A 55,838-nucleotide genomic window follows, 5' to 3' on the forward strand; every position below is an offset into this window, starting at 1 on the left:
GTGGGCGATGCGCGGCGGCGGGCGACCGGGCCGGGGGGAGGCGGGCGCCGGGCGGGACTCGGCAGCCGGCCCGCGTACTCCGTGCGGCTCGCGGCCTCCCCGCGTCCCGAGCCCCCGGAGCCGGTGGCCGAACGCACCGTGCCCTGGCTGCGCGTCGCCGCGGCCTACGCCTGGCGGCTCGTCCTCGTCGGCATCGTCGTCTACGGCGTCTTCGTCGTCCTCGGCAGCTTCCAGCTGATCGCCGTCGCCCTGTTCCTGGCGCTGGTCGTCACCTCGGTGCTGCGCCCGCTCGCCGACCAGCTGAACCGGTTCCTGCCCAGGCCGCCGGCCGTCGCCGCCACACTGGTCGGCAGCCTGCTGGCGTTCTTCACGCTGCTCGCGCTGGTGGGCAACGCGGTGGCGGGTGAGTCACCGCGGCTCGCGGGCGAGTTCCGCGGCGGGGTGCACCGGATCGAGGAGTGGCTCCAGCGGCCCCCGTTCCGGCTCAGCCCCGGCCGGCTCTCCGCACTCGAACACCAGTTCACCGACTATCTCGCCGCACACCGCTCGAACCTGCTCAGCAGTGCCGTCAGCGGCCTGGGCCGGGTGGTGGAGCTGGCGACCGGCGGGGCGCTGGCGCTGTTCGCCTCGGTGTTCTTCATCCACTCCGGGGAGCGGCTGTGGGCCTGGGCCCGCGATGAACTGCTGCCGGCCGGGGCCCGTACCGCCTGGGACCGGGCGGGGCGGGCGGCCTGGCGGACCTTCGCCGGGTACACACGCGGCATCATCATCGTGGCCGCGACCAACGCCGTCCTGGTGGGTGTGGCACTGCTGTTGCTGCGGGTGCCGCTGGCGCTGCCGCTGACCCTGCTGGAGTTCTTCGCCACGTTCGTGCCGCTGGTGGGCTCGCCGGTGGCGCTCGCGGTCGCCACGGTGGTCGCGCTGGCCGGGCGGGGGCCGCTCACCGCGCTGGCCGTGCTGGCGCTGATCGTGGTGATCGGCCAGCTGGAGGGGCATGTGCTGCACCCGGTCGTGATGAGCTGGGCGGTCCGGCTGCATCCGCTGGTCGTGGCCGTCTCCGTGATCGCGGGCAGCATCGTGGCGGGGGTGATCGGCGCGATCGTCGCGGTTCCGCTGGTCTCGGTGGTGTGGGCGGTGCTGCGGGCGCTGCGGGCCGTACCGCCCTGAGCGGGCCGGGACCCGTGGTTCCGGGCGATCCGAACACCGGATCACCCGTTCGCTCGAACAGGTGGACATCGCTCATCAGACCGCTTCGGCTACGCCGACCGGGTGATACTTACGTTGTGCGAGTGACGGGCTGCAGACCGTGATCGAGCACAGGTCCCACAGGAGATACACCGCAAGGAGCAGCACGACCATGAACATCCTCACGAACGTCCTCGCCGGCCTCGCCCACCTCGTCGGGTGGCTGATCTGACGCCGCCGGGCGTGTGAAGAAGAGCGGCGCCGCCTCCTCGTCCCAAGGAGGCGGCGCCGCCGTCATGCGTGCGCGGCCCGCAGTACCCCGAACTCGGCCGCCCCCACCGCGAGCACCCCGTCGCTCACCGGGCGGCAGCGCACTCCCCCGCCGCCGCGCAGCGCCCGCTGGGCGCCGGGTCCGAGGGTGACGTCCATCCAGGCGCAGGGCCGCGCCGCGCGGCGCACCTCCAGTTCCACCCGTCCGGTGCCGCAGTCGAGGAAGACGGTGTCGCCGATGTGGTCGTCGATGTCGACGCCGCGCAGCAGGACATTGCGCCGGGTGAGCAGCAGGCCCGGCTCCGGCGGGCCCGTGCGCGGGAGCCGTTCGGCTGCCATGAGGGTGACGGAGGCGTCGCGGTGGGCGGGACGGTTGAAGTACCGGTCGCCCACGATGCCGAGCCCCGCGCGCACCCGGAGGCTCTCCACCAGTTCGTCGGCCGGCAGCTCGGGCACTGCGTCGCCCGGCCGTCCTGCGAGCCGGTGCGCCGGGGAGACCAGCAGCTGGAGGATCTCGACACGTGCCACGCCCGCGAGCCTACTCGGCGTCCCGATCCCGGCGGTCGAGGAGTTCCGACAGGTCCACGGCGCTGCCGGCGGCCTCGGTGCCCCGCGCGGTCCGCGGGCCCCGGCCCACCCGGGCTCGGTCGGCGAGCGCGGCGAAGGCCGGCCACCGGGTGCGCTCCGGGGTGAGCGCGACACGGAGCCGTCCGACGGTGGCGACCGGCTCGGGGACGCCCCGGACGACGAAGACGACATCGGGACCACGGCGTTCGTGTTCCTGACGAGCCGCACCGCCTCGCCGGGCGGCAGCCCGTGGGCACCGAGCGCCGAGCGCCACCGCTCCTCCCCCCCCTGGCCGACGGCCGCCGTGGCGCGGCGCGCCGGGGCCGGGGCGGCGGGGCCCGGCGGCGGGGCCCGGCGGCGGTGGGTCAGCCGGTGGCGAAGGCGTTCAGCTGTGCCGTGCCGCCGTTGAAGCGGTCGTGGTCGCCCACGGTCTCGCCGGTGGAGGTGTACTGCCACATCGTGTAGGAGGCCCAGCCGGCCGGCAGCGTGCCCGCCGTCGAGGCGTAGCGGGCGATCCACAGCGGGTTGGTCGCGCCGAAGCCACCGTAGTCACCGGTGCACTCGGTCCACCAGTTGGTCGCGGTGTAGATCACCGCGGCGCGGCCGGTACGGGCCCGGTAGCGGTCGAGGAAGTCACGGATCCAGGAGATCATCTGGCTCCTGGACTTGCCGTAGCAGTCGCCGCCGTACGGGTTCCACTCGATGTCGAGCACCCCGGGAAGAGTCCTGCCGTCCGCCGACCAGCCGCCGCCGTGGTCCACGAAGTAGTCCGCCTGGGCGGCGCCGCCGGTGCTGTCCGGGGTGGCGAAGTGGTAGGCGCCGCGCACGACGCCGACGTCGTAGGAGCCGTTGTACTGCTGGGTGAAGTAGGTGTTCTGGTACGACGTCCCTTCCGTGGCCTTGGTGTACGCCCAGCGCACCCCACTGCCGTACAGGGTCGTCCAGGCGACGTTCCCCTGGTAGCTGGAGACGTCCACGCCCTCGGTCAGGCCGGCGCGGGAGTCGGAGAGCGAGTCGGCGGTGGGGCCGGGGGCGGCACCGTCGTGGACGAGGACGCCCACGCCCATGTAGGCGGTGCCCCGCTCGAGGGTCGCGGCGCCGCTCTCGGGCACGGCCGCCGGGACGGACAGGGTGAGGAGGAGGCCGGTCAGCACGCCGGTGACGGTCAGGCGTGAGCGGCCGCGGGAGAGGGATATCGATCTTCGCACGGCTTCCATCCGACCCGGCATCGGGCCGCACCGCACGCCGGGTTCCGCCCAACGAAGGCGGACGGTGCCGGTTTTGCGCCCATCCGGGTGGCCCGCCGGCCGGTCGTGGGCGCCCCGTGCGGGGTTCCGACGACCGGCCGCGGGTCCGTCAGCCGTCGATGCGGTGCTGGGTCCAGAAGGAGGTCAGGTCCGTGCTGGTGGCGGCCTGCGCCGCGGCCTTGAACTCGGCCGTGGTGGAGACGCCGTACCAGTGCGCGGTCGCGTAGTCCTTCAGCAGCTTGGTCATGGCGGTGTCGCCGATGAGGCGCCGGAGGTCGTGCAGCGCGCACTTGCCGTAGCCGTAGACCACGGTGGAGTAGCGGGAGGAGTGGGCGTCCCAGTACGCCATCGAGTTGGTGATCTTCTCCGCGCCGGAGGCCCAGGAGACGCTGTTCCAGCAGTTGGTGCCGGTGATGCCCCGGGCGAGGTCGGTCGAGTAGTCGGCGAACGCCTCGTCCAGCCAGGGGCTGTTGTACTCGTCGTCGCCGACGATGCCGTACCACCACTGGTGGGCGATCTCATGGGTGAGCGCGGTGCTGCTGACCAGGTCGAGGACGAAGCCGGGGTACTCCATTCCGCCGAACCAGTAGTTGTTGTCGAGGACCGCGTCGAGTTCTCCGTACGGGTAGGCGCCGAAGCGGCCGGCGTGGGTGTCGACGGCGGACTCGGCGGTGCTGAGCATCGACCGGGCGCTGGAGGAGCTGATGCCGGACACCGAGTAGACGTTCACGGCGACGCCGGCCGGCGAGGTGCCGGAGATCTTGCTGAAGGGCCCGGCGGCCCAGGCGAAGTCACGGACCTGGGAGGCGGTGGCCGTGGTGATCGTGCGACCGCTGGTGCCGGGCGTGTCGGTGGACGTGCCGGTGGCCGGGACCAGCAGGCCGCTCGGGTGGTCGAGGGTGACCTTGAAGTCGGCGGCCAGGGAGTAGAAGGCCTCCCCGTTGTCCGTGTACGGGTCGAGGTGCCAGCCCGCGCCGTCGCGGATCGCGAGGACCGGCAGGGCGTTGCCGATGAAGCTGTACGCGCCGTCGTGACCGAAGCGGTCGGCGCCGCTCGGCACGGTGATGCCGAGGTCGAAGCCGATGGTGGCGCTCTGCCCCTGGGCGAGCGGGGCGGGCAGGGCGATCTCCAGCGCGGTGCAGGCCACGGAAAGGTCGCCCGCGGTACCGCCGGTGACGTTGGTGACCTTGATCGGCATCGCGGAGCACGTGCCGTGGTAGTTGTCCCACAGCCGCAGGTAGACCTCGTCGAGCGCGGTGGCGGAGGCGTTGGTGAAGGTCACGCTCTCGTGCCCGGTCCAGGAGGTGCCGGTGCTGTCGCTCGCGAGGTTCACGGTGTAGCCGGGTGCGGCGGGGGTGCGGGTGGTGTCGCCGGGCGGAGGCGTGGTGCCGCCGGAGGTGTCGAGGGCGATGTCGTCCAGGACGAAGCTGGTCTGGAGGCTGTAGTCCTCGGTGCCGGTGAAGGACAGGGTCACCGTCTGCCCGGCGAAGGAGGAGACGTCGAAGGACTTCCGCGCGTAGCCGGTGTTCTCGTCCAGGTTGGACCAGCCGGCCAGGGTGGTGCCGCCGATCTTGGCGGTCAGCTTGTCGTAGGCGGTGCTGGAGGTCGTCTCGGCGGTGTCGATGTGCAGGTAGAAGCTGAGGGTGGCGGTGCCGCACCCGCTGGGGATGGTGACGCTCTGGCTGAGGGTGTCGGTACGGCTGTTCCCGGTACCGTCCAGCCAGGCGTACGAGCTGCCGCCGTGCGGGCTCTGCCCGGTGCGGCTGGTGATCACGGTCGGCGAGGACGCCGTCCACGCCGGACTCCCGTTCTCGAAGCCGCCGTCGGTGACCACCTGGGCGGGCGTGCAGTCGGCGGCCGTGCCCGCGGGGGCGGGTGCGGTGTGCGCGGCGGCGGGTACCGCGGGGAGGAAGAAGGCGGCCAGTGCGGCGGCGGTGAGCGCGGCAACGCCTGCGGCCTTGTGGGGGGTCGGTCTCACACGCTACTCCTTTTGCGGCGGCCGGGGTCCCGGCCTGCTCGACGGCCGCCCGGCCGGCTGGGATGCGCCGGGGCGGCCGTGTACGGGGCTTGCGCGAGCGCTGTGCTGAGGAACCGGTCGCCTCCCCCGCTGGGGTCGGGGCGACGACTGCCGAAAGAGTGCCAGATTTGACCCGTCCATGCCAGACGGCTCCGCCGGTTCGGCGTGGGAACGGCGGGGCGGGTGGATGCGGCGGTCCGGCTCGCGGGACCGTCGGCCGCCGTCGGAACCGGCCGCGGGGCACGGCCCTTCGGCCGGGAGCGCGGGGCGGGCAGCGGCCGGGAGCGCGGGGCGGGCGGACGCGCCGCGGCCCGAGGGCGGCGCCCCGCCACCGGACGGGCCGCGGCCGGTCAGCCCGGCCGGCCCGGCCGGGTCACTTCTGGCGCACGGTCAGGAGCACCGCGCTCAGGCGGTCGCCCGACGGGGCGGGCCAGCCCGTGGAGACGTGGCCGAGACAGGGCACGGCCGGGACCGGGGCGTCGGCGTCCGCCGGGGTGAGGACGCGGTGGAGGCGCAGCACGGTGCCGTGCGGGGTGGGCAGGTGGGTGCCGTCCGCGTCGTCGGCCGGGGTCGGGGTGAAGGCCACCGGGGTGAACGGGGCGCCCGTGTAGTCGTGGGTCACCTCGTCGTCCGGGACGTCGGTGACGCTCTGCGCCATCGCCCGCGTGCCGCCCGCGACGAGCCGCAGCAGCTCGGTGACCAGCACCGGGTCGCGCATGCCGTCGTACGCCCAGCGCGTGCCCAGGACACCGTGCTCCATGGTGCCGATGAGGGCGTGCTCGGCGCCCTCCAGCGGCGCGCCCCGGTAGCTGAGCGGCACCAGGTACACGGTCCGCTCGGGGCACGTGGTGTCGGTGGCGATCATGATCTCGATGCCGACCTCACCCTCCGGGTCGTCCAGCCGGAAACCGCCGGTCTTCTCCAGGACGGGGGTGCCCGCGCCGCCGCGGTACCACGGGCGGGAGGGCAGCCACCCGGCGAGCAGTTCGGCTTTGGAGGGGGTGAGGGTCGTGTGGTGGATGACGGCCATGAGGTGGTGGTCTCCCCGGTGTGAGCGTGCTGATCGGGCTCAGCCTCGCACACCGTCCGGGGACTCCAGCGCGGGACTCAACCCCGCCCAGGGATTGGGCCCTTCGCCGGTCACCGGCCCGCAGACCCCGGCCCCCCGCTCCCGGGCGGTGCGCACCGCGAGCGGGACCAGGGCGGCGGGTACTCCGTACACCAGGTGGCAGATCCGGTCGGGTGGCCGGCGCGCGGCCCAGGACGGCCGGGTGAACGACGAGACGTACGTCGACCAGTGTCCCTCGAACGTGACGGTGAGATCGGCGAGCCGGACGTAACCCGGCGCCGGATGGACCCCGGGGTTGAGCACCACGGTGCCGGTGCCGAGTCGCCGCAGCTCCCGGACCAGGCGGCGGCATTCGGGCAGGCCCTCGGCGGTCGCGGTGACCCGGTCGAGGAAGCAGCCGTCGGTCCGGTACCAGAGCCGGTGCCGGCGCGCGTCCTCGGTGATCGCGGCCCGGTCCCGCGTCCCGTAGTCGGTGTCGACGTAGCCGAGCAGCCGGGCGCCCGCCGTGCGCAGCGCCCGTGCCGCCGAGGTGTAGGCGGGGTCGGGCGCCGCCCCGGGCCCGCTCGCGGGGTTGAGGACGACGGCGTAGGTGCGGGCGGCCGCCGTGATCAGCCGGTGCCAGGCGCCCGGGTCCTGGGCCGGGTGCACGTACAGCGGTATCAGCAGGCTCACGGCGCCGCCGCCCACAGCGCGGCGAGGGCGTCGTCCAGGCCGTGTGCCGGGCGCCAGCCGAGGGCGCGCGCGGCGGCACCGATGTCCGAGCACTGCCAGGACACCTGGGCGGAGCGCGCGGAGCCGCCCCCGTCCTCCGCCAGCCGCCCGCGGAATCCGGCGAGCCGGGCGAGCCCGTGCACCAGTTCGCGCACCGGTACGGCCCCGCCGCCGCCGATGTTGAGCACCGGCGGCAGCGGTCCGGGCGCGGTGACGGCGAGGGCCACGGCGTGCGCCACGTCGCGGACGTCCACGAAGTCACGGTAGGCCGACAGGTCCCCGAGCCGCAGCACGGCCGAGGGATCGGAGCCGGCCGTGCGCAGCAGCCCGGCCATCCGGCCGGGCAGGCTCGCCGCGGGCGCCCCGGGCCCCACCGGGTTGCCGATCCGCAGCACCACCGCGTCCAGCCCCGCCCCGGTCACCGCGAGGGTGCCGGCGAGTTTGGTGGCGCCGTACGGGGTGACGGGGCAGGCGGGCGCCGACTCGGTGACCGCGGCGCACGGAGTGCCGGGGCCGTACTCGGCGGCGGAGCCGAGGTGGACCAGGCGGGCCGCGGGCGCCGCCTCGCGCAGCGCGGCGCAGAGCACGGCCGGTCCCCGGGCGTTGACCTCCGCGAGCGTGACCGGGTCGCCGCCGGTGGCGCCCGCGCAGTTGACCACGGCGTCGGGCGCGGCCGCCGCCAGGGTCTTGGCCAGCCGCTCGGGCCGGTCGGCGGCGAGGTCGACGGCGAGATCGGCGCCGGTGCGGCCCCCGGTGAGCAGGTGCGCGCCCGGGAGGGCGCGCACCCGCTCGGTCACCCGGCGGCCCAGATATCCGGTGCCGCCCAGGACGAGAATGCGCATGCGGGACTCAGGCTCCCTTGAGCAGCAGGGACTTGCGGGTGGTGAACTCGGCGTTGGCCCGGTCGTAGTCGTCCGGGCGCCCTATGTCCAGCCAGTAGCCACCGAACTCGTAGGCGTGCGGCGGGTTCTGGGATCTGAGCAGGTCGAGGACGAGTTCGTCGAAGCCGAGCGGCAGCCCGGGGGTGTAGCCGTCGAGAGTGGCGCGGGAGAGGCCGTAGACGCCCATGGAGACCCGGTAGTCCATGCTGGGCTTCTCCGTGAACGCGACGACCTTGCTGGCGTCGGTGGTGAGCACGCCGAAGTCGATGTGCACCTTGCGGGCGTAGGTGGCGATGGTGAGCGGCGCGCCGGACGCGCGGTGGCGGCGCAGTACGTCCGCGTAGTCGAGGTCGGTGAGGATGTCGCCGTTCATGACGAGGAAGTCCTCGGGCAGCCGGTCCTTCAGGTTGAGCAGGGGGCCCATGGTGCCGAGCGGGCTCTCCTCGGTGGCGTAGTCGACGTTCATGCCCCACTGGGAGCCGTCGCCGACGTAGGCGCGGATGATCTCGCCGAGGTGGCCGATGGCGAGGGTGCAGTGGGTGAAGCCGGCCGAGGACAGCTGGCGCAGCACGATCTCCAGGATGGCGTGCTGGTCGCCGATGGGCACGAGCGGTTTGGGCAGCGCGGTGGTGTAGGGCCGCAGCCGGACGCCCTTGCCTCCAGCCAGGATCACTGCGTGCATGGGATGCCTCCTTGGAAGACGTCGTGACGTGCCGGACGGGTCAGATGTTGTAGATGCCGGTCTTGTAGCGGGCCAGGTTGGCCGGGTCGCGGAAGAACTCCACGGTGTGCGCGAGCCCTTGTTCCAGGGTGTGCGCGGGGCCCCAGCCGGTGGCGGCGGTGAGCCGGCCGGCGTCGGCGACGAGCCGCATCACCTCGGAACCCGCGGGCCGGATGCGCGCGGAATCGGCGCGGACGTCGAGGTCGGTGTCCATGACCTTGCCGATCAGGGCGACCAGGTCGCCCACCGAGATCTCGCCGCCGGTACCGGCGTTGAAGGTGCGCCCGACGACCTGCCCGGCGGGGGCGCCGCCCACGGCGAGGAAGGCCCGTGCGGTGTCCTTGACGAACAGGAAGTCGCGGGTGGGCCGCAGATCGCCCAGGGTGATGGTCCGCTCCCCCGCCGCGACCTGCCCGATGACGGTCGGGATGACGGCACGCATCGACTGGCGCGGCCCGAAGGTGTTGAACGGCCGCAGGGTGACCACCGGGGTGCCGAAACTGGCGTGGTAGCTGTCGGCCAGCCGGTCCCCGCCGGCCTTCGAAGCGGCGTACGGGGACTGGGTGTTGATGGGGTGGTCCTCGGTGATCGGCACGGTCCGCGCGGTGCCGTAGGTCTCGCTGGTGGAGGTGTGCACCAGGCGGGGGGTGCCGAGGGCACGGACCGCTTCGAGCACGTTGAGGGTGCCGGTGACGTTGGTCTCCACATAACTGTGGGGCGCCTGGTAGGAGTACGGGATCGCGATCAGGGCGGCCAAGTGGTAGGCCACGTCGGCCCCTTCGAGGAGACCGCGCACCGAGCCGGGGTCGCGGACGTCGCCGAGGACGATCTCCACCTGGTCCAGGACGTCCGGGGCGAGGGTCTCCAGCCAGCCGTAGGAGGAGAAGGAGTTGTACTGGGCCATGGCCCGCACCCGGTGCCCGGAGGCGACCAGGGCCTCGGTGAGATGGGAGCCGATGAAGCCCTCGGCACCGGTGACGGCGGCGAGCGGTTGGGAGGTCAACTGGTTGGTCCTTCCAGTGAGTCGAGCGGGAGCGGTTCAGGCGTGCCGGGCCGGGCGGCCGAGCAGCCGCAGCACGCACGCCAGCAGGCACGGCACGGCGGCCGCGCAGGCGAGCGGCAGGGCGGCCGGACCGGGTGGCAGACGCAGCGCGGTGACCACGCCGGCCGTGCCCGCGGCGGCCAGACAGATCGCGGCGGGCGGCCAGGCGGTCCCGAATGCCTGGAGCAGCAACGCGGTCCACAGGGTGGCCGCGAGCAGCAGCAGGGGCGCCGGCGGGGCGCCCGTGAGGTACGCGGCGGGGAGCAGCGGCAGCAGATAGCCGAGCAGGCACAACCCGAGCACGCCGGTGGAGCGGAGCAGGAACCCCGCCGGGGTGGCGGTGGCGCGCAGGGCGGCGACGGACAGGCCGCGGTAGCGGTAGAGCAGCCATTCGGCGGGTCCCATGCTGAGGGTCAGCACGATCACCGCGTACGGCTCCCGGCGCCCTTCGAGCAGCACCAGCAGCCCGGCGGCCAGCCCGAACAGGCCGTACGGCAGCGACCAGCGCAGTGGGGGCCGCCTGCCGCCCTCGGCGCCGGGTTCCTTGAGCAGGCCGCGCAGGGTGTGCGCGGTGACGGCGAGCGTGGCGAGCAGTGCCAGCAGGGGGAGGCCGAGGCGCGGTTCGGGCCCCGGGTCCCACCGGAACAGGCAGGCGGCGCCCGCGAGCAGCGGACTCAGCGCGGCGAGCAGGGTCTTCTCCCGGGCCAGGACCAGCAGGACGCCGGCGGCCGCGAGGTAGAGCGACTGGGCGGCGACGGCGAGCAGGACCGGGCCGCCGCCGGTGAGCGGTGCGGCGAGGACGGTGGCGAGCACGGCTCCGAGGGGTGCGCCCGCGGCCAGGGTGCGGGCGGCCTCCCGGGGGCCGGTCGCCTTGCGTAAGTGGGCGCGGTGGCCGAGCCCCTGGCCCCAGGCCCAGGAGATCAGGCCGGCGAGGATCAGGGCGGCGGCGTGCCGGCCGGGGTGCCACAGGGGCGCGGTGAGCGGGTAGGCGAGGCCCGGCAGCGCGAAGAGCAGCCCGCGCAGCAGACAGCGGACGTGGTCGGGGCGCCAGGGGTCGGCGGCCGGCGCCGGCTCGGGGAAGGTCCGGGGCACCTGCTCGTAGAGGGCGGTGGCCAGCGAGAACAGGTTCGGATGGCCGTACCGGTCCTTGATCGTCTCGGCGGTGAGGCCCTCGGCCTCCAGCAGGGCGGCGACCTCGTAGGGGTGGACGGCGGGGCCGACGCGGTCGGCGAGTTCGGCGGCCAGCAGGCTGACGGCCGCCTCGTCGGTGCCGAGGCCGGGCAGCCGCAGGGACAGGGTGCGGTCGTCGGGGCGGGCGAGCCGGAGGGCGAGGGTGTCCTGTTCGGCGCCGCCCGGCTCCAGGGCCATGGGTCCGCTCATCCGGCCAGGCTCCCCGCTGTGGTCCGGGGCCCGTGCGCACGCTCCGGTGCGGACGGGATGATGAACCCCTCTGTGTGGTAAGGGAGTTCGAGATATATGGAGCGGAAGGTGTCGATGGTCCGGCGGAGGGTGAACTGCTCGATCACCCGCAGCCGGGCGGCCTCTCCCATGGCCCTGCGCCGGTCGCCGTCGCGGAGCAGTTCCAGGGCGGCCGCGGCCATCCGCTCGGGGTCGCGCGGCGGGACGACCAGGCCGGTGCCGCCCACCGCCTCGCGCACCCCGCCGACGTCGGTGGAGACGGTGGCCCGGCCGCAGGACATGGCCTCGATCAGGGTGAACGGGAAGCCCTCGCTGATGCTGGACAGCATCACCACGTTCCCGGCCGCGTAGGCGTCCTTGATGTCCTCGACGCGGCCCTCGAAGGCGACGGCGTCGGCGTGGCCCAGCTCGGCCGCCAGCGCGGCACAGCGCTCCCGGTACGCCTCGCCGCCGCGGGGCGTACCGCCGAAGAGCCGGAGCCTGGCCTCGGGTATCTCGGCCCTGACCGAGGAGAACGCGCGGATGAGCGTCTCCAGGTCCTTGATGGGGTCGACCCGGCCGGCCCAGCTCAGGGTCGGTGTTCCCGGTTCGGGCCCGGCGGGCGGGAAGGCGGCCGGGTCCACGCCGTTGTAGACGGTGCGGATGGCCTTCGGGTCGGCGCCGCCCTGTTCCTCCCAGAGCCGGTTGTAGCGGTTGCCGGGGGTGATCAGGGCGGCCCTGCGGTAGCTCTCCTCGGCGAGCAGCCGGAAGAAGCCGAGGACGACGGCCTTGACCGGCCAGCGGTACGGAGCGGTGCGGTAGCCGAGGTAGCGCTCGCGCAGATAGACGCCGTGCTCGGTGAGCAGCAGCGGGACCCCGTGCCGGTCGAGGGCGGCGAGTCCGGGCAGTACGGCGACTCCGCCGCTGACCGCGTGGGCCACGCCGTGCCGGGGCGCGGGCGCGGCGAGCGGGCGCAGGGCGTGTTCCAGCAGGGCGGTGGCGGTGACCGCGTCGTGCAGGGTGGGGCGGGCCTCGCGGACGGCGAGCCCCGGGCGGTTCCACACGCCGGCGAGCAGGGCGATGGCCCGGTCGCCGCGCAGGAACGGGCTCAGCGCGCCCTCGGCCGCGGCCCGCGCCAGCAGGTACAGGGCGGGCGCGAACTGGTCCTCCGCCGAGGGATCGAGAAGGGCGGTGAGGAAGCGTTCGTAGGCGGCGGTGAGCCGGGCGAGGGCGCGGCCCCGGGGCGCCCGGCCCTCGGGCGGCTCGCCCCACATGGGGACGGAGAGCACCTGCTGGACCTGGGCGGGCAGGTCCCAGACGACGGGTTCGCGTCCGGTGCCGGTGACGGCGATTACGTCGAAGTCCAGGTCGGGCATGCCCTGGACGAGCTGGTCGCACCAGACGCTGACGCCGCCGTGGCTGTGCGGGTAGGTGCCTTCGGTGAGCAGGGTGACGCGCGCCGCGCCGGGGCGGCGCGCACCATGGTGAACGTGCATCGATCGGGCTCCACGGCCAGAGTTGTGGGGTGGTCGTGCGGGTCCCGGCCGCGTCTGGGCGGCCGGGAGCCGGGGCCCGCCCGATGGTGTCGGACGGGCCCTTGGTCGGTGCGCGTTCAGTGGTGCGAGGAGTGACCGGCCTGGTGGCGCGGGGCGTACGGGACCTGCTTGGTGACGCCCTTGGGGAGCCTGGTGCGCGGGGCCGGTGCGGTGGCCGCCGGGTGGGTGGTGCGGCCGTGGGTTCCCGGGACGGCGGCGGGCGCGGTGGCCGGCAGGGTGAAGGTCTGCGGGAGCCCGAGGGAGGCGGTCCAGCCGGACTGCTCGCCCGCGTAGGAGCTGCCGAAGGCCCCGAGACCGTAGGTGCTGCCGGTGGGCAGGGTGGCGTTGGTGTAGGTGCCGCCGGGCGCCTGGACGGTGACCGTGTTGCCGATGCGGTAGGCGGTGACCTGGCCGGCGTTCAGGGCGTCGGTCCAGGCGGTGCGGCGCTGGAGTTCGGTGCCGATGTCCTTCATCCGCAGGTTCACCAGCGGGGTGTTGGCGGCGAACAGGTTGGCGTAGCCGTCGAGCACGCCGTTGAGGACCGGGTAGGCGATGCGGTCCTCGGTGAGGTTGGACTGGTGGATGAAGTGCGGCTTCGGGTCGTTGGAGAGCACATGACCGAGGTCGATGCGGGTCTCCAGCGGCACGATGTAGTCCTGGTAGCCGGTGCTGGTGTCCAGCGGGGCGGGCAGGCAGGTGGTGGTCGCGGGATTGTCCTCGCACACACCGCTGCCGCCCTGGGCGCGGCTGGTGTAGAGCCAGTTGTACTCGTCGACCTCCTCGGAGGCCTTGCCCGCGTTGTAGAAGACGTTCATCGGGTAGCGGGCGACCGTTTCGGCGGGGCCGACCGGGCGCTGGGCGGGGTCACGGGAGGCGTCCGCGCCGAGCCACTTGACGCCGGTGTCGGTGAGCGCCGGGCCCAGGTTGGGGTTGTCGTCGGGCTGCTGCGGCAGGATGCGCATGCCGGAGTGCTCACCGGTCACCAACTCGCTGTTGTCCAGGGGCAGTCCGTTGGCCAGGGCCCAGGCGCGGTTGTTGGCGATCTCGTCGTCGATGGTCAGCCGGCTGACCCACTTGGTGCTGCCGTCGGCGTTGGTCTCGCACTTCCACGGCACCACGGTGGTGTCCTGCTCGCAGCCGAGGAAGGCGTGCGTGTAGGTGTGGTTGATCCAGCGGAACTGGTCGCGGTCGGCGATGAACTTGTCGGCGAGCTGGTCGACGCCGTTGTTGTCCTCGCGCTGGTCGACGCTGCCGGAGCCGTTGAAGGCGAGGTCGAAGGTGAAGCCGTGGCTCTGTTCCCAGGCGGCGGCGTAGTCGACGTCCGCCGGGGTCATCCGGATCGGGCTCGGCGTGCCGGAGCTGTTGGTGCAGTCGACGTCGCCGGGCGTGCAGTTGAGCTGGGTGTCCCAGCGGTCGTCGGCCGCGAAGACGTCGTCCACGTGCACGGCGAAGTAGTTGCGGGAGGAGCCGAGGTGCACGCCCGCGGTCATCCAGTCCACGATGCCGCGCGCCAGCAGCCGGAACTGCTGCTGGTACTGGTTGTAGACGAAGGTGATGACCAGCTCGCGCCGCCCGTCGTGCCGGTACTCGCCGACGAGCGAGCCCTGGGTGGTGGTGCCGGGAATGGTCGCCTGGACGTACGGGGTGAAGTCGGCGCCGGGTGCGGGCGTCGAGAGGTAGGCGTAACTCTCGCCCACGGTGGGTGAGTTGTCCTCGAAGGGCACGGCACCCTTGAGGTAGTCGAAGGGTCCCGCCTCGCCCGCCGCGGTGACCTGGGCCTGGATGCCGTCGACGCTGCCGGAGTAGCCGCCGCTGGTCGGGACCTGCAGCCCGGCCTGGGGGCGGGCGTAGGTGTAGGCGTCGACCTGCGGGATGCCGTACGTCTGCTCGTAGGCGGCGAGCGCGCTCATCTCGGCACTGCCGGTGGCGAACGGGTTGTCTTTGGGCAGGACGACGGCCTGGTACTTGGCGCGGGGCCGGCCGTCCACCGTGTCGGCGAGGAAGCCGGCGTCGATGGTGGGACGGCTACTGCTGGTCAGGTCGACCTTGGTGAACGGCGTTCCCTCCGAGGTGAGTTCGGCGGCGATGGCGTCGGTGGCCGGGCCGCCGTCGCTCACGAGCAGGACTCTGAGATCGATACGTGGTGTGCCGCCGTCGGCCCGGGCAGGTCCTGCCTGGAGGCCGAGGGCGGCCACGAGCGCGCCCACCGTGAGCGCGGTGGTGCGAATGGTCCGCTTCATGCGGTGAAGTTCCCCTCCCCGGACAGGGGTGAGCACGGCTCGCATGGAGCGGACGCACCCCCTCGCACGCCGCCGGCATCCCCCTCAGAAGCCGGTCGTCGTGCATCCGTCGCGTCACATAGTGATGGATGTGTGTAGCTATTGTGGTCGAGTCACGAAACCTGACGGAAAATGGCGGGTGTCCAACTGCTTTGTGACGCAACCCGATTGACATGTTTCCCGTCGCGTTCGGCGCCGCCCGGCGGACCGTGGGGTCCACCGGGCGACGTACCGGCTCCTGCGGGGGCGAGAACGAGCCGTCAGGCGCAGAGCACGCGCGTCTCGGGCGTGTAGACGGGGCCGCCGCTGCTGTTGGTGCCGTCGCTGAACTCGGCGTAGAAGTACGAGTAGAAGCCGATGTTGCCGTTGCAGCCGGAGTCGGCGGCGACCTGGAGGGTCAGGGTGACGGTACGGCTCTGGCCGGGCGGGATGGTGGCGCCGTAGTTGGTGCCGAGGTTGGTCGGGCCGGTGCCGGAGCAGGAGGTGCTGGTGCCGTCGGCTGCGGCCAGGGTGCACCCGGAGAAGCTGTACTTCAGGTCCGGACGCTGGGTGGTCAGCCAGGTCGGATCGATCGTCTGGTAGACGAACAGGACGTCGTACGTCTTGTTGTTGGTGAGCGTCATGGACAGCTTGACCGAACCACCGGGCGTGGTGGTGGCGCTGTCGGTGCTGAAGGTGAGGGCGGCCGGGTCCGGGTCCGCGCTGGCGATGGTGCTGAAGCCGAAGACGGCGAGGACGACGGCGAGGACGGCGGTGAGACCGAGGCGTCTCAGCAGAGGTGATCGCATGGCCCGGGAGGCTAGGCGCGGGGTGCGCGCGGCGTCTGCCCCGTCACGAGCCCCCGAGGCTCGATCGGCCGAAAGTGGTCGTTCAGTGAAGGCGGTGTGATGATGATGTGATGATCTTGCCGGAGGGATATCCCTGCACGGTACGGGCGGTGACGACGGAGATGCGTGGGGTTACCGGAAACGTCGCCGCAAAGCCGGGGTAATGGCGAGGACCCGACCCGCGATCACGCACGGAACCAGGTCATCCGGTTGTGTGGCCACACGATTCCCGGCCAACCGATGAATTCCGGCCGCGCCGGCCCTCCCGTGAGAGGACCGGCGCGACCCCGTACGCATCACCCCCGGGCGTGCGCCCGCTCGAACGCCGCGAACGCGGCCTCCTGGCGCCACTCCAGGCGCGCCCTGGCGCTGCCGGCGAGGAGCCGCCGGCAGGCCGCCTCCCGCACCGGCTGTCCGGGGCGCTCGGCGCGGCAGGCCGCGACCGGGTGGTAGCCCAGGGCGGTGGGGTTGCCCCGCCACAGGCTCGCACCGGGCAGGAAAGCGTACTGGAGGGAGGCGCGGGCCAGGTCCTTCAGCTCGGGGTAGCCGAGGCCGTAGGTGGCCGCGGCGTACTGGTACTCGTGGCCGATGTCGATGCGCGAGACGCCGGGGTCGTCGGTGGCGAGGACGACCGGGACGCCGTAGCGGCGGTACGTGGTGAAGGGGTGCTCGGCGCCCTTGACGCCGAGGATCTGGGCATTGCTGGAGAAGGGCACCTCGACGGCGATCTGCCGGGCCGCCATGGTCCGGGCGGTGCGCTGCCAGTCGTCCTCGTGGACGAGGTCGACGCCGTGGCCGACGCGCTGGGTGTGCGCGACGTCGACCGCCTGCGCGATATGGGACCTCAGCGCCTCGGGCTTGACCAGTCCGGGCCACAACTCCCCCGCGTGCAGGGTGACATGGGCCCTCGGGTACTGGGTGCGCAGATAGCCGACCATGCGCATCTGGAGGCTGTAGTTCTCCAGCGAGCTGTCCCAGTCCTCCGGCTGCACCAGGTTGACGGCGACGAAGCGCGGGTCCGCCTCGGCGAGCCGCATGCCGAGATCCAGCTGGGTGAAGACCCGCACCGGTGAACTGCCGCGGGACGCCTGGGAGATCCAGCGGACGGTGAGCCCGCAGGCGGGCCGGGCCCCGGCGGTGCCGCAGTGCTCGGCGGCGCGGAACTCGGCGTCGCCGTCGTCGGCCTCCTTGCGGGCGTCCGCGACCAGCTTGTCCAGCTTGCCGCCGGCGACCAGCTCGCGGTGCAGGGCGGTGAGATCGGCGTCCCAGCCCACCTGGTCGGCGAGCCGCTTGGCGCCGTCGGAGGCGGGGGTGACCATCGTCTCCAGGTACGACTGGTTGCCGGCGACGACGGTGTCGGCGACCTGGGCGAGCAGCTTGCCCCGGTGCCGCCAGGTGACCTCGCCGAACTTGCCGAACGTGTCGAAGAAGTGGTCGTGCCCGTTCTCGTCGGGCGGGAAGTCCTGCATGGACCAGGCACGCACGATCGCGTCGTGGAAGGCGCGGTCGGTACGGGCGTCGGCGGCGGGACGGGTGCCGGGACCGCAGGGCGGGGCGACGGCGGTCATCGTCGCGTCGATGCACAGGCCGTCCTCGGCGGCCAGTTCGATGAGGTAGTCCGTGCTCACCGCTCCGGAGAGATGGTTGTGCAGGTCCCCGCCCTTGGGGAGCTGCCGGAAGAAGGCCCGCAGGGCCGCGGGCCTGCCCTCGACCGAGCGGAGATAGGCGTCGGTCCGCGCCTCGGCGGCCGTGGCCGGCCGGAGCGACGGCGCGGCGGGCCGGTCCGCCGCGCGCGCGGGCTGCGCGGCGGCGGGCAGGGCGGACAGCAGGGACAGGACACTGAGGGTGCCGAGGACGGCCGGAACGACCCGGCGCGGTACGGCACTTCGGGTGTGCGAACTCACAGGTGCATGATCGGCGAAGGAGTACGACGGCGAGGGCGCGACCGGCGCACACCGGCCGGAGAGCACTCGTGCGAGTGACGTGTCCGTCTCCCTGTCCGGTAAGGACGGCGAGGCCGGCGCGCCCGGGGCCGGGGACCACCGGGGTGGCATGCCGGGCGCCGGCCCGGGTATTCGCGGCTGCGACGTCGCACACCGGCGAGACACCAGGAGGCCGACCCCATGCTGATGGCACACCCCGCCGTACTGAAGGACCTCATCACCCAGTACGAGACCCTTGCGCTGCTCGGCGCCGAGGAGAGCACCCCGAGGACGCGGCAGCGGCTCGCGGACATCTCGTACACGCTGTGCGTGGCCACCGGGACGCGGGATGTCGACATGGCCCTGATCGCGGCGCGCCACCGGCTGTCCGGGGCCCGCCCGGAGGACGACTCGCTGGTCCAGGACCCCTCGCCGGCCGTCGCCTGACGCCCCGGCGGGGGACCGCGCACCGCCGCCGGCGCCGCGTCCGGCCCGCGGCTCCCCGCGGCCCTCCCCCGAACTCGCGGGCTCCCGCTTCTGGTCGGCGGGACCTGCCGGACGGTATACAGGCCCGGTCATTCGCGTGAGGGCCGCTCCCGGGCGCCGCCGTCCGCGCTGTGTACCGGTCCCAGGGGGAACGATGACGAACGACAGGCGTGCGGCGGACGGGGCGAGAGCCCGGCGGCGGGCCGCGGTACTGGGGGCGGCGGTGAGCGGCTGCGCCCTGGTAGCCGCCGCCACCGCTCCGGCCGCCGCGCACCCGGCGGGCCACGGCCACCGGCTCGACTACGTGGCGCTCGGCGACTCCTACACCTCGGGGCCGGGCATCCCCACCCAGGTGGACGCCGGCTGCGCCCGCTCCGACGCGAACTACCCCTCAGTGGTGGCCCGGCGGGAGAGGGCGACGACGTTCACCGACGTCAGCTGCTCGGGCGCGACGACCGTGCAGATGTGGCAGGCCCAGGGCACCGACCAGCCGCAACTCGACGCCGTGTCACGGAACACGGACCTGGTGTCGCTCCAGATCGGCGGCAACGACGTCGGGTTCGGCACGATCATCGCCACCTGCGCCCGGCTCGGCGTCCAGGACCCGACGGGCAATCCGTGCGAGCGCTCCTACACGGCGTCCGGACAGGACGCGCTGGCCCTGGCGGTGCGGCGGACCGCGCCCGAGATCGCCCGGGTGCTGCGGGCCGTGCACGCGCGGGCGCCGCACGCCCGGGTCGTGGTCGTCGGCTACCCGGACCTGCTGCCCGACGACGGCGTGGGCTGCTTCCCCCAGGTCCCCTTCGCTCAGGGCGACTTCGCCTACCTGCGGGACACCGAGAAGCGGCTGGACCTGATGCTGCGCACGGTGACCGGGCGCAACCGGGCGCAGTACGTGGACACGTACGGCCCGACCGTGGGTCACGACATGTGCAAGGCGCCCGCGGACCGCTGGATCGAACCGCTCGCCCCGGCCGCGCCCGCGGCCCCGGCACACCCCAACGCCCGAGGCGAGCAGGCCATGGCGGAAGCGGTCCTGAGACGGCTCGCGGGGAACCACGGGCACCACTGAGCACGGCACGGCGGCCCTCGGCCACGCGCGGGAGGCCGCCGTCCGCCGGTGCCGGCGCCCGCCACCCGGCGAGCCCCCGTCCGGCGGCCGTCGCTCAGCCGCCCAGCGCGCTCCGCACCACCGCCCGTGCCTCTTCCTGCACCCGGGCCAGATGGGGCCGGCCGAGGAAGGACTCGGCGTAGATCTTGTAGACGTCCTCGGTGCCCGAGGGGCGGGCCGCGAACCAGGCGTTGTCGGTGGTGACCTTGATGCCGCCGATGGCCGCGCCGTTGCCGGGCGCCTCGGTGAGCACCGCGGTGACCGGCTCCCCGGCGAGGGTGTCCGCGGTGACCTGAGCGGGCGACAACCTGCCGAGCAGCGCCTTCTGTTCGCGGGTGGCGGGGGCGTCGATACGGGCGTAGGCGGGCTCGCCGAAGCGGGCGGTCAGGCCCGCGTAGTGCTCGGACGGGGTCCGGTCCGTGACGGCGGTGATCTCGGCGGCGAGCAGGGCGAGGAGGATGCCGTCCTTGTCGGTGGTCCACACCGAGCCGTCCCGGCGCAGGAAGGATGCGCCGGCCGACTCCTCGCCGCCGAAGCCGAGTTCGCCGCCGATCAGCCCGTCCACGAACCACTTGAAGCCGACGGGCACTTCGACCAGCCGGCGGCCGAGGCCGGCGGCGACCCTGTCGATCATGGTGGAGGACACCAGGGTCTTGCCGACGCCCGCCCCGGCGGACCAGCGCTCGCGGTGCCGGAAGAGGTAGTCGACGGCGACCGCGAGGTAGTGGTTGGGGTTCATCAGGCCCGCGTCCGGGGTGACGATGCCGTGCCGGTCGGCGTCGGCGTCGTTGCCGGTGGCGATGCGGTACGAGTCGCGCTGCTCGATCAGCGAGGCCATCGCGTAGGGCGAGGAGCAGTCCATGCGGATCTGGCCGTCCCAGTCCAGCGTCATGAACCGCCAGGTGGGATCGGTGTGCGGGTTGACCACCGTGAGGTCGATGCGGTGCCGCTCGGCGATCCGGCCCCAGTAGGCGACGGACGCGCCGCCGAGCGGGTCGGCGCCGACGCGCACCCCGGCCGCACGGATCGCGTCGAGGTCCAGGACGCTCGGCAGGTCGTCGACGTAGGTGCCGAGGAAGTCGTGGCGGCCGGTGGTGCCGGCGGCGAGCGCTCGGGCGTAGGGCAGCCGTCGTACGTCCTTCAGGCCGCCGGTGATGATCTCGTTGGCGCGGTCCTGGATCCAGGAGGTGGCGCCGGACGCGGCCGGCCCTCCGCTCGGCGGGTTGTACTTGAAGCCGCCGTCGGCGGGCGGGTTGTGCGAGGGGGTGACGACCACACCGTCGGCGAGCCCCGTGGTGCGGCCCCGGTTGTGGGTGAGGATGGCGTGCGAGACGGCGGGGGTGGGTGTGTAGCCGTCCGCGCTGTCGATGAGCACGGTCACATCGTTGGCCGCGAACACCTCCAGCGCGGTGACCTTCGCGGGCTCGGACAGGGCGTGCGTGTCGGCGCCCAGGAAGAGCGGACCGTCGATGCCCTGTCCGGCGCGGTACTCGCAGATGGCCTGGCTGGTGGCGGCGATGTGGTCCTCGTTGAAGGCGCTCGCCAGGGACGAGCCCCGGTGCCCCGAGGTGCCGAAGGCCACCCGCTGGGCCGGGTCGGCCGGGTCCGGGTGCAGCGAGTAGTACGCCGTGACCAGCCTCGCCACATCGACAAGGTCCTCGGGACCGGCCGGCCGGCCGGCTCGCTCGTGCGCCATGAGTGCGTTCCTCCGCGTCGGTTTCGGTCGCTCGCTGACGCCCATCTTTCCTCGTCAGGAGCATGACGCGCGAGTGCGCCCCACCTTATGATCCGCTCGTCCCCGTGCCGTCCGGCCACCCGTGCGGGACGCTTCACGGACGGGCCTGCCACCGCGACCGCACCCGTGCCGGACGCCCCCGGGGCGCGGCACGTCCTGCCCGCGGGATCCCGGGTCACGCCGCTCCTCCCGCGAGGGACGGTCCCGGCCACCGCGGTGTTCCTGCTCCGGTTCGCCCGCTTCCCGCGGACCGCCGTCCTCCTCTCCCCCGGCATGGTGCGCGGGTCCGCCGCCCGGGGTGTCCTCGTCCGGCCGACACCGGTGGTCAGCCTCCGGGCGCCCCGGCCCCTGGTGCCGGACGCGCCGCGCGGGCACTCCCGGCGCCGGCGCCCCCGCGCGTGCGGACGCGCCGGTGAACGGCTGGGGGTCTGGCCTGCGCACGCCCTGTCCGCCGCGTACGCGGCGGGTACGTCGGGCGTGGGTCCGCCGTCCCCGGCCGCCCGGACCGCGGCGGGAACCGCGCCCGCCGGTCCACCGCGGACCTCGTGGCCGCGGGCGGCCGTCAGTGGATGTGGTAACTGTCCCCGTACACCTTCCAGTCGAGCGGCGTCCTCAGGTCGAGGTTGCCCTTGCGCAGGAAGACCCGCTGTTCGGTGTCGACGCGGGTGGTGTCGCTGTGGGCCTCCTCCTGCTTCATGGCCCAGACCCTGGCGTCGAGGAAGGCATCGAGGTACGCCGTCTCGTCGCCGCCCTGTGCCGGCGGCTTCGCGGTGCGCAGGGCGCGTCCCCGGATGTTGCGGAAGCTGGTGGAGTCGTCGCCGTCGCCGTGCATGACGATGGCGTCGTAGTAGCAGAACTGGCCGAGCGCGCGCAGTCCGTCGGTCCGGCCCCGGGCGACGGCGGGATCGAAGTAGACGCGGTCGCGCTCGTCGTCCTGGCACCTCCGGAAGACCGTGTCCCGCGCGGCCTCGCGCCAGTCGGCGGGGAAGTCCGGGTCGAGCCCCGAGTGCGAGTCGCTGCCGTCGACCTTGCGCAGCGCGGGCAGGTACCCGGCGAGGACGTTGCCGGGCTCGCGGTCGGCGTAGAGCCGGACGACGTCGAGCATGTCGCCGGTGCCGGAGCAGAAGCCGATGATGCCGGCGGTGTAGCCGCGGCCGTCGCCGATGTCCTCGATGTACTTGTACTGGGCCTTCCAGTCGAGCGAGGAGTTCTCCGCGCTCGACACCAGTTTCATCGCGATCTCCTTCTTCGCGGGGTCGTCGAGGCCGGTCGACGCGGCGCTCACGGCCCGTGCCGCGGCGGCGCGCGGGACGCCGAGCGCGGCACCGGCGGCCACGGCGCCGAGCGCGGCGACGAGGGTACGGCGGGAAAGACGGGCGGAGGCTGCCGATCGGCGGTGTTCGTGCACCACTGGGGGCTCCAAGGAGGTGTGGGGGGTGACGAGTCGCACCAGGTACCGGAGGCGCTGCGAGTACTGGTAGGAAAGTTTCCTATCAGAGTCAGGAGGAGCCGGTAACCCGGGCCGCGCGAAGTTCGTAGGATCGGACAGCGCCCACTCAGAAACCGGACCGCTCAATCCCATCCGGCCGCGCAATTGGACTTATGGATCACCTCGGCGCAGGGTGGACAGACCCCCCTCGCACCCCTGGGGGACCCGTACCGCACCACCCGGAGAACACCCGATGACCTACGTCGCGGACCCCACTCGCTACGACGGCACCATGCGCTACCGGCGCACCGGCCGCTCAGGTCTCGACCTGCCGGTCCTGTCCCTGGGCTACTGGCACAACTTCGGCGACGACCGCGCCTTCGAGACCCAGCGCGAGATCGCCCTGCGCGCCTTCGACCTCGGGATCACCCACCACGACCTGGCGAACAACTACGGCCCGCCGTACGGTTCGGCGGAGGCCAACTTCGGCCGGCTGATGAAGCGGGACCTCGCGCCGTACCGCGACGAGATGGTGATCTCCACCAAAGCGGGCTGGGACATGTGGCCGGGCCCCTACGGGCAGGGCGGCGGATCCCGCAAGTACCTGCTGGCCTCGCTGGACCAGTCGCTGCGCCGGATGGGCGTGGACCACGTGGACATCTTCTACTCCCACCGGCTGGACGCGAGCACGCCGCTGGAGGAGACGATGGGCGCCCTCGACACGGCCGTCCGCCAGGGCAAGGCGCTCTACGTGGGCATCTCCTCCTACGACGCCGAGCGCACCCGGCAGGCCGCCGAGATCCTGCGCGACCTCGGCACCCCGCTGCTGATCCACCAGCCGTCGTACAACATGTTCAACCGCTGGATCGAGACCGAGGGCCTGCTGGACGTCGCCGAGGAGGAGGGCTTCGGCGTCATCGGCTTCACGGCCCTCGCCCAGGGCCTGCTGACCGGCCGCTACCTGGACGGCGTGCCGGACGACTCGCGGGCCGCGCGCGGCGACTCGTTCGACCGCTCCTGGCTGACCGAGGACGTGCTGCGCCGGCTGCGCGCCCTGAACGGCATCGCCGCCCGGCGCGGACAGACCCTGGCCCAGCTCGCGCTCGCCTGGGCGCTGCGCGACCGGCGGGTGACGTCCCTGGTCATCGGCGCCTCCCGCACCGAGCAGCTGGAGCAGAACGTGGCGGCGCTGGAGAACCTCGACTTCACCGACGAGGAACTGGCCGAGATCGACTCGTACGCCACCGACGGCGGCGTCGACCTGTGGCGCGAGGCCCGGCTGGGAAATCTCGGCTGATTCTGCGATATGTGACGTGTGTCACAGAAATTAGGGATAAATAAGACTTAATCTGGCAACTCGGACATCTCTTATGACTTCCCCACACCACAAGGAGCCGCTCGCCGCATGGTGCACGCAGCCCGTCCCAGCCACGTCCCGCCGCCCCACCCGGACCTGAGCCGCGCCCGCGACTGCGAACGCTGCCTCGGCTGGGGGACCGTCGTCAGCCGCGACGGCGAGCACGAGCTGTGCCCGAGTTGCCAGCGGGCCCCCGGTACCGCCGGGGGCCCGGCCCTCTGAGGGCCCGCACCACGGCCGGCCCGTACCGTTGAGGCATGGCCGCCCCTCCGCTCCCCGGACCACTGGCCCACCTGGCGCCGCTGCTCGGCCACTACGGCTACTGGGCCGTGGGGGCCGTGATCCTCGTGGAGGACTTCGGCATCCCGGCTCCCGGCGAGACGATCCTGCTCGCCGCCGGGGTGTACGCGGGCGCGGGTGAGCTGGACATCGTGAAGGTGGCCCTCATCGCGTTCGCCGCGGCTGTCGTCGGGGACAACATCGGCTATCTGATCGGCCACTTCGGCGGCCGCGCCTTCGTGCACCGCTGGGGGAAGTACGTCTTCCTGACCCCGAAGCGGTTCGCGGCCGCCGAGGACTTCTTCGCCCGGCACGGCGGCGTGATCGTGACGGTGGCCCGGTTCGTGGAGGGCCTGCGCCAGGCCAACGGCATCGTCGCGGGCACCTCGGGCATGCACTGGCGCCGCTTCCTCGCTTTCAACGCCCTGGGCGCCGCCCTGTGGGTGGGACTGTGGACCACCCTGGCCTATCTGGCGGGCAGCCACATCGACGCGGTCTACGAGGACATCAAGCGCTACGAGCTCTACTTCCTCCTGGCCCTCGCGGCCCTGGTCCTCGCGCTCGTGGCCCGCCATGTCGTACGGCGGCGCCACGAACGCGCGGGGCCCGAGGGACCCGGAGCCACGAGCTGACTCCAGGGCCCCGGGGCCTCAGGAGGGGCGCGCCGCCCCGCGCGGCTCCGGCGCGGCCCGCCCCGCTTCGGCCGCCGGCGTCCCGTCGCCCCGTTCGTGGCCGCCGCGCAGCGCGGAGGCCACGGCGGAGACCAGGGCCATGCCGGCGGCCACGCCGAAGACGATGGTCAGCCCGTGGTGGAAGGGGCCGGAGACCAGTTCGGGGAAGAACGTGTGGCCGGTCAGGGTGGCACGCTGGGCGGCGCTCAGCCGGTCCAGGGTGCCGCCCGCGAGCAGATGGCCGATGGGGTTGTCGCCGAGGAACGTGGCGAACAGGGTGCTCACCGGCGGCAGCGAGGCCACCTGGTGCGCGGTCGCGGCGGGCACGCCGTGCGCCGCCAGGCCGCCGCTCAGCGTCTTCGGCAGGGTGGCGGCGAGGCCGGAGACCATCAGCGAGAAGAACACCCCGATGGACAGGGCCGTGCCCGAGTTCTGGAAGGTGGAGCGCATCCCGGAGGCGACGCCCCGGTACCTCGCCGGCACGCTGCCCATGATCGAGGAGGTGTTCGGCGAGGAGAACATGCCCTGGCCCAGCCCGTTGAGCAGCAGCAGCGCGGCGAACGGGCCGTAGTCGAAGTCCACCGGCAGGGCCGGCAGCCCGAGCAAGGACCCGGCGACCACCAGCAGCCCGGCGCTGGAGAGGATCCGGGCGCCGAAGCGGTCGGAGAGGTAGCCGGAGACGGGACCGGCGAGCAGGAAGCCGAGGGTGAGCGGCAGCATGAAGATGCCCGCCCACAGCGGGGTGTCCTCGAAGTCGTGGCCGTGCAGCGGCAGCCAGATGCCCTGGAGCCAGATGATCAGCATGAACTGGAGCCCGCCACGGGCGATCGCGGTCAGCAGGGCGGCGAGGTTGCCCGCCGCGAAGGCCCGCACCTTGAACAGCGAGAGGCGGAACATCGGCTCGGCGACCTTGTTCTCCACCACGCAGAAGACGAGCAGCAGGCACACGCCGCCGATCAGCCCGGCGAGGACGAGCGGGTCGGTCCAGCCGGTGGGGTGGCCGCCGTAGGGCTGGATGCCGTAGGTGATGCCCGCGAGCAGGATGCCGGCGCCCGAGGCGAAGGTGATGTTGCCGAGCCAGTCGACCCGGCCGCGCCCGCCGGCCGCGGTCTCGCGCAGGCTCAGGTACGACCAGACGGTGCCGGTGACGCTGATCGGGACGCTCACCCAGAACACGGCCCGCCAGTCCACGGCGGCCAGCAGCCCACCGGCGAGCAGGCCGAGGAACTGCCCGGCGAGCGCGGTGATCTGGTTGACTCCGAGCGCCGTGCCGCGCTGCCGGGAGGGGAAGGCGTCGGTGAGGATCGCGGCCGAGTTGGCGGTGAGCATGGACCCGCCGAAGGCCTGCACGACGCGCCACAGGATGAGCCACAGCGCGCCCGCCCCGGCCCGGAACGGGTCCAGGGACAGGGCGACGGAGGCGATGGCGAAGACCAGGAAACCCAGGTTGTAGATGCGCACCCGGCCGAACATGTCGCCGAGCCGGCCGAGGACCACCACCAGGACGGCCGAGACCAGCAGATAGCCGAGGATCATCCACAGCAGATAGCCGATGTTGCCCGCCGCGAGCGGATCCAGGCCGATGCCGCGGAAGATGGCCGGCAGCGAGATGATCACGATGGACGCGTCCATCGTGGCGATCAGCACACCGAGCGTGGTGTTGGACAGGGCGACCCACTTGTAGCCGGGGCCGGGCGGTGCGGCCCGCTGCCGGGCCGCACGGGCGAGGAGCCGGGCGCGTATGCCGCCCTCGGGCGTACCGGCGTTCACAGCTGTTCCGCCAGCCGGTCGAGGAGGGGCAGTACGTCGGTCAGGGCCTGTCGCTCCCGCGGGGTGAACCCGTCCAGGGCGTGGGCGAGGCGGTCGGCCGACTCGGAGCGGCGCCGCTCCAGCACGCCCCGGCCCTCCTCGGTGATCGCGATGACGGCCCGGCGCCGGTCGGCCGGATCTGGTGCCCGGCTCACCAGGCCCCGCTGCTCCAGGCCGGCCAGGGTGCCGGCCATCGCCTGCGGGCGTACCCGCTCCAGCTCGGCGAGCGCGCCCGGCGAGTCGGGGCCGCCGCGGGAGAGCCGGGCCAGCACCGAGGCGCCGGAGAGGGTGAGGTCGCCCACCGCATGGGCCTGGCGCAGCCTGCGCACGATCCGGCCCATGGCCAGCCGGAGCGCACCCGCGAGCGCGCCGGTCCCGGCGTCGCCGCCCGGCTCGCGGACGGCCGCCCCCGCCACGTCTTCTGTCGTCGCGTCCATGATTAGTAACAATAGATTTAGCAGTGTGGACTGTACAACCGAGGACGGGTAATCGGTTTGAGAGGAGTCGCAGTGGCAAACCGAAGGGCGAACGGACTTCTCGACACGTTGGGATGTGAGGCTCCGATGGCAGGCAACCAGAAGGCCAAGGGCAAGGCCGAGCAGGCCAAGGGCAAGGCCAAGGAGACCGTCGGCCGCGCCGTCGGCAACGAGCGCATGGAGGCCGAGGGCCGCATGGAAGGCGCCAAGGGCGATGCCCGGCAGGCCAAGGAGAAGGCCAAGGACACCTTCAAACACTGAGACCCGGCGTCGGCCGCGGCGCTGACCCGGACGATCGACTCCAGCGGGTCCCGGGAATCCACCCCAGCGATTCCCGGGGCCCGCTGTCGCGTCCGGCACCCGCTCCCAGCAGGGATTCGTGCGCAACCGAAGGATTCCCGGCGCACGTCCCCTTGATCGCCGGACCAGCGGGTAGCCGAGCTGACAGGACGGCACGTTCCCCGCACGCTCGCAGGAAGGGACCCCGAACCCCGGAGGGAAAAGGGCGACGAGATATGGACATCTCGCTGAGGACGCATCCGAGGACGCAGGACCTGGGCTACAGCCGTACCTGGGACACCGGCATGTGCAGCAGCGCCGACGCGCGTGACGCCGTCGCCGCCCTGCTCGCCGCGGCACGCCCGGCGCCGTTGCGGCGCTCGGTCCAGGACGCGCAGCTTGTCGTGAGCGAACTGCTGACCAACGCGGAGAAACACGCGCCGGGCCCGTGCGCCCTCAGCCTGGAGCTGAGGCCCGGCGCCCGGTCGCTGCGCATCTGCGTGACGGACACCTCCACCACGCCGCCGCACCGCCGCCCGCCGGACCCCGGACGGGTCGGCGGCCACGGTCTGCACCTGGTGACAATGCTCTCGCGGAGCCTGGAGGTGACGGAGCTGCCCGAGGGCAAGCGGGTCACCGCGACGGTGCCCCTCGTCGCCGCGGACGCCGCGGCGCGGGACGGCGAGTGAGTCCGCGGCACGGCGGCTGAGGCCGCACACCCGCGCCGCCCGCGCGGTCGCCCCCCGCTGCCCATCGCCCGCTCCGTCCTGCCGACCCTCCCGCCCACCTGTCCGGTCCGCGCCGCACCCAGCGGTACGTTGCGGCGCCCGGAGCGGGGGTACTCGTCACGGTATGAACGCAGACGCACGTGACGACCGGCGTCAGAGCGGGCAGGAACGCCGGCAGGAACAAGGGGACGTGAACCGCCGGGACGCGGCGGAGCGCCGCCGGGCCGCGAAGTCGTCCGGCGACTCGCCGACACCCACACCCACCCCCCGCGACATCGCCGAACGCAGCTCCCGGAGCAGGGGCTCCGGGGAACGGGGCGGCGGCCAGGAGTCGCACTGACCCGGCTGGGACGCCCTGCCGGGCGGCACACCTCACGGGACCGGCGGTGACCGGCCCCCGGGGTCGTCGCGGCCCTGCGTCCCCTCGGTATCCGTCTGGGGCCGGGTCAGCGGGAGATCACCCGCGGTCAGGTGTTCGAGGACCTGTACCAGTTCCTGGCACGCCTGCTCCACCGAGCGACGCGTGTTGCGCTGCTCGGTGATCAGCGCGGCCATCAGGAGCGCCGTGAGCGCCATCGTCCCGTTGAACGCCTGGAGCTTGGCCATGATCTCCACCGGGTTCAGCCCCACGAAAGCGCCGCTCGCGTCCGTGGCGGCGATGGTGGCCATCACGGACGTGAACAGCGCGCACAGCACGGCGCCCGCGAGCTGGAAGCGCAGGGCGGCCCAGACGATCAGCGGGTAGACCAGGAAGAGCAGGCTGAGCGAGCTGTAGACGGCCACCGGGACGAGCACGCAGGCGATGACGGTCAGCGCGGTCGCCTCCCGCCATCGGCCCAGGGACACCGGTCTGCGCAGTCCGCGCAGCATCAGCAGCAGCGGGGTCACGAGCAGGACGCCCATCGCGTCGCCGACCCACCAGGCGAGCCACACCGGCCAGAAGGCGTGCGCGGCCAGCTTGTCCGTGAGCACGAGCATGCCCACACCGACGGTCGCGCTGATCGTCATGGCGCCCAGCGCGCCGAGGAACACCAGGGCGAGGCCGTCCCGGAACCGGCTGAGGTCGGGGCGGAAGCGCGCCCAGTGCAGCAGGATCGCCGCGCACACGGGGGCGGCGGTGTTGCCGAAGAGGATGCCGACCAGATCGGGGCCGGGCGGTGAGATGCTCAGGATGAGGGCGAGGGCGCCGAGGGTGATCCCGGGCCAGCAGCCGATGCCGAGGATCAGCAGGGCGGCGACGGAGACGCCGGTCGGCGGGTAGATCGGGGTGAAGACGGCGCTGCCGACGGACAGCTCGCGCAGCAGGCCGAGGCGGGCGGAGCCGTAGTAGAGGGCCGCGACGGCCAGCACCTGGACGACGTAGCCGCCCGGCCGGCGCAGTTCCGCGATACCCACCACAGCAGCCATCTCACACCGCCCGGCGCGGCTCGGCGAGGCGAGAGCGCCCGGGGTCCGGCCCTCTGGCTGAATCGAGGGACCCTGCGGGCCCTGCGGACCCTACGGCCGTCCGGGCCCGTCGAGGCCGACGACTAGCACGGCGGCGTCGTCCTCGTGTCCGATGCTCTCTGCGCCCTTGATCACGGCGGCGGCCAGCGCGTGGCTCTCCAGGCCCGCGACGGCGGCTATGCCCGCGAGCCGTGTCACCTGCTCCAGGCCGTCCTCGACGGTCAGCGAGGGCCCCTCCACCACACCGTCGGTGAGCAGCACGAACAGCCCGCCGCTGGTCAGCCGGTGCCGGGTCACCGGGTAGTCGACGTCCCGCTGGATGCCGAGCGGCGGCCCGCCCTCGTCGTCGACGACACCGGACTTGCCGTCCGCCGTGGCCCAGACGAAGGGGATGTGGCCGGCGCGGGCGCTCTCCGTCGCGCCGGTGGCCGGGTCGAGCCGCATGAAGGTGCAGGTGGCGAAGAGTTCGCTGCCGAGGGAGAGGAGCAGTTCGTTGGTGCGGGCGAGCAGTTCGCCGGGCTCGCCGGTGGCGAAGGCGAGCGCGCGCAGCCCGGCACGGACCTGGCCCATGAAGGCGGCGGCCTCGATGTTGTGCCCCTGTACGTCCCCGATGGCCAGGCCGATCCGGCCGTCGGGCAGCGGGAAGGCGTCGTACCAGTCGCCGCCCACGTTGAGCCCGTAGCAGGCGGGCGCGTAGCGGACCGCCAGGTGCAGTCCGGGGGCGGTGGGCAGGTCCCGGGGCAGCATGCCCCGTTGCAGGGCGATGGCCAGCTCGACCTGGGTGCGCTGGAGTTCCGCACGCTCGCGCGCCTGCGCGGTGAGCGAACCGAGTCTGGCCAGCAGTTCGTCGCCGTCGTCGGTGGAGCGCTTGCGGGGCATCGGTTCACTTCCGGCGGAGGGTGCCCTGGGAGACGGCCGCCCCCGAGGAGCACGGCTGCCCGAATCATCGGCAAACGCCTAGATTTTACCTAAATTGACCGAACTCGGCGCGGCCCGCCCGGCGGGCCGCGCACCCCGCCTCCGCGTCGGTTCAGCTCGCGTCGGAGTCGATCCCGGTGATCACCGCGGGCCCCAGCGGCGCGCTGCGTTCGTCCAGGCCCGCTCCGCGCAGCGCGGTGTCCGCGAGCCGGCGGGCCTCCTCCTCGGCGTGCGGACCGGTGTCGGCCTCGACGGTCAGGCGGAGGGTGAACGTGTTGTCGTCGTTGACGTTGAGCACGTCCAGGTCCTCGCTGCTGCCCATCCGGGTGCCGTGCGGGTCCACGGGGCGCAGCGCCCGGGTCAGCCGGGTCCGGGTGTCCGCGCCGACCCCGGTGATGAAGGTGCCGGGGACGCTGATCAGGTAGGTCGTCATGTCGGTCCTTTCCTATGGCGTCCCCTCGACTACCCCGTTTCCCGGCCTTCGCACGGGGCGGCCCGGGTGATCGGCTTCTTACGGACTCCTCACCCGGGCCGGCCGCTCACAGCGGGGAGTGGGCCACCGCCGTGACGTAAGCGCCGAAGAACAGCGACACCAGGGTGAGCGCGCCGTAGACGAGGACCGCCTGGACGGGCCGTACCCGCCAGGTCCGGGCGAGGGCGCGGGCCATGGGGATGAGCAGGGGGAAGGCCGGGAGCAGGAAGCGGGGCTTGGAGGAGAAGGAGCCCGAGCCGCCGAGCACGAGCAGGATCAGCACCCCGGCGAAGACGGCCAGGACCAGCGGGGGGCGCTCCAGGCACAGCAGCGCGAACAGCAGCAGTGCGGCGGCCACCACCAGCAGCGCGACCGTATAGACGACGCCGCCGCCGTGCAGCAGCAGGGCCCTGACGAAGCGGGCCGCCCCGACGCCGAAGTCGAAGCGCGAGTCCCAGGCGCTCTGCACCTTGAAGTAGCCGCCGAACAGGTCGCCGACCCGGGCGCCCACCCACAGCACATAGCCGAGGAAGCCCAGCGGCGCGAGGACGGCGCCGGCCCACAGCCGCCAGGGGACCCGGCCGCGGGCTCGCCAGGCCTCGTACAGCGCGGCGGCGACGACGGCGCCGGCCACCGCGAAGCCGCTGGGCCGGGCGAGGCCCGCGAGCGCGGCCAGCGCACCGGCCCACAGCCAGCGGCTCCGGAGCGCGCAGTACAGGGACCAGATGGCGAGTGCGGCGAACAGCGACTCGGTGTAGGCGATGGTCAGCTCGACGGCGTGCGGCATGACCGCCCACAGGCCGACCAGCGCGGTGGCCACGCCCCGGCCGTGGAGCAGATGTCCGATGACGTAGACGCCGTACGCCGCGACGCCCGCCGCGAGCCAGGCGATGAGCAGCGCGGCCTGGCCCGGGGTGAGCGGCAGCACGGTGTTGAGCGCTCGGATGAGCGCCGGATAGAGGGGGAAGAACGCCCAGTCGGTCTGGACGGCGCCCTGCGGGCTGATCCACATCTTGTGGCCGTAGCCCTGGGCCGCGATGTGCAGGTACCAGCGGGAGTCCCAGGAGTGGGCGAAGGTCCGCACCAGCGGGTGGCCGCGCAGGGCGTTGGTCAGGATCACCGCGAGTATCCCGGCGAGCCGGACGCAGGCGAACAGTGCGAGGGCCGGCACCGCCCCTTCGGGGATCCCGCGGCGGGCGATCCGGGGCAGGTCGAAGCGGCCTGCGGGACGGGAAGGGGCGGCCGGTTCGGGCCGGGGTACGGAGGAGGTGCTCACGCTTTTGACCTTGGGCACGCCGGGTAAGACGTGCAATCCACGACTCGGGTTTCCTGCGCACTTCCACCCTGAATCAGGAATCGGTCAAGAAATGGGTGTAAGTCCCTTACGGTCCCCTGACCCAACGGGTCGAACCCTTCTTCGGGCACCCCCCTGCGGCCCCCCGGAGGGACCCACGTAGGGTGTGGTTATCATATGAGCGCTGCCTAGCTCGAAAGATGGACCGGACCTGTGACTGTCAACGACGACTCGTTCACCAACTGGAAGAACCGCGAGGAGATCGCGGAGTCCATGATCCCGCTCATCGGGAAGCTGCACCGCGAGCAGGACGTGACCGTCCTGCTGCACAGCCGCTCCCTGGTGAACAAGTCGGTGGTCAGCATCCTCAAGACGCACCGCTTCGCCCGGCAGATCGCCGGCGAGGAGCTGTCCGTCACCGAGACGATGCCCTTCCTGAAGGCCCTGACCACCCTGGACCTCGGCCCCTCCCAGATCGACCTGGGCATGCTCGCCACCCTCTACCAGGCCGACGAACGCGGCCTGAGCGTCGAGGAGTTCACCGCCGAGGCGGTCGCCGGCGCCACCGGCGCCAACAAGATCGACCGGCGTGAGCCGCGCGATGTCGTGCTGTACGGCTTCGGCCGCATCGGCCGCCTCGTGGCCCGCCTGCTGATCGAGAAGGCCGGCTCCGGCAACGGGCTGCGCCTGCGCGCCATCGTGGTGCGCGGCGGCGGCGCCCAGGACATCGTCAAGCGCGCCTCGCTGCTGCGGCGCGACTCGATCCACGGCCAGTTCCAGGGCACCATCACGGTGGACGAGGACAACAGCACGATCATCGCCAACGGCAACGCCGTCAAGGTGATCTACGCCGACGACCCGTCGCAGGTGGACTACACCGAGTACGGCATCCGTGACGCCATCCTCATCGACAACACCGGCAAGTGGCGGGACCGCGCGGGCCTGTCCGAGCACCTGCGCCCCGGCATCGAGAAGGTCGTGCTGACCGCGCCGGGCAAGGGCGACGTCCCGAACATCGTGCACGGCGTCAACCACGACACCATCAAGCCGGACGAGCAGATCCTGTCCTGCGCCTCCTGCACCACCAACGCGATCGTCCCGCCGCTGAAGGCCATGGACGACGAGTACGGCGTGCTGCGCGGTCACGTGGAGACGGTCCACTCGTTCACCAACGACCAGAACCTGCTGGACAATTACCACAAGGCCGAGCGCCGCGGCCGGTCCGCGCCGCTCAACATGGTGATCACCGAGACCGGTGCCGCCTCGGCCGTGGCGAAGGCGCTGCCCGACCTCAAGGCGCCGATCTCCGGCAGCTCGATCCGCGTTCCGGTGCCGGACGTCTCGATCGCGATCCTCAACCTCCAGCTGGCCCGCGAGACCACCCGCGAGGAGGTCCACGACTACCTGCGCGACGTCTCGCTGACCTCGCCGCTCAAGCGCCAGATCGACTTCACCACGGCGCCCGACGCGGTCTCCAGCGACTTCATCGGCTCGCGCCACGCCTCGATCGTGGACGCCGGCGCGCTGAAGGTCGACGGCGACAACGCGATCCTCTACCTCTGGTACGACAACGAGTTCGGCTACTCGTGCCAGGTCGTCCGGGTCGTGCAGTACGTGTCGGGCGTGGAGTACCCGACGTACCCGGCGACGGCGGTCTGACGCCCCAGCCCACGGCGCCCTTCGCGGCCGCCGACCGGAGCCCCCGGTCGGCGGCCGTTCGCGTTCCCGGACGACCTCAGGGCACCTTCACCACTCATCGGTTTGCCTAAATGGATTAGGAAGTTACATAATCCTTTTAGGTTAAAGGGAGGAAGCTGATGGTGCGTGCGGGACTGACCACGGAGCGGCTGGTCCGTGCCGGCGCGGAGCTGGCCGACGAGGTGGGATTCGAGCAGGTGACCGTGTCGGCGCTGGCCCGGCGGTTCGACGTCAAGGTCGCGAGCCTGTACTCGCACCTGAAGAACTCCCAGGACCTCAAGACGCGGATCGCGCTGCTCGCCCTGGCGGAGATGGCCGACCGCGCCGCAGAGGCGCTCGCCGGGCGCTCCGGCAAGGACGCGCTCGGCGCGTTCGCGGACGTCTACCGCGACTACGCCCTCGCCCACCCCGGCCGCTACACGGCGGCCCGGTACCCGCTGGACCCCGGGACGGCCGCCGCGAGCGCGGGCCCCCGGCACGCCCAGCTGACCCGGGCGATCCTGCGCGGCTACGACCTGCCCGAACCCGACCAGACCCACGCGGTGCGCCTCCTGGGAAGTGTCTGCCACGGCTACGTCAGCCTGGAGGCGGCCGGCGGTTTCGCGCACAGCGCCCCCAACTCCCAGGAGTCCTGGACACGGATCGTGGACGCCCTGGACTCCCTGCTGCGCAACTGGCCCGCCCGCTGAGCCGACGCCTCCGACGAAACACAGGCCGACATCATGCACACCACCGCACTCACCGCCGACCTCGTCCGCGGCGCCCTCGACCTCGAACGCACCGAGCGGGGACTGCTGCCGCACCGGCTGCCCGTCCGGGCCCGCGCCCAGTGCGCCGACCCGCAGCTCGCCCTGGCCGAGTCCCAGCCCGCCGGCGTACGGCTGGTGTTCCGCACCCGGGCCACCGCCGTCGAGCTGGACACCCTGCCGACGAAGCGGGTCTACACCGGCGCTCCCCCGCGTCCCGACGGGGTGTACGACCTGCTGGTGGACGGACGGCCGGCGGGCAGCGCCACCGCGGCCGGGGGCGACACCCTCACCGTCGACATGGCCACGGGAAGCACGGAGCACACGCCGGGTCCGGTCGCCACCGTACGGTTCTCCGGGCTGCCCGAGACGCCCAAGGACGTGGAGATCTGGCTGCCGCACAACGAGCGGACGGAACTGGTCGCGCTGCGCACCGACGCGCCGGTGACGGCCGTACCGGACCGCGGCCGCAGGGTCTGGCTGCACCACGGCAGTTCGATCAGCCACGGCTCGGACGCCACGAGCCCCACCGCCACCTGGCCGGCGCTGGCCGCCGCCCTCGGCGGGGCCGAGCTGGTCAACCTCGGCCTCGGCGGCAGCGCGCTGCTCGACCCGTTCACCGCCCGCGCGCTGCGGGACACCCCGGCCGACCTGATCAGCGTCAAGCTCGGCATCAACGTCGTCAACAGCGACCTGATGCGGCTGCGCGCCTTCGGGCCCGCGGTGCACGGCTTCCTGGACACCGTCCGCGAGGGGCACCCGGACACCCCGCTGCTCGTCGTCTCCCCGGTGCTGTGCCCGATGCACGAGGACACTCCCGGCCCCACCGCCTGGGACCGCACCGCGCTCGCGGAGGGCCGGCTCGCCTTCCGGGCCGCCGGGGACCCGGCGGAGACGGCGGCCGGCAAGCTCACGCTCGGCGTCATCCGCGCGGAGCTGGCACGGATCGTGCGCGAGCGTGCGGCCGAGGACGACAAGCTCTTCCACCTCGACGGCCGCGAGCTGTACGGCGAGGCCGACTTCGCCGAACTCCCGCTGCCCGACGGCCTCCACCCGGACACCGCCGCGCACCGCAGGATCGGCGAGCGGTTCGCGGCGGCGGTCTTCGGCCCGGGGGGCGCGTTCGCGGACCGGCGGGGCTGGGCCGACGGCGCTTCGCGGGACCGGCTGCGCCGATCGGGGCCGGCCCGGCCGCCATCGGCGTGAGCCCGCCGCCCGGCGGCGGGCCGCCGGGGAGCTCAGACGAGGTGGGCGAAGACCACCAGGTTGTCGGTGTAGTCCTTCGCCGTGTGGTCGTAGTCGCCCGCGCAGGTGATGAGCCGGGCCTCGGGGCGTGCCGCGTCGGCGTAGACCCGGTCGCTCGGGAAGTCGTCCTTCGCGAACGTCTCGGCGCTGTCCACGACGAAGTTCGCGGTCCGTCCGTCGGCGCGCTCCACGGAGAACCGGTCCCCGGCGTCCAGTTGGTCGAGATTGACGAAGACGGCCGCGGAGACCTTCGTGTCCACGTGCCCGGCGATGATGGCGGTGCCCCTCTCGCCGGGCGCGGCGCCCTTGGCGTACCAGCCGACGAGATTGGTGTCCGCCGCGGGCGGCGGCTGGAGCTGCCCCGCGGCGTCGAGGGTCAGCTGGGTGAAGGGGGCGTCGACACCGATCTCCGGAATGAGCAGCCGGGTCGGCTCGGACCGGGGCAACCCGGCGGCCGCCGACGGCGATCCGGTGGAGCTGGCCCCGGAGGCCGGGGTCGCGCGCGGCGCCGGGAACGATCCCCGGTGCCCCCCGAACATGCTGACGGCGAGGAAGAGGATCGCCACCCCCCAGAGCACCAGCCGCCCGCCACGGGCGGCACCTGACGCGTCCGGCTCCGGTTCGGGAGGCCGCGCGGGGGACGGATCCGCTGCCATCGGACATCACCTCACTGGGACAAGGCGGTACGGGGACGGGTGTCGACGGCGGGGGTTCCGCCCGCCCCGCGAGGGGCACGCGCCGCCGGCGCGGTCGTCGCGCCGGCGGCGTCCGCGGCTCCGGTCAGGACGCCGGCCGCGCGGCCTTCTTGCGGCGCAGTGCGTACAGGCCGGCCGCGCCCGCGCCGAGGACCGCGAGGCCGCCCGTGGTCACACCGGGGCCGGCGAGCGCGCCGCCACCGGTGTGCATGCCGCCGCGCGGCTTGCCGCCACCGCCGTCCGAGCCGCCGCCCCAGTCGCTGCCGCCGTCGTCGCCGCCCTTGCCGCGGCCGCCGCCACCGCTGTCGTCGTCACCGCTCTTGCCGCGGCCGCCGCCGCTGCTGCTGTCGTCGCGCAGCACCGTGGCGAGCGCTCCGCCACCCGTGTGCATTCCGCCGCGGGGCCGGTCGTGTCCGCGGCCGTTGCCGCCTCCGCTGCCGTTGTCTTGGTCCCGGTCGGAGCCCTTGTCGCGGCCACCGCCTGAGTCACTGCTGTACGAGGAGTCCCCACGGCCCGAGTCGTGCCCGGCCGGGGCCGCGAACGCGGCGCCGGGCGTGGCGAAGGCCAGGGCGGCCGCGGCGGCTGCCGTGGCCAGGAGGGTACGGGCAGAACGCATCGTGTAGTCCTTCCGCCGTGACCGGGCAGCGGACGCCTCATCAGCTGGATGGACCCGGTCTCGACATGAACCACCGTCAGCGAGGCCGTCGGCTCCCACCATCCGGGCCGCCCAGCCGTGTCAACGGCCCACCCGTCTGTCCCAGTGCGCACGGCCCGGAGCCCCTCGTCCGGTCCAATCCGGACCGCCACCGGACCCTGCCGCGTCCCGCCGGACCCACTGCGCCCCGCCGAGGACGAGCCGGGGGCGAGGCCGGCGAGAGGTTCGTCACCCGCCCTTGTTATGACAGTGGTCATAGCGCAGTCTTGTGGCGGACGGTACGGCGGCACACGGCCGGCGGCCGAGGCGGTGGGAGGCGGCAGTGGCGAACGGGATGGCGCGGGCCCTGTGGGAGCGCTACGAACCGGTGCACGACCTGGTGTACTTCGCACCGCAGGCACACCACGCCGCACGGGCGCTGGGCCTGCGCGGCTACTGGATGGGCTACTTCGCGCTGCGGGCCGCCCCGCTCGGCCCGGTCTCCCCCGCCGTCGTGACGAGCGGCTTCTACGTCTTCCACCACGACCGGGTGGCCAGGGCACTGCCGGACGCCTGGAGGTACGCGGCTCCCGCGCAGGTCCTCGCGGCCCGCGAGGACGCCATGGACGCGGCGATGACCGGGCTGTACGGACCGGAGGTCACCGGTTCCGCCGAGTTCACCGAGGCCGCCGATCTCGCCTGGGAGGCCGCGGCCGCCGCGGACACCACGGGCCGGGTGCTGGCGGCGGCCAACCAGGCGCTGGAGCGTCCGGAGCGGCCGACGGCCCGGCTGTGGCAGGCGGTGACGACCCTGCGCGAGCACCGGGGCGACGGGCATGTCGCGGTGCTGGTCGGCCAGGGGCTCGGCCCGGTCGAGGCCATGGTGCTCAAGGCGGCCGCCGGCGAGTCGGACGAGGACTTCCTGCGCGAGACCCGCCAGTGGGGGCAGGGCGACTGGACGGCGGCCGGGGTCCGGCTGCGCGAGCGCGGACTGCTCGCCGGGGACGGCTCCCTCACCGCCTCCGGAACGGCGGCGCGCGCGCAGGTCGAGGCGCTGACCGACGCGGCGGCCGAGAGCCCCTGGCATGCCCTCGGCCCGGACCGCACCGCCCGGCTGGCCGCCCTGCTGGATCCGCTGGCCCGCGCGGTGGCGGAATCGGACCTGCTGCCGCCCGGCAACCCGGTGGGCCTGCCCGCGCGTTCGACCCCCGTCGGCGACTGACGGTACGCCGGGCGCCTCGTGTGGCCACCGGGCGCACTCGCGCCGCCCGTGCGGCTCCGGCCCGCGCGCGGGGCCGCTCCGAACGGCTGAAAAGCGTCGTAGTAACGGTCGAAGTAGCCTCTCCTGAGCTGGAGTTGTCCGCCGTACTCTGAAGCCGTGGTCACGCGAGGCGAGGATCCTGGACAGGCGGCGGCCCGGCTCACCGGGCGCCGGGTCGACGCGGCGCGGGGGATGCCCGGCTCGCCCGTGCGGGTGCCGCCGGACGACGCCACCCCGGTGACGGTCGAACGCGCCGACGCCCCCGGCGCGGTCCGCGCGGAGATGGCGGGGCCGGGCCGGCCGGGCGCGGCGGGCGCCGCAGGGGTGCCCGGGACGCCCGGACACGACGAGCGCCGGATGGCCGCCGGGCGGATGGCGACCGGGGAGCCCGGCGTGAGGGTGGCGCTCCGTTTCGGTCAGGCCCCGACGGCCCCGCACGCGTCCGGCGCGCCGCGCTCCGGCTCGGCGTACCGCGTGCACGAGGAGCGGGAAGAGCCGGTGCACTCCCCCGCGTTCGCGCCGGCCGGCGGCGAGCGGCGCCGGCTCCCGGCGCCCCGCGAGGACCCGGTCGAAGTGCGGGCGGCCGAAGAGCCGAAGCATCTCCGGATCGGCCTCCCGGTGCCCGCCGCGCACGGCCGGGACGATGGGCCGCACCCCACCGTCGGCGTCCCACGGCACACCGCCGTGCCACAGATCGCCGTGCGGCCGTGCGCGCGGTCCGGCGGTCCCGGCCGGTTCCGGCGGCCGCGCGCAGACCCGCTCGGACACCGCCGCCTCGCCCGGCCGCGGCGGTTCGGACGCGGATACGCGGAGCGCGCACTGTCCGTGGCACGCGGGGCACTCGCTGTATGAGCGGGGTGTCCGGCACCGCGACGGAACGCACCCCTCCGCGCCATGGTCACGCAGCGTAAGGAAACCAATCACCCGTTCGAATCGTATAAGGACGTGAAAGCCGAACCAGGGAGAGACCATGCAACCGTTCACGCTCAACTACGCGCGCCCGGCTGTGCAGTTGGAAGTAACCGTTCCGTACGCGTACGACTCCGGACTGCAGTTGAACGTCCTCCCGGACGGGCGGATCGCCGCGACGGACCACGCGACCCTGCGCGCGCTGGGGACCACGACCTCGACCGCCGGTTCCAAGACGCACTTCGACGACTGAGCCGCGGGCCCGCAGACGATGACCGTGCTCATCCTGACCAGTGAAGAAGACGTGACGGCGGACATGGTGGTCCTCCGCCTCCGCGAGGCCCGGGTGCCCGTCGTCCGGTTCGACCCCGCCGACCTGACCGACGGGGTCGCGCTGTCGGGCGAGTACGCGCACGGCACCTGCCACGGGCAACTGTCCGTCGGCGGACGGCTGGTGGAGCTGGACGGCCTGCGCTCCATCTGGGTGCGCAGGCCCGGGACGGCGGCCGTGCGCGCCGCCCAGCCGTCCGCCTGGCTGACCGAGGAGTCCGCGCAGGCGCTGTACGGCATGCTCCGCTGTACCGGCGCCCGCTGGATGAACCATCCGGACGCCGCCCGCCGCGCCCGTTACAAGCCGTGGCAGTTGCGCCACGCGCAGCGCAGCGAGCTCATGGTGCCGGCCACACTGATCACCACCTTCCCGCAGGCCGCGCAGGAGTTCGCGGAGCGCCATCCGGACCTGGTGGTCAAACCGGTCTCGGGGGCGCATCCGCAGGAACCGCCGCGGGCGGTGCCGACCAGCAGGGTCGCGCCGGACGCGGACTTCAGCGCGGTCGCCTTCGGACCGACGCTGCTCCAGGAACGCGTGGTGAAGCAGGCCGACATCCGGCTCACCGCCGTCGGAGGCACCCTGCTGGCGGCCCGCAAACCGGTGAATCCGGACGCCCATCCCGACGACGTGGACGTCCGGTTCGCCCCGTCCGTGTCGCCGTGGCGGCCGGTGGCGGTGCCCGGGTGGGTCGCCGACGGGGTCCTGCGCTATCTGCGCGGGGCCGAACTCGCCTACGGTGCCTTCGACTTCGCGGAAGACGCGGACGGCGTCTGGTGGTTCCTGGAGTGCAACCAGTCCGGTCAGTTCGGGTTCGTGGAGATGGACACCGGACAGCCCATCGCCGCCACCATCGCCGAATGGCTCGCGGCGGACGGACTTCCGGAAGACGGATGTGCGAACGCGGCGACAGGCGCAGGCTGTTGAGGACGCGGGGACCGGTTCGGAGAGAGGAACGCCATATGCGCATCGGACTGCTGGGAACGGGTCCCTGGGCTCGGGCGGCCTACGCCCCCGCCCTCGCCGGGCACCCCGGCCTGGAGTTCGCCGGGGTGTGGGGCCGCCGCCCCGAGGCCGCCGCCGCGCTCGCACAGCGGTACGACGTCACCCCGTACACCGACGTGGACGCGCTGCTGGCCGACGTGGACGCGGTCGCCGTCGCCCTGCCGCCGTCCGTGCAGGCCCCGTTGGCGGTCCGCGCGGCACGGGCCGGGCGGCATCTGCTCCTCGACAAGCCGCTCGCGCTGTCCGTCGCCGACGCGCGTGCGGTCGCCGAGGCGGCGGAGCGGGCCGGGGTGGCGTCGGTGGTGTTCTTCACCGCGCGCTTCCAGAAGGAGCCGGAGGCGTGGATCGGGGAACAGGCTTCGGTTGCGGGCTGGTGCACGGCGCGGGCGCACTGGCTGGGGGCGGTGTTCACGACCGACAGCCCCTTCGCGGCCTCTCCGTGGCGCCAGGAGAAGGGCGCGCTGTGGGACCTGGGCCCGCACGCGCTGTCCGTGCTGATGCCCATCCTCGGCGACGTCACCGAGGTGGTGGCGGCGGGCCACGGCCCGGGAGACACCGTGCACCTGGTCCTCGACCATGCGGCCGGGGCCTCCAGCACCGTCACCCTCAGCCAGTCGGTTCCGCCGGCGGCCGCCGGAACCGGGTACGAACTGCGCGGCGATCACGGCGTCACCGTCATGCCCGCCGCGTCCGAGGACGCCGTCACCGCCCTCACCCGGGCCGCCGACGCCCTCCTGGCCTCAGCCGGGACCGGCCGTCCCCATCCCTGCGACGCGTCCTTCGGCCTCCGGGTCACGGAGATCCTGGCAGCGGCGGAGGCCCGTCTGTCGGCGAACACGGAGTAGTTCCGGGCGCCCTGTGCGCCGGCGCCGAGGGGCCGGCGCCCGGGGATCGCGGACCGCTCGCGCCCGGCCCCGTGCTCCGCCCCGCCGGAGCCGGTGCCGTCCTCCCGGCGCCCCGGCCCGGAGCCGTCACCCGTGGCCCCGGACCGGCCTCCCGTCCGTCGGCGCCGCCGCCGCGAAGATCCAGCGGTTGGCGGCCAGGGCGTCGTTCGGTTCCGGGAGGGGGCCGCGGCCGTGCCTGCGGGTGAAGTCGTAGGGGGTGCGGGTGGTCACCGTCCAGCCCAGGGAGGCGAGTTCGGCTGCCGAGTCGGGGCGGGGCCCGGCGTCGAAGAGCGCCAGCAGATCGATGCCGACGCGCCGGAGGGTGGTGGTGTAGACGGGGCTGGACCGCACCTGCGGGGACTCCACAAGGCCCTTGATCTCGTAGGCCAGGGTGCTGTCCGCCGCGCTGAGCCGGTCGATCGTGGCGACGAGGCGCCGTTCGGCCGCCGCCGGCAGATACAGCAGCAGTCCCTCGGCCAGCCAGGCCGTGGGCTCGGCGGGGTCGAAACCCGCGGCCCGCAGGATGCCGGCCCAGTCCTCGCGCAGGTCCGCCGCGAGCGGGCGGCGCTCGGCGGTGGGGGCGGCCCGGAGCCGGTCGAGGACCGTCTGCTTGAAGGCCAGCACCTCCGCCGTGTCCACCTCGTACACCGCGCACCCCGGCGGCCAGTCCAGCCGGTATGCCCGGCAGTCCAGGCCCGCGCCGAGGATCACCACCTGACGTACGCCCAGGTGCGCCGAGCGCAGCAGGTGGTCGTCCAGCACGCGGGTGCGCAGGGCGAAGTACCGGCCGAGCCTGCCCCACAGCGGGTCGGCGTCCCCGCCGGGGACCTGTCCCGGCCGTACCGGCCAGTTCGCCGAGGCCGCCGCCGCGCGCACGAAGTGCTCGGCGAACGGGTCCCGGGCCAGCGCGTCGGGGCGATGTGTCTCGATCGCGCGGGCCGCGGCCACCAGCAGGGCGGTGCGGCCCACGCCCCGGGCCACTCCCGCGGTCAGGCCCCCGGCCGTATGCACGGCACCTCCTCGGGCCCGAGCGCCGGCGCGGTCCAGGCCGCCGGGTCGGCACCGGTCGTGGTCCGGGCGCCGTAGACCACGCGCATGAACCGCAGGACGTCGTCGTACGGCAGGTGCAGGGCCGCGGTGCAGTCCGTCAGGACGGTCACATGGAAGCCCTTCTGGAACGCCGTGCGGGCGGTGGTGTCCACGCACACGTCGGCGTACAGCCCGGCGAGGACCAGGTGGCCGACACCGCGTGCGCCGAGGTGGTCCTCGAAGCCCTCGCCGAGGAAGGCGTCGAAGCGGGCGCGCTTGGTGAATACCCGCTCGCCCGGCTCCGGAGCGACCCGGTGGAACTCGGCGCCCCAGGAGCCCTCCAGGCACTTCGGCCGCTTGCCGAGGACGCGGTCCCGCGACCGCCAGGCGGCGCCCTGGTGTTCGGGGTCGCCGGTGAACCGGACGAAGACCACCTCCACACCGCGCGCACGGGCCGCGGCCACCGCCCGGACGGTGCCGGCGACGGCCGCGTCCAGGACGGTGGGGTCGCCGCCGAAGCGGGCCAGGGCGGCCGGGCCGGTGCAGAAGTCGTTCTGCACGTCCACGACCACCAGGGCCGTCCGCTCCTCCGTCGGGCCGGTCATGAGCCGCCGGCCGGGGCGTCGTCGGCCGGTGTCCCGGCTCCGGGCGCGTCGAGGGCGTCGAGCAGGGCGTCGGCCACCGCGGTGGTGGAGTGCCGCCCACCGAGGTCGGGCGTGGATATGCCCCGTTCCTCCAGGATCCGCAGGGCCTTCTCCACGGCCTCCACCGCACCGGGGCATCCGGCGTGCCCCTCGGCGACGCGCGCGGCCGCGCGGATGGTCGCCACCGGATTGACGAGGCCCCGGCCCGCGATGTCGTCGGCGGAGCCGTGCACCGTCTGGTACTCGGTGAGTCCGGCCAGCGCGGGGTCCAGGAAGACGTTCTCGGTGCAACGGTTCTCCTGCCGGTCGGAGCCGAACCGGTCGAGCAGCATGACGTGCATGATGTCGGCCCATTCGTTCCCGGCGATCAGCAGCGTCCGGTCGGGCAGACCGTGCGTGATGAGGTTGCGGTTGACCGTGTCCGGCTGGAACAGGCCGATCTCCACGCCGAGTTCCGCCGCGAGTTCGCTCACCCAGGCGTCCAGCGCGCCGTCCAGGAGATGGAACTTGTACGCCATGACGATGCGGCCGATCCGCCCGTCCGGCCACTCCTGGCGCGCCCGGCGCAGGGCGTAGCGGACGACGCTCCCGGTGATCTCCCGGCCGAAGGTCATGGTCCGGGTGATCTCGCCGGGCGTGTGCCGGTTGTCCCCGGTGTAGAACCCCTGTGCCTGGTCACGCACCAGCAGCAGGGAGCGGCCGTCGGCGCCGAGGAGGTCCACCTTGACGGCGCGCAGCCGTCGGCGCACGAGGTACAGGGACTGGGCGTTGACGGCGGTCCGGAAGACGGCCGTGGTGCCCTGCTCGGCGCGGGTGCGGCAGAACCGCTCGTAGTGGTCCGCGTCCGCGGCGGTGAGCCCGCGGACGGCGGCGACGTCGGATTCGCCGCGCAGCGAGTGGTAGGAGTGGTAGAGCCGCGGGGAACGCTCGATCGTCACGGCGCCCGGGTGCCCGGTGGTCAGCGCGCCGAGCACCCGCTCGAAGACGTCGGCGAGTTCGGGTCCGGTGCCCCGGCCCACGGCCAGTCCGATGACGGGGGTGCCCGGGTCGCGGGTCACTGGTCGGTCCCCGTGGTGAGGTGGTCGCCGGGGATGCCGGACTTCTCCGGGCGGTAGTAGTCACGGATGCCGTCGGCCCAGGTGACCACGGGGACGCGGTCGCCGTGGACCGGCTCGAAGGCGTCGAACAAAGCCTCGATGTTGGGGCGCTGGAAGCCGATGGCCGTCATCAGGGCGACGAAGTGCGGGCGTTCGACATAGCCGTCGCCGTCCGGGTCGCCCAGCGCGGCGAGGGCCTCGGCGAACTCGTCCACGGTGACGTCGAATCGCTGGGGGTCGAGCACGATGGCGTTGAACTCCTCGGGACTGACCTGCCCGTCGCCGTCGGCGTCCAGCTCGGTGCGCAGGGTGTCCCAGTAGCCCTGGAAGGCCTTGAGCATCCGGTGCTTCGCGCCGTCCCCGGCCTCGGGCACGGCCTCGACCACCCGCCTGCCCATGAGTTCGAAGTCCCCGGGATCCAGCACGCCGTTGCCGTTGGCGTCGAACAGCGAGAAGACGAGTTCCACCCGGTTGTTCGCCTCGGTGGTGGCCATGGTGTTTCCCCTCCGGTCATACGGTGCGCGAGAACACCGCCGGACCCCGGACCCGGCGGCGGATCCACTATCGGCTCGGCACCGGCGCCCGGTGAGGAAAAGGCGGCCAAGTGCCCCCGAAGGAAGGAATTTTACCGCCGAAGGCATGAACACGCCGATCTTGGAAACCGCCGCGTACCGGCTGCCGCCCCGTCTCGGGGAAGGACGCGTCCGCGGCGGCCCGCCGCGGGGAGCCGGCCGGCCGGTCACCGCCCGGCCGGCATCTCACCCGGCACTGGCGGCGCCGTCGGCCCAGAAGCTCACCCGCTCCCGTACGACGGGGTACCCCGCCCTGGCGAAGTGCGCGGCCATCGGGAAGTTGGACCGGTCGGTGGCGGCGGCGATGAACTCGGCGCCCTCGGCGGCCAGGAAGCGGGTGCACTCGACGAGGAGGTCGTAGGCGTAGCCGTGGCCGCGATGCTCCGGGACGACGCCGACGAAGCCGACGCAGGGGCCCGAGGGGTTGCGGGCGGGGATGTGGATGCCGACCGGGTCACCGGCGGGGGTCCGGGCGATCCGCCACCAGGAGCGCGGCGACGGCATCCAGTGGAACACGTCGAGTTCCTCCTGGGCCGCCTGCTCGATCCCGCCCTCCGCGATGGCCCGGCGGGCGTGCGCGTCGAGGGTGACCGAGTGGACGCGGCGCAGCAGGTCGAGGAAGACGGCGTCGTCCGGTTCCGGGGTGAGGACCAGGCGGCCGGGGCTTTCGGGCAGGCCGTGCTCCGGGGTCCAGCGGTAGAGGAAGCGCTCCACCAGGGGCGAGTAGCCGGCCATGCGCGCGGCCGCGGCGCGGGTGTCGGCGGCGGCCCGCAGCCGTGGGTCGTCGCGCCAGCCGGCGGGCAGGTCGAGGTCGATCTCGTCGGGGTGCCAGGGCGCGGTCCGCAGCAGTTCGGCGCCGGCCACCTCCTCGCCCTCGGCCACGTCCAGCCAGTTGACCAGCAGCGGCTCCGGGTCCTCGGCGCGCCCCCACCAGGCGGCGCGGGCCACGGTGCGGCCGTCGCGCAGGGCGATGCGCTGCCACTCGGGGCGGAAGGTGACCAGCCGGTGCTTCTCGGCCAGGGCCAGCGGGTCGGGCATGGTGTGGAACAGGGGCGCACTGCTCTCGTCGAGCGTGCGCATGACCAGATCGGTCAAGGGTTTCCTCCGGGATGCGTGCCGCGAGAGACCTCGCGGCGGGAACGCGCTCCCGGTCAGACCTTGCACACCCGTGCGACGGGGAGGTGGGAGCGCATGATGGCTGTGGTCATGACACTCGCCTCCTTGGTCCGTCTCGGATGTGCGGTCATACGTTAACCGGCCGCTCGTCCGGAGTCCATCGGTTTTCCGCACCGCCTCCGGTGGGCGCCGTCGGCGCGCGGCAAGCGACCGACGGGCCCTCCTCCCGGGGGCGGCGTAGCGTGGGCTTGTGCGATCGGTGCGCGAATGGTCGTCGCGTGGGAACCAGGAGGATCGCGGCTGGTTGCGGGGCGCGCCGCCGCCGTGGTGGGTCCGGCTGCTGCCGGTGCTGCTGCTGGTCGCGGTGACCCTCGCCTCGACCGTCACCCCCCACGCCAGCGACCTGGGCTTCCTGCTGGGCGCGATCCCGCCGCTGGCCGTGCTCTCGTACGGCCCGCTGGTCACCGCCCTGCTCGGCCTCCTGGTGGTCGTGGCCCTGAACGTGCCCGAGACCCATCTGAACCGGCCCGGCAACACCGACCTGCTGACCATCGTCTTCGTCGCCCTCCTCAGCGTGTTCGTGTCCTTCGTGCGCAGCCGCCGCGACGCCCAGCTCGAGGTGGAACGCACGATCGGCGAGGCCGTGCAGCGCGCGGTGATGCCGCCGCTGCCCGAGCGGGTCGGCCGGGTCGGCTGCGCGGGCTTCTACCGGGCCGCCGAGAACGGCACGCTGGTGGGCGGGGACTTCTTCGACGTGCGCGAAGGACCGTACGGCGTACGGGCGGTGATGGGCGATGTACGCGGGCACGGGCTGACGGCCGTCTCGACCGTGGTGTCCCTGCTGGGCGCGTTCCGGGAGGCGGTCCTGGACCAGCAGGACCTGGAGTCGGTGGCGGCCCGGATGGACCGCCGGCTGGCGACGGACGCGGCGGGCACGCCGGACGGCGAGTTGTTCGCGACGGCGGTGCTGGTGGAGTTCGCGGCCGGCGCGCGCACGATGCGGGTGGTGGCGTGCGGTCATCCGGCCCCGGTCCTGCTGCGCGGGGGCGACGCGCGGGAGGTCACCGTGATGCCGGGCACCCCGCTGGGGATCGGCCTGGTCGGGGCCGATGCGCCGAAGGAGGTCACGGTGCCGCTGGAGCCGGGCGACCGGCTGCTGCTGGCCTCCGACGGCGTCTGGGAGGCACGGGACCGCTCCGGGGTCTTCTACCCGCTGCCGGACCGGCTGGCCGCCCTCGCGGGCACCCGTGACAGAGAGCTGCCCACCGCCGTGTGGACCGACCTCGCGCGGCTGGGCTACGAGGTCCGTGACGACGCGACGATGCTGGTCCTGGCGCCGGTCCCGGGCGACCGGCCCGCCTGACACCGGCGGCCGGCCCGCCCGGCCCGGGAACCGGGTCGGCCCACGCGCCGCGGGTCCCTCGTCACCCCACGTCCCACAGGAACCGGTGGGTGTGGATACCGAAGTACGGGAAGGACCGGATCTCGCGGACGCCCTCGATCGGGCGGACCACGTCGTTGACGAAGTCCAGCAGGTCCTTCGGGCCGGACGCGACCACCTCGGCGAAGAGGTCGAAGCCGCCGGAGGTCAGCACCGAGTACACGACCTCGGGCCGCTCGGCCAGGGCGTCGGCGACGGCGCGCGGGTCGCCGTCCACGCCGATGCCGAGCAGGGCCATGGCCTGGCCGCCCATCGCCATCGGGTCGGTGACGCCCACCACTTGGACGGCCCTGGAGTCCAGCAGCCGCTGGAGCCGCTGCCTGGCGGCCGAGGCGGACAGGCCCACCTTGGGTCCGAGGTCGGCGTAGGCGATCCGGCCGTCGGTCTGGAGCTCACGCAGGATGGCCCGGTCGATGTCGTCCATGGCCGCCATCATGCCCCTTCCCTCATCCGGCCAGTTCGGCGAGGGCGGCGGCGAACACCTCGGTGTGCCTGTCGACGTCCCGCTCGGTGGTGTCGGGGCACATCAGCGCCATGTTGTGGAACGGGGTGAGCAGGATGCCCCGGTTGGCGAGGTACAGGTGCAGGAAGTCCTCCAGCTCGGCGTCGGCGGCCGCCGCGGACTCGGTGCCGGTGCGCGGCGCGGGCGCGGTGAAGCGGTATTCCGCCCGCGCCCCGAGCCGGCTCACCGACCAGGGCAGGGCGTGCGCTTCGAGGCCGGCGCGCACTCCCGCCTCGAAGCGTTCGCACAGCTTGCCCATCCGGGCGAACGCCTCCTCGGTGAGGACGTGTTCGAGGGTGGCGCGGGTGGCCGCGACCGACAGGGCGTTGCCGGCGAGGGTGCCGCCGACGCCGCCCATGTCGACGAGGTCGAGGTCGCCGCGGGCCAGCAGCCGGTCGGCCAGTTCGGCGGAGAGGCCGTAGGCGCCGGCCGGGATGCCGCCGCCGATCGCCTTGCCGATGGTGAGCATGTCCGGTTCCAGGTCCCAGGCGCCGGTGCAGCCGCCGGGCCCGGCGGAGAAGGTATGGGTCTCGTCGTTGATCAGCAGCGCGCCGTGGCGCCTGGTCAGCTCGCGGACGCCGGCGAGGTAGCCGGGCTCGGGCAGGACGATGCCGATGTTGGTGAGCGCGGGCTCCATGAGGACGGCGGCCACGTCGCCGTGGGCGAGTTCGCGCTCCAGCGCGGCCAGGTCGTTGAACTCGGCGACCCTGCTGGTCAGGGTCACCTCGCAGGGCGCGCCGACGTTCCCGGGGCGCGCGGCGCCCTCGCCGTCCGGGCCGACGACGATCAGCGACTCGTCCACGCTGCCGTGGTAGCAGTAGCTGTTGAACAGGATCTTCGGCCGTCCGGTGACGGCGCGGGCGAGCCGGATCGCCCAGCGGTTGGCGTCGGTCGCGGTGAGCGAGAAGCTCCAGCGGGCCAGGCCGAAGCGCCGGGTCAGCTCGGCGCCGACCCACTCGGCGTCCTCGGTGGGCAGCATGGCGGTGGCGCCGCCGAGTTCCGCGAAGCGCCGCCGGACCGCCTCGGTGACCGCCGCGGGCGAGTGGCCCGCCATCGCGCCGGTGTCGCCGAGGCAGAAGTCGATGTACTCGTGCCCGTCCACATCGCTCACCCGGGCGCCGCGCGCCCCGGCGAGATAGCGGGGAAACGCTCCGGCCGTCTTGTTCATCCATGTCATCGGCACCCGGCCGAAGAGATGGTCGGCCCCGGCGTACGCGGCGCGCGATCGCGGGTTGTGACGCTCGGCCTCGGCGCTCTCGCGGGCCAGAAGGGTGCGCAGGCGGGTGCGGTCCATGGAAAACCTCGATGGAGTCGGACGACGGAATAGCGTGAGGCTACGACGGGAACCATGATCATCTCAAGAGATCACGCGTGATTCGATTGCCATGGCGCTCGAATCACGCGTCATTTCGACTCGTCGTCCTCGAAGGGGTGACGCGCCCCCGTCTCCCGGCTGACGAACCGGTACGCGGAGTTCGAACGCGTCGACATAAACGCCAGGCCGCGCCACCCCTTCCGCCGCATAGAAATATCTACGAGCATGCATATGCCGGGTTGCTGTGCGAACGCACCGAGTGCCCGAGAACGCGGAGCAGTGCATGACGAACACGATGTGGATGCGGGGCGTGGAGTGGCTGGCGGCATCGGCGGCCGACCCGCGCGCGTGCAAGTGGGAGTGGGACCACGGGGAGGGGATCGCACTGCTGGAGGCGGGGCGCTTCTGGGACGTGCTGAGCGTCCCCGAGCGGCTGGGGCTGCTCACCCTCGACCTGCTGTGGCGGCCCGCGCTGCCGGTGCCGGGCCCGACCCTGGTGGACCTCGCGGCCGGCCGGGTCGGCTTCTTCCTGCCGCCGGACCCGGACGGGGGCTGGGTCGGCGCGGGGCTGCGCTACGCGACCAGGGGCTCCTGGGTCGCCGTACCGCCGCCCTACCGGCCCGCCCGCTCCCTGGAGTGGCTCGTGCCGCCCGACGGCACCGGCACCCTGCACTCCCCCGGCACCCTGGAGGACGCGCTGCGGCAGGCCAACGGCACCCTGGCGGTCCTCGCCGCACCACCGCGCGGGCCGCGGGAGTCCTAGCCGTTCCGGCCGGGCAGCTGGAGTACGCCTCAGGACCGCTCGGGTCCGGGCTCGGGCCCGGTGCTGCGCAGGGCCAGGCTCGCGAGGTCGGCGAGACCGGCGAGCGAGGTCCACGGCGCCTCGGGCCCGGCGGGCACCGCCCGCCCCTGTGCCCGCCATTCGGCGACGAGCCGGTCGTAGATGGGCTCCCGGGTCCGTGGCGGCCGGACCCCTCCGCCTCGCTCCATCCGATCCCCCCGCGGCATCCGGTCCTCCAAGCGGCTCCTGCCGGGGCAACGCTCCCCGGCCGCCGGTGGTGCGCCCGGCTCACCGGGTCGGGTGACGGCATCGCCCGAACGGGGCCTCCCGTCCATCGGACGAGCAGGAGAACCCACCGGCCCGGTCCGCGAGGAGACCCGCGGTCCGGGACGCGGGACACGAGGCGGAAGGACGCGCGGGGCCCCGACCGGCCCCCCGTCCCGGTCGTGCCCCGCTGGAAGTGAACCTACGTGCGACGCCCGGCCCTCACCAGCGCACCGGTGCCCGGCGCCACGCGCGCGGCACTCACCGGTGCACAGCCGTGCCCGCTTGGTCCCGGTTCGCCGGGCCGAGGGCGGGGACGCGGAGTGCACCGGTGACGAGATGGGCGAGGACGACCTCGTACAGATCTGCGCCCCCGTCCAGCAGCCTGCGCTCCAGGACGGGTTCGGCGGCCCGCACATGCTCCCGTACGGTCTGGGCGTGCACCCCCCGCGCGGCCGCGGCGGGCCCGGCGTTGGCGTCGGCGGCCAGCCAGGCGCGCAGGGTTCCGCGCAGATCCCGGCCGTCGGCGTCGAGACGTCCGAGCAGTCCCTCCGCCCAGGAGCGCAGCGCGTCGCCGCCGAGCAGGTCCGCGAACCCGGCCGGCGCGGCGGCGGTGCTGCCCCCGGTGTCGTACGGGCCCTGCGCCGCCTCGGTGTTGAGCGCGATGTGGGCCACCGCGCGCACGGCCAGGGCGGAGAAGTCGGCGCCGAGCAGCGCGGCGACCCGGTCCATGCGGGCGCGCACCGTGTTGCGGCTGACGCCGAGCACCTTGGCCGTGCTCACCGCGGTGAACTCCAGGCCCAGCCGGGTGGTGGCGAGCAGTTCGGCGCGCACGTGGTACGGCAGCCTGTCGAGCGGGCGCAGCACCGCGGCCGACCAGGCGTGGAGGGCGGCCGGTTCCATCAGCCGGGCCGGACGGGTGCGTTCGGCGTAGACGGCGGTCCGCTCCGGGCTGAAGCGGGCCACCGCGAGGGCGCTGACGGCCTGCCCGTAGGCGGTGGCGGTCAGGGCGAGGCGCTGGCGGGGGCTGCCGCCGAGGTAGGTGCCGGGCCGTACGGCGACCAGCGAGCGCAGCCGCTCCTCCACCTCGGTGGCCGGGCCGAGCACGATGACGTGTTCGTCCACCGCGGGGCAGCGCACCACCAGGGCGCCGCCGCTGGTGGCCGCCCCGCATTCGTCGGCGAGCCGGTCACGTTCGGCGACGGTGCCCTCGACGACGTACACCCGGGCGGTGTCGTTCTCCAGCAGTCCGGGCCACAGTCCCGCGGCGACCCGCCGGGCGGAGACGATGTCCTCCACCATCAGCAGTTGCAGGATGGCCAGGCGCAGATCGGCGGTGGCTCGCCGCAGCCGGTACCCGGCGTGCGCCGACTCGCGCTCGCGCAGCAGGAGTTCGAGCACGCCCGCGGTGTACCCGAGGATGTCGGTGGTGTGCCGGTCGAAGGGCTCGGAGCGGACCACGGCCAGTACGGCGGAGGCGGCCGCCCCGGGTCCGGGGTGCCGTATCCCGACCAGGCGCACATACCGGGTGCCGTCCTCCAGCGCGGCGGCGGAGACCCGGCCCGCGGCCACGTCGGCGACGACGGCCGGGTCCAGCGCCGGCCGCTCCCCGGCTTCGGCGAGGAGGCCGCCGCGCGCGTCCTGGAGGCGCACCGCGGATCCGGTGCCGCGGGCGAGCCAGGCGATCAGCCGGTTCAGGTCGCGTCCCGCGGGGCGCAGCTGGTCGAGCAGCTCGCGCGCCCAGCCGCCGTCGGTCCCGTACGCCCGCCGGGACACCGGCTCCTCCTCCGCTCGGCGGGCCACGTGCCCCCCTCCTGTCTTCCGTTCGGCCGATGTTCGCAGCCGGACGTTACCCGACGGTTCACCTGGCCGTCCCGTCCGGCCGGACATGGCTCCGCCGGCGGCCCGGGGGGGATGGGGCCGCCGGCGGAGGCGACGCCTCCGGAGCCGGGGGGAGGGCTCCGGATGGCCGACGTTCGGGTGCCCGCGAATCCCGCGGACACACCAGCGGACACACCAGGGGGTTTCCCGGGGGTGTGCCGGGGGATTCCGGCACTGCCGCGGACCGTACGCGCGCCGCGCCCGGGGCCCGTGCGACAGGCGTGCCCCCCGCTGCCCGCGTCGCCCCCGGGGACGGCATAAGCTCGGTGAATGGCGAAGTACTTCGACGTGCACCCCGAGAACCCGCAGGCCCGCAGCATCGCGCAGATCGCCGACTCGGTGCGGTCGGGGGCGCTGATCGCGTACCCCACCGACTCCTGCTACGCGCTCGGCTGCCGGCTGGGCAGCCAGGACGGCGTGGACCGGATCCGCGCCATCCGCCATCTGGACGACCGTCATCACTTCACGCTGATGTGCCGGGACTTCGCGCAGCTCGGGCAGTTCGTGCGGGTGGACAACGACGTGTTCCGGGCCGTGAAGGCGTCCACGCCCGGCAGCTACACCTTCATCCTCCCGGCCACCCGCGAGGTCCCGCGCAAGCTGATGCACCCGAAGAAGAAGACCGTGGGCGTGCGCATCCCGGACCACGTGGTCACCCAGGCGCTGCTGGCCGAACTGGGCGAGCCGCTGCTGTCCAGCACGCTGCTGCTGCCGGACGAGGAGGAGCCGATGACCCAGGGCTGGGAGATCAAGGACCGCCTCGACCACCTGGTGGACGCGGTGGTCGACTCCGGGGAGTGCGGCACCGAGCCGACCACGGTGGTCGACTTCTCCGGCGGCGGGGCGGAGATCGTCCGGCGGGGTGCGGGCGACACCTCACGGTTCGAGTGAGGCGGGGGCGGTTCGGCGGACCGCCCGCGAGGTTGCGGATCTTGCGTGGCAGCATGAGATCCGCCCGCCCGGCGCGACCGCGCAGGACACCGGCGTACCCGCGGCACGCCGGGGACACCCGCCGTCCGCCGTCCCTTCCCCAAGGAGGCCCGTCACCATGACCGACGTACAGGGAGCGTCCGTGGACGTCCCGACCGAGGACGGCACCGCCGACGCCTACCTCGCCCACCCCGCCGACGGCGAGCCGCACCCGGGGGTCCTCCTCTACCAGGATGCCTACGGACTGCGCCCCCAGCTGCGGTCGATGGCCGACCGGCTGGCGTCCGCCGGGTACACGGTCCTGGTACCCAACGTCTTCTACCGGCACGGCACCAGCCCGCTCGGCGAACTGCCGGAGTTCATCGACCCGGCGGCCGACCCGGGCATCTGGGAGCGCATCCGCCCGGTGATGGGCTCCCTCACCCCCGAGCAGTCCCGGCGGGACGCGGACGCCTACCTGGCCTTCCTCGCGGACAATCCGTTCGTCACCGACGGCCCGGTCGCGCTGACCGGCTACTGCATGGGCGCCCGGCTCGCCCTGCGCACGGCCGCCACGCACCCCGGCCGGGTGGCCGCGGCGGCCGGTTTCCACGGCGGCAGGCTGGTCACGGACGCCCCGGACAGCCCGCACCGCGGGGCCGGGGACGTCACCGCGGAGCTGTACTTCGGCTTCGCCGACCAGGACGCCTCCATGCCCGCCGAGCAGATCCGGGAGCTGGAGCGGACGCTGGACGCGGCCGGCGTGCGCCACACGTGCGAGGTGTATCCGGGCGCGCAGCACGGCTACACCCAGGCCGACACCCCCGCCTACGACCGGGAGGCCGACGAGCGCCACTGGTCGGCGCTGCTCGCCCTGCTCGACCGCGCTCTCTGACCCGTCCGGGCCTTCCGGGCCTTCCGGGCCCTCCGGACCGTCCGGCGCCGGTCCAGGGCGCCCGCCCCGCGGTGGGCGCCGGGCGGTTGGGCGCCGCGCGGGTGGGGCGGGCCCCGCGGACAACGGGAAGTCATGCCCGGCTCGTTGACACGGGTACGAGTCCGGCACCACGCTGAGAGCGCTCTCAGACAGGTACGGACCAGGAACCGGAGGTCCGTACGACCCCGACCCCCACACGGAGGTGGAGAGTGCCGCACATCCGGACTCGCCACGCGCTGCCGTCAGTCGCCGCCACCGCCCTCGTCGGCGGAGCGCTCGTCTTCGGCGTCCCCCAGCACGCCACGGCGTCCGTACCGGACACCATCGCACTGACCGTCACCAACGACTCGGGCCGTGCCCAGCCCGTCTATCTGTACGACCTCGGCACCCGGCTGTCCTCCGGGCAGCAGGGCTGGGCGGACGCGAACGGCGCCTTCCACGCCTGGCCGGCGGGCGGCAATCCGCCGACTCCCGCGCCGGACGCGGCGATTTCGGGACCGGCCGCCGGGCAGTCGACCACGATCCGCATCCCGAAGTTCTCCGGCCGGATCTACTTCTCCTACGGCCACAAGCTCGTCTTCAAGCTCACCACCGGCGGTCTGGTGCAGCCGGCCGTGCAGAACCCGTCCGACCCCAACCACGACATCCTCTTCAACTGGTCCGAGTACACGCTCGACGACTCCGGGCTGTGGCTCAACAGCACCCAGGTGGACATGTTCTCGGCGCCCTACTCCGTCGGGGTGCGCCGCGCCGACGGGAGCGTCAGTACCACCGGGCGGCTGGCGCAGGGCGGCTGGTCGGGATTCTTCGGCGCCCTGCGCGCCCAGCCGGGCGGCTGGTCCGGGCTGATCCAGACGGGCTCCGACGGCTCGGTGCTGCGCGCGCTGTCACCGCTGTACGGCGTGGAGACCGGAGCGCTGCCCGCGAGCACGATGGACGACTACGTGAACCGGGTCTGGCGGAAGTACGCGACGTCGACGCTGACCGTCACGCCGTTCGCCGATCAGCCGGACAAGAAGTTCTACGGCCGGGTCTCGGGGAACGTCATGAACTTCACCGACACCTCCGGCGCGGTCGTCACCAGCTTCCAGAAGCCGGACGCGGACAGCGTGTTCGGCTGCCACAAGCTGCTCGACGCGCCCAACGACGCCGTGCGCGGGCCGATCTCCCGCACGCTGTGCGCGGGCTTCAACCGCTCCACACTGCTGGTGAGTTCGCAGGCGCCGGACAACACGCCGGGTGACTTCTACCGGGACGCGGTGACCAACCAGTACGCGAAGGCGGTGCACGCGCGGATGGCCGACGGCAAGGCCTACGCGTTCGCCTTCGACGACGTCGGCAACCAGGAGTCGCTCGTGAACGACGGCGATCCGCAGCAGGCGTATCTCACGCTGGGGCCGCTGAACTGACCATGCGGGAGGGTCCCGTTCCCCGGCCTGCGGCCGGGGAACGGGACCCTCGCGTTCAGCTGGTGCGGACGATCAGCTGGTGGTCAGGGACGTGTCGTCCACGACGAAGCTGGTCTGGAGCGAGGAGTCCTCCACGCCGTTGAACTTCAGGGTGACCGTCTGGCCCGCCAGCGAGGACAGGTCGAAGGTCTTCAGGACGTAGCCCGACGCCTTGTTCAGGTTCGAGTAGGTCGCGAGGGTGGTCGAACCGGCGGTGACCGTCAGCTTGTCGTACGCGGTGCTGCTGGTGGTCTCGGCGGTGTCGATGTGCAGGTAGAAGGAGAGGGACGCCTTGCAGCCCGCGGGGATCGTCACCGACTGGGACAGGGTGTCGGTGTG

Annotated in this window: 55 protein-coding genes and 1 pseudogene (1 of these 56 only partly in view); 21 read left to right on the forward strand and 35 right to left on the reverse strand. The window is 73.4% G+C overall.

From position 1 onward, the window contains the following. Positions 1-1,167, forward strand: coding sequence for an AI-2E family transporter (locus tag VT52_RS09380; RefSeq protein ID WP_053055399.1), 1,167 nt, complete (start codon positions 1-3; stop codon positions 1,165-1,167). 312 nt (positions 1,168-1,479) lie between these two features. On the opposite strand, the gene VT52_RS09385 is transcribed toward VT52_RS09380, so the two are convergent. The 14 genes from VT52_RS09385 to VT52_RS09450 all read right to left on the reverse strand — a co-directional run bounded on the left by VT52_RS09385 (position 1,480) and on the right by VT52_RS09450 (position 17,653). After that, complete coding sequence (locus VT52_RS09385; RefSeq protein WP_046416681.1) at positions 1,480-1,983, reverse strand: MOSC domain-containing protein; 504 nt, start codon at positions 1,981-1,983, stop codon at positions 1,480-1,482. A 10-nt stretch (positions 1,984-1,993) separates the two neighbouring features. Further along, complete coding sequence (locus tag VT52_RS09390; RefSeq protein ID WP_046416683.1) at positions 1,994-2,296, reverse strand: hypothetical protein; 303 nt, start codon at positions 2,294-2,296, stop codon at positions 1,994-1,996. A gap of 91 nt (positions 2,297-2,387) precedes the next feature. Next, positions 2,388-3,239: a lysozyme gene (locus tag VT52_RS09395; protein WP_079174950.1), complete on the reverse strand. Its 852-nt coding sequence runs from the start codon at positions 3,237-3,239 to the stop codon at positions 2,388-2,390. 139 nt (positions 3,240-3,378) lie between these two features. After that, positions 3,379-5,247 carry a M1 family metallopeptidase gene (locus tag VT52_RS09400; protein ID WP_046416685.1) on the reverse strand — a complete coding sequence of 623 codons (1,869 nt, stop codon included), beginning with the start codon at positions 5,245-5,247 and terminating at the stop codon, positions 3,379-3,381. A 412-nt stretch (positions 5,248-5,659) separates the two neighbouring features. Then, complete coding sequence (locus VT52_RS09405; protein ID WP_046416687.1) at positions 5,660-6,316, reverse strand: maltokinase N-terminal cap-like domain-containing protein; 657 nt, start codon at positions 6,314-6,316, stop codon at positions 5,660-5,662. A 39-nt stretch (positions 6,317-6,355) separates the two neighbouring features. After that, positions 6,356-7,027 carry a spherulation-specific family 4 protein gene (locus VT52_RS09410; RefSeq protein ID WP_046416779.1) on the reverse strand — a complete coding sequence of 224 codons (672 nt, stop codon included), beginning with the start codon at positions 7,025-7,027 and terminating at the stop codon, positions 6,356-6,358. Beyond that, on the reverse strand, positions 7,024-7,908 hold the full coding sequence (locus VT52_RS09415) for an NAD-dependent epimerase/dehydratase family protein (RefSeq protein WP_046416689.1): 885 nt from the start codon (positions 7,906-7,908) through the stop codon (positions 7,024-7,026). Before VT52_RS09415 ends, VT52_RS09410 begins: the two co-directional genes overlap by 4 nt. Positions 7,909-7,915: 7 nt before the next feature. Continuing rightward, a complete protein-coding gene (locus VT52_RS09420; RefSeq protein WP_046416692.1) occupies positions 7,916-8,629 on the reverse strand; it encodes a nucleotidyltransferase family protein in 714 nt (237 codons plus the stop codon). A 40-nt stretch (positions 8,630-8,669) separates the two neighbouring features. After that, positions 8,670-9,671: a GDP-mannose 4,6-dehydratase gene (locus VT52_RS09425; protein WP_046416694.1), complete on the reverse strand. Its 1,002-nt coding sequence runs from the start codon at positions 9,669-9,671 to the stop codon at positions 8,670-8,672. 36 nt (positions 9,672-9,707) lie between these two features. Then, entirely contained in the window at positions 9,708-11,090 is a 1,383-nt protein-coding gene (locus VT52_RS09430; RefSeq protein WP_046416695.1) for a hypothetical protein, read from the reverse strand. Continuing rightward, a complete protein-coding gene (pelF, locus tag VT52_RS09435; RefSeq protein ID WP_079174951.1) occupies positions 11,087-12,604 on the reverse strand; it encodes a GT4 family glycosyltransferase PelF in 1,518 nt (505 codons plus the stop codon). The genes VT52_RS09430 and pelF overlap by 4 nt, the downstream gene beginning before the upstream one ends. A 116-nt stretch (positions 12,605-12,720) precedes the next feature. Next, the gene (locus VT52_RS09440; protein ID WP_046416697.1) at positions 12,721-14,883 is read right to left on the reverse strand and encodes a hypothetical protein; all 2,163 of its coding nucleotides are present in this window, start codon (positions 14,881-14,883) and stop codon (positions 12,721-12,723) included. Between the two features lie 299 nt (positions 14,884-15,182). Next, positions 15,183-15,710: a hypothetical protein gene (locus tag VT52_RS09445; RefSeq protein WP_046416699.1), complete on the reverse strand. Its 528-nt coding sequence runs from the start codon at positions 15,708-15,710 to the stop codon at positions 15,183-15,185. 335 nt (positions 15,711-16,045) lie between these two features. After that, positions 16,046-17,653 carry an adenosine deaminase family protein gene (locus VT52_RS09450; protein WP_046416700.1) on the reverse strand — a complete coding sequence of 536 codons (1,608 nt, stop codon included), beginning with the start codon at positions 17,651-17,653 and terminating at the stop codon, positions 16,046-16,048. Between the two features lie 219 nt (positions 17,654-17,872). On the opposite strand from VT52_RS09450, the gene VT52_RS09455 reads away from it, so the two are divergent. Continuing rightward, positions 17,873-18,118: a DUF5133 domain-containing protein gene (locus VT52_RS09455; protein ID WP_046416703.1), complete on the forward strand. Its 246-nt coding sequence runs from the start codon at positions 17,873-17,875 to the stop codon at positions 18,116-18,118. A 193-nt stretch (positions 18,119-18,311) separates the two neighbouring features. Further along, positions 18,312-19,229 (forward strand): SGNH/GDSL hydrolase family protein, encoded by a 918-nt coding sequence (locus tag VT52_RS09460; protein WP_046416705.1) that lies wholly within the window; start codon positions 18,312-18,314, stop codon positions 19,227-19,229. Between the two features lie 94 nt (positions 19,230-19,323). On the opposite strand, the gene pgm is transcribed toward VT52_RS09460, so the two are convergent. Continuing rightward, positions 19,324-20,964 carry a phosphoglucomutase (alpha-D-glucose-1,6-bisphosphate-dependent) gene (gene pgm / locus VT52_RS09465; RefSeq protein ID WP_046416706.1) on the reverse strand — a complete coding sequence of 547 codons (1,641 nt, stop codon included), beginning with the start codon at positions 20,962-20,964 and terminating at the stop codon, positions 19,324-19,326. Between the two features lie 601 nt (positions 20,965-21,565). After that, a complete protein-coding gene (locus VT52_RS09470; RefSeq protein ID WP_046416707.1) occupies positions 21,566-22,414 on the reverse strand; it encodes a chitosanase in 849 nt (282 codons plus the stop codon). 271 nt (positions 22,415-22,685) lie between these two features. Here VT52_RS09470 and mgrA point away from each other — a divergent pair, with 271 nt between their 5' ends. The 3 genes from mgrA to VT52_RS09480 all read left to right on the forward strand — a co-directional run bounded on the left by mgrA (position 22,686) and on the right by VT52_RS09480 (position 24,700). Next, on the forward strand, positions 22,686-23,729 hold the full coding sequence (mgrA, locus tag VT52_RS09475; RefSeq protein ID WP_046416709.1) for an L-glyceraldehyde 3-phosphate reductase: 1,044 nt from the start codon (positions 22,686-22,688) through the stop codon (positions 23,727-23,729). A gap of 108 nt (positions 23,730-23,837) precedes the next feature. Next, on the forward strand, positions 23,838-24,011 hold the full coding sequence (locus VT52_RS37880) for a hypothetical protein (RefSeq protein ID WP_167377674.1): 174 nt from the start codon (positions 23,838-23,840) through the stop codon (positions 24,009-24,011). Positions 24,012-24,046: 35 nt separating this feature from the next. Next, positions 24,047-24,700, forward strand: coding sequence for a DedA family protein (locus VT52_RS09480; protein WP_046416711.1), 654 nt, complete (start codon positions 24,047-24,049; stop codon positions 24,698-24,700). Positions 24,701-24,718: 18 nt separating this feature from the next. Here the strand turns inward: VT52_RS09480 and VT52_RS09485 are convergent, their stop codons facing one another. Together VT52_RS09485 and VT52_RS09490 are read right to left on the reverse strand one after the other, a co-directional pair. After that, positions 24,719-26,371 (reverse strand): MFS transporter, encoded by a 1,653-nt coding sequence (locus VT52_RS09485; RefSeq protein ID WP_240509704.1) that lies wholly within the window; start codon positions 26,369-26,371, stop codon positions 24,719-24,721. Between the two features lie 134 nt (positions 26,372-26,505). After that, a complete protein-coding gene (locus tag VT52_RS09490) occupies positions 26,506-26,985 on the reverse strand; it encodes a MarR family transcriptional regulator (protein WP_079174952.1) in 480 nt (159 codons plus the stop codon). Positions 26,986-27,111: 126 nt separating this feature from the next. Between VT52_RS09490 and VT52_RS09495 the strand changes: the two genes are divergently transcribed. The 3 genes from VT52_RS09495 to VT52_RS37530 all read left to right on the forward strand — a co-directional run bounded on the left by VT52_RS09495 (position 27,112) and on the right by VT52_RS37530 (position 28,371). Further along, positions 27,112-27,285: a CsbD family protein gene (locus VT52_RS09495; RefSeq protein ID WP_069734908.1), complete on the forward strand. Its 174-nt coding sequence runs from the start codon at positions 27,112-27,114 to the stop codon at positions 27,283-27,285. Between the two features lie 254 nt (positions 27,286-27,539). Further along, positions 27,540-27,992 carry an ATP-binding protein gene (locus tag VT52_RS09500; protein ID WP_046416712.1) on the forward strand — a complete coding sequence of 151 codons (453 nt, stop codon included), beginning with the start codon at positions 27,540-27,542 and terminating at the stop codon, positions 27,990-27,992. Between the two features lie 163 nt (positions 27,993-28,155). Further along, on the forward strand, positions 28,156-28,371 hold the full coding sequence (locus VT52_RS37530; RefSeq protein WP_143070859.1) for a hypothetical protein: 216 nt from the start codon (positions 28,156-28,158) through the stop codon (positions 28,369-28,371). 32 nt (positions 28,372-28,403) lie between these two features. On the opposite strand, the gene VT52_RS09505 is transcribed toward VT52_RS37530, so the two are convergent. The 4 genes from VT52_RS09505 to VT52_RS09520 form a co-directional block, all read right to left on the reverse strand. Next, a complete protein-coding gene (locus tag VT52_RS09505) occupies positions 28,404-29,429 on the reverse strand; it encodes an MASE1 domain-containing protein (protein WP_046416713.1) in 1,026 nt (341 codons plus the stop codon). Positions 29,430-29,528: 99 nt separating this feature from the next. Then, on the reverse strand, positions 29,529-30,356 hold the full coding sequence (locus VT52_RS09510) for a PP2C family protein-serine/threonine phosphatase (RefSeq protein WP_046416715.1): 828 nt from the start codon (positions 30,354-30,356) through the stop codon (positions 29,529-29,531). A 151-nt stretch (positions 30,357-30,507) separates the two neighbouring features. After that, on the reverse strand, positions 30,508-30,828 hold the full coding sequence (locus tag VT52_RS09515) for a hypothetical protein (RefSeq protein WP_046416717.1): 321 nt from the start codon (positions 30,826-30,828) through the stop codon (positions 30,508-30,510). Between the two features lie 106 nt (positions 30,829-30,934). Continuing rightward, positions 30,935-32,143, reverse strand: a complete 1,209-nt coding sequence (locus VT52_RS09520; protein WP_240509700.1) for a hypothetical protein — start codon at positions 32,141-32,143, stop codon at positions 30,935-30,937. A gap of 231 nt (positions 32,144-32,374) precedes the next feature. On the opposite strand from VT52_RS09520, the gene VT52_RS09525 reads away from it, so the two are divergent. From VT52_RS09525 to VT52_RS09535, 3 genes are all read left to right on the forward strand, one after another. Continuing rightward, positions 32,375-33,820 (forward strand): glyceraldehyde-3-phosphate dehydrogenase, encoded by a 1,446-nt coding sequence (locus tag VT52_RS09525; RefSeq protein ID WP_046416721.1) that lies wholly within the window; start codon positions 32,375-32,377, stop codon positions 33,818-33,820. A 158-nt stretch (positions 33,821-33,978) separates the two neighbouring features. Then, positions 33,979-34,548 carry a TetR/AcrR family transcriptional regulator gene (locus VT52_RS09530; protein ID WP_046416723.1) on the forward strand — a complete coding sequence of 190 codons (570 nt, stop codon included), beginning with the start codon at positions 33,979-33,981 and terminating at the stop codon, positions 34,546-34,548. Between the two features lie 33 nt (positions 34,549-34,581). Further along, complete coding sequence (locus VT52_RS09535) at positions 34,582-35,811, forward strand: GDSL-type esterase/lipase family protein (protein ID WP_046416725.1); 1,230 nt, start codon at positions 34,582-34,584, stop codon at positions 35,809-35,811. A 32-nt stretch (positions 35,812-35,843) separates the two neighbouring features. On the opposite strand, the gene VT52_RS09540 is transcribed toward VT52_RS09535, so the two are convergent. Beyond that, the gene (locus VT52_RS09540; RefSeq protein WP_046416726.1) at positions 35,844-36,506 is read right to left on the reverse strand and encodes a class F sortase; all 663 of its coding nucleotides are present in this window, start codon (positions 36,504-36,506) and stop codon (positions 35,844-35,846) included. A gap of 124 nt (positions 36,507-36,630) precedes the next feature. After that, complete coding sequence (locus VT52_RS09545; RefSeq protein WP_046416728.1) at positions 36,631-37,161, reverse strand: hypothetical protein; 531 nt, start codon at positions 37,159-37,161, stop codon at positions 36,631-36,633. A gap of 361 nt (positions 37,162-37,522) precedes the next feature. Here VT52_RS09545 and VT52_RS09550 point away from each other — a divergent pair, with 361 nt between their 5' ends. Continuing rightward, positions 37,523-38,401, forward strand: a complete 879-nt coding sequence (locus VT52_RS09550; protein ID WP_046416731.1) for an SCO6745 family protein — start codon at positions 37,523-37,525, stop codon at positions 38,399-38,401. A 507-nt stretch (positions 38,402-38,908) separates the two neighbouring features. Here the strand turns inward: VT52_RS09550 and VT52_RS38665 are convergent. Beyond that, a pseudogene (locus tag VT52_RS38665) lies at positions 38,909-39,226 on the reverse strand (fructosamine kinase family protein); the annotation flags it as partial. A 184-nt stretch (positions 39,227-39,410) separates the two neighbouring features. Here VT52_RS38665 and tgmA point away from each other — a divergent pair. From tgmA to VT52_RS09570, 3 genes are read left to right on the forward strand one after another with little or no spacing between them, the layout of a single operon-like run. Then, positions 39,411-39,602, forward strand: coding sequence for a putative ATP-grasp-modified RiPP (gene tgmA / locus VT52_RS09560; RefSeq protein ID WP_046416733.1), 192 nt, complete (start codon positions 39,411-39,413; stop codon positions 39,600-39,602). Positions 39,603-39,620: 18 nt separating this feature from the next. Continuing rightward, complete coding sequence (gene tgmB, locus VT52_RS09565; protein ID WP_046416735.1) at positions 39,621-40,604, forward strand: ATP-grasp ribosomal peptide maturase; 984 nt, start codon at positions 39,621-39,623, stop codon at positions 40,602-40,604. 35 nt (positions 40,605-40,639) lie between these two features. Next, positions 40,640-41,527, forward strand: coding sequence for a Gfo/Idh/MocA family protein (locus VT52_RS09570; protein ID WP_046416737.1), 888 nt, complete (start codon positions 40,640-40,642; stop codon positions 41,525-41,527). Positions 41,528-41,653: 126 nt separating this feature from the next. Here the strand turns inward: VT52_RS09570 and VT52_RS09575 are convergent, their stop codons facing one another. The 5 genes from VT52_RS09575 to VT52_RS09595 form a co-directional block, all read right to left on the reverse strand. Then, the gene (locus VT52_RS09575; RefSeq protein ID WP_046416739.1) at positions 41,654-42,577 is read right to left on the reverse strand and encodes a class I SAM-dependent methyltransferase; all 924 of its coding nucleotides are present in this window, start codon (positions 42,575-42,577) and stop codon (positions 41,654-41,656) included. Then, the gene (locus VT52_RS09580) at positions 42,556-43,200 is read right to left on the reverse strand and encodes a cysteine hydrolase family protein (protein WP_046416740.1); all 645 of its coding nucleotides are present in this window, start codon (positions 43,198-43,200) and stop codon (positions 42,556-42,558) included. Before VT52_RS09580 ends, VT52_RS09575 begins: the two co-directional genes overlap by 22 nt. Continuing rightward, positions 43,197-44,297, reverse strand: a complete 1,101-nt coding sequence (locus VT52_RS09585; RefSeq protein WP_046416742.1) for an isocitrate/isopropylmalate family dehydrogenase — start codon at positions 44,295-44,297, stop codon at positions 43,197-43,199. Before VT52_RS09585 ends, VT52_RS09580 begins: the two co-directional genes overlap by 4 nt. After that, positions 44,294-44,830: an EF-hand domain-containing protein gene (locus VT52_RS09590; protein ID WP_046416744.1), complete on the reverse strand. Its 537-nt coding sequence runs from the start codon at positions 44,828-44,830 to the stop codon at positions 44,294-44,296. Before VT52_RS09590 ends, VT52_RS09585 begins: the two co-directional genes overlap by 4 nt. 264 nt (positions 44,831-45,094) lie before the next feature. Then, positions 45,095-46,003 (reverse strand): GNAT family N-acetyltransferase, encoded by a 909-nt coding sequence (locus VT52_RS09595; RefSeq protein ID WP_046416745.1) that lies wholly within the window; start codon positions 46,001-46,003, stop codon positions 45,095-45,097. Between the two features lie 271 nt (positions 46,004-46,274). On the opposite strand from VT52_RS09595, the gene VT52_RS09600 reads away from it, so the two are divergent. Beyond that, positions 46,275-47,387 carry a PP2C family protein-serine/threonine phosphatase gene (locus tag VT52_RS09600; protein WP_046416746.1) on the forward strand — a complete coding sequence of 371 codons (1,113 nt, stop codon included), beginning with the start codon at positions 46,275-46,277 and terminating at the stop codon, positions 47,385-47,387. A gap of 61 nt (positions 47,388-47,448) precedes the next feature. Here VT52_RS09600 and VT52_RS09605 read toward each other — a convergent pair whose 3' ends face one another. Together VT52_RS09605 and VT52_RS09610 are read right to left on the reverse strand one after the other, a co-directional pair. Continuing rightward, entirely contained in the window at positions 47,449-47,889 is a 441-nt protein-coding gene (locus VT52_RS09605; RefSeq protein ID WP_046416788.1) for an Lrp/AsnC family transcriptional regulator, read from the reverse strand. Positions 47,890-47,911: 22 nt separating this feature from the next. Further along, positions 47,912-49,261 (reverse strand): transaminase, encoded by a 1,350-nt coding sequence (locus VT52_RS09610; RefSeq protein WP_079174953.1) that lies wholly within the window; start codon positions 49,259-49,261, stop codon positions 47,912-47,914. A gap of 304 nt (positions 49,262-49,565) precedes the next feature. On the opposite strand from VT52_RS09610, the gene VT52_RS09615 reads away from it, so the two are divergent. Further along, complete coding sequence (locus tag VT52_RS09615; RefSeq protein ID WP_046416748.1) at positions 49,566-50,045, forward strand: hypothetical protein; 480 nt, start codon at positions 49,566-49,568, stop codon at positions 50,043-50,045. A gap of 29 nt (positions 50,046-50,074) precedes the next feature. Here the strand turns inward: VT52_RS09615 and VT52_RS09620 are convergent, their stop codons facing one another. Then, a complete protein-coding gene (locus VT52_RS09620) occupies positions 50,075-50,272 on the reverse strand; it encodes a hypothetical protein (protein ID WP_063888330.1) in 198 nt (65 codons plus the stop codon). A 316-nt stretch (positions 50,273-50,588) separates the two neighbouring features. Next, entirely contained in the window at positions 50,589-52,130 is a 1,542-nt protein-coding gene (locus VT52_RS09625; RefSeq protein WP_046416751.1) for a helix-turn-helix domain-containing protein, read from the reverse strand. Between the two features lie 348 nt (positions 52,131-52,478). Here VT52_RS09625 and VT52_RS09630 point away from each other — a divergent pair, with 348 nt between their 5' ends. The 3 genes from VT52_RS09630 to VT52_RS09640 all read left to right on the forward strand — a co-directional run bounded on the left by VT52_RS09630 (position 52,479) and on the right by VT52_RS09640 (position 55,460). Continuing rightward, positions 52,479-53,099, forward strand: coding sequence for an L-threonylcarbamoyladenylate synthase (locus tag VT52_RS09630; RefSeq protein WP_046416753.1), 621 nt, complete (start codon positions 52,479-52,481; stop codon positions 53,097-53,099). Positions 53,100-53,256: 157 nt separating this feature from the next. Continuing rightward, positions 53,257-54,012, forward strand: coding sequence for a dienelactone hydrolase family protein (locus tag VT52_RS09635; RefSeq protein WP_046416756.1), 756 nt, complete (start codon positions 53,257-53,259; stop codon positions 54,010-54,012). 248 nt (positions 54,013-54,260) lie between these two features. Further along, positions 54,261-55,460 carry a glycoside hydrolase family 64 protein gene (locus tag VT52_RS09640; RefSeq protein ID WP_046416758.1) on the forward strand — a complete coding sequence of 400 codons (1,200 nt, stop codon included), beginning with the start codon at positions 54,261-54,263 and terminating at the stop codon, positions 55,458-55,460. A gap of 72 nt (positions 55,461-55,532) precedes the next feature. Here VT52_RS09640 and VT52_RS09645 read toward each other — a convergent pair whose 3' ends face one another. Next, positions 55,533-55,838: the 3' end of a M4 family metallopeptidase gene (locus VT52_RS09645; RefSeq protein ID WP_079174961.1), read on the reverse strand. The gene runs 2,016 nt beyond the window's last position; only the last 306 of its 2,322 coding nucleotides appear in the window; its start codon lies beyond the right edge, outside the window — the gene reads right to left on this strand; its stop codon occupies positions 55,533-55,535.

Origin of the sequence: Streptomyces malaysiense, from assembly GCF_000980885.2 — a bacterium.
GTDB classification, from domain to species: Bacteria; Actinomycetota; Actinomycetes; order Streptomycetales; family Streptomycetaceae; genus Streptomyces; species Streptomyces malaysiense.

Coding starts and splice junctions, on each gene's coding strand:
- VT52_RS09395 (WP_079174950.1), bottom strand. CDS start 3,239: ATGGAAGCCGTGCGAAGATCGATATCCCTCTCCCGCGGCCGCTCACGC.
- VT52_RS09405 (WP_046416687.1), bottom strand. CDS start 6,316: ATGGCCGTCATCCACCACACGACCCTCACCCCCTCCAAAGCCGAACTG.
- VT52_RS09415 (WP_046416689.1), bottom strand. CDS start 7,908: ATGCGCATTCTCGTCCTGGGCGGCACCGGATATCTGGGCCGCCGGGTG.
- VT52_RS09420 (WP_046416692.1), bottom strand. CDS start 8,629: ATGCACGCAGTGATCCTGGCTGGAGGCAAGGGCGTCCGGCTGCGGCCC.
- VT52_RS09430 (WP_046416695.1), bottom strand. CDS start 11,090: ATGAGCGGACCCATGGCCCTGGAGCCGGGCGGCGCCGAACAGGACACC.
- pelF (WP_079174951.1), bottom strand. CDS start 12,604: ATGCACGTTCACCATGGTGCGCGCCGCCCCGGCGCGGCGCGCGTCACC.
- VT52_RS09440 (WP_046416697.1), bottom strand. CDS start 14,883: ATGAAGCGGACCATTCGCACCACCGCGCTCACGGTGGGCGCGCTCGTG.
- VT52_RS09445 (WP_046416699.1), bottom strand. CDS start 15,710: ATGCGATCACCTCTGCTGAGACGCCTCGGTCTCACCGCCGTCCTCGCC.
- VT52_RS09455 (WP_046416703.1), top strand. CDS start 17,873: ATGCTGATGGCACACCCCGCCGTACTGAAGGACCTCATCACCCAGTAC.
- VT52_RS09460 (WP_046416705.1), top strand. CDS start 18,312: ATGACGAACGACAGGCGTGCGGCGGACGGGGCGAGAGCCCGGCGGCGG.
- pgm (WP_046416706.1), bottom strand. CDS start 20,964: ATGGCGCACGAGCGAGCCGGCCGGCCGGCCGGTCCCGAGGACCTTGTC.
- mgrA (WP_046416709.1), top strand. CDS start 22,686: ATGACCTACGTCGCGGACCCCACTCGCTACGACGGCACCATGCGCTAC.
- VT52_RS37880 (WP_167377674.1), top strand. CDS start 23,838: ATGGTGCACGCAGCCCGTCCCAGCCACGTCCCGCCGCCCCACCCGGAC.
- VT52_RS09480 (WP_046416711.1), top strand. CDS start 24,047: ATGGCCGCCCCTCCGCTCCCCGGACCACTGGCCCACCTGGCGCCGCTG.
- VT52_RS09485 (WP_240509704.1), bottom strand. CDS start 26,371: ATGGACGCGTCCATCGTGATCATCTCGCTGCCGGCCATCTTCCGCGGC.
- VT52_RS09490 (WP_079174952.1), bottom strand. CDS start 26,985: ATGGACGCGACGACAGAAGACGTGGCGGGGGCGGCCGTCCGCGAGCCG.
- VT52_RS09495 (WP_069734908.1), top strand. CDS start 27,112: ATGGCAGGCAACCAGAAGGCCAAGGGCAAGGCCGAGCAGGCCAAGGGC.
- VT52_RS09500 (WP_046416712.1), top strand. CDS start 27,540: ATGGACATCTCGCTGAGGACGCATCCGAGGACGCAGGACCTGGGCTAC.
- VT52_RS37530 (WP_143070859.1), top strand. CDS start 28,156: ATGAACGCAGACGCACGTGACGACCGGCGTCAGAGCGGGCAGGAACGC.
- VT52_RS09510 (WP_046416715.1), bottom strand. CDS start 30,356: ATGCCCCGCAAGCGCTCCACCGACGACGGCGACGAACTGCTGGCCAGA.
- VT52_RS09515 (WP_046416717.1), bottom strand. CDS start 30,828: ATGACGACCTACCTGATCAGCGTCCCCGGCACCTTCATCACCGGGGTC.
- VT52_RS09530 (WP_046416723.1), top strand. CDS start 33,979: ATGGTGCGTGCGGGACTGACCACGGAGCGGCTGGTCCGTGCCGGCGCG.
- VT52_RS09535 (WP_046416725.1), top strand. CDS start 34,582: ATGCACACCACCGCACTCACCGCCGACCTCGTCCGCGGCGCCCTCGAC.
- VT52_RS09540 (WP_046416726.1), bottom strand. CDS start 36,506: ATGGCAGCGGATCCGTCCCCCGCGCGGCCTCCCGAACCGGAGCCGGAC.
- VT52_RS09545 (WP_046416728.1), bottom strand. CDS start 37,161: ATGCGTTCTGCCCGTACCCTCCTGGCCACGGCAGCCGCCGCGGCCGCC.
- tgmA (WP_046416733.1), top strand. CDS start 39,411: ATGCAACCGTTCACGCTCAACTACGCGCGCCCGGCTGTGCAGTTGGAA.
- tgmB (WP_046416735.1), top strand. CDS start 39,621: ATGACCGTGCTCATCCTGACCAGTGAAGAAGACGTGACGGCGGACATG.
- VT52_RS09570 (WP_046416737.1), top strand. CDS start 40,640: ATGCGCATCGGACTGCTGGGAACGGGTCCCTGGGCTCGGGCGGCCTAC.
- VT52_RS09580 (WP_046416740.1), bottom strand. CDS start 43,200: ATGACCGGCCCGACGGAGGAGCGGACGGCCCTGGTGGTCGTGGACGTG.
- VT52_RS09590 (WP_046416744.1), bottom strand. CDS start 44,830: ATGGCCACCACCGAGGCGAACAACCGGGTGGAACTCGTCTTCTCGCTG.
- VT52_RS09605 (WP_046416788.1), bottom strand. CDS start 47,889: ATGGACGACATCGACCGGGCCATCCTGCGTGAGCTCCAGACCGACGGC.
- VT52_RS09610 (WP_079174953.1), bottom strand. CDS start 49,261: ATGGACCGCACCCGCCTGCGCACCCTTCTGGCCCGCGAGAGCGCCGAG.
- VT52_RS09615 (WP_046416748.1), top strand. CDS start 49,566: ATGACGAACACGATGTGGATGCGGGGCGTGGAGTGGCTGGCGGCATCG.
- VT52_RS09620 (WP_063888330.1), bottom strand. CDS start 50,272: ATGGAGCGAGGCGGAGGGGTCCGGCCGCCACGGACCCGGGAGCCCATC.
- VT52_RS09630 (WP_046416753.1), top strand. CDS start 52,479: ATGGCGAAGTACTTCGACGTGCACCCCGAGAACCCGCAGGCCCGCAGC.
- VT52_RS09635 (WP_046416756.1), top strand. CDS start 53,257: ATGACCGACGTACAGGGAGCGTCCGTGGACGTCCCGACCGAGGACGGC.